This is a genomic window from Shewanella halifaxensis HAW-EB4, from assembly GCF_000019185.1.
Taxonomy (GTDB): domain Bacteria; phylum Pseudomonadota; class Gammaproteobacteria; order Enterobacterales; family Shewanellaceae; genus Shewanella; species Shewanella halifaxensis.
The window spans coordinates 2,536,454-2,594,124 of sequence record NC_010334.1 but is presented as its reverse complement, the minus strand read 5'-3'; the positions used below and the strand labels follow the sequence as shown (position 1 = coordinate 2,594,124).

At 43.5% G+C, this 57,671-nt stretch carries 48 protein-coding genes (1 of these 48 cut by a window edge); 9 read left to right on the top strand and 39 right to left on the bottom strand.

The features are described from left to right. Positions 1 to 921 carry a manganese-dependent inorganic pyrophosphatase gene (locus tag SHAL_RS11230; protein ID WP_012277240.1) on the bottom strand — a complete coding sequence of 307 codons (921 nt, stop codon included), beginning with the start codon at positions 919 to 921 and terminating at the stop codon, positions 1 to 3. A 337-nt stretch (positions 922 to 1,258) separates the two neighbouring features. On the opposite strand from SHAL_RS11230, the gene SHAL_RS11225 reads away from it, so the two are divergent. The 3 genes from SHAL_RS11225 to SHAL_RS11215 all read left to right on the top strand — a co-directional run bounded on the left by SHAL_RS11225 (position 1,259) and on the right by SHAL_RS11215 (position 6,468). Further along, a complete protein-coding gene (locus tag SHAL_RS11225; RefSeq protein ID WP_012277239.1) occupies positions 1,259 to 1,594 on the top strand; it encodes a PBPRA1643 family SWIM/SEC-C metal-binding motif protein in 336 nt (111 codons plus the stop codon). Between the two features lie 500 nt (positions 1,595 to 2,094). Continuing rightward, positions 2,095 to 3,288: an efflux RND transporter periplasmic adaptor subunit gene (locus tag SHAL_RS11220; protein ID WP_012277238.1), complete on the top strand. Its 1,194-nt coding sequence runs from the start codon at positions 2,095 to 2,097 to the stop codon at positions 3,286 to 3,288. Positions 3,289 to 3,291: 3 nt separating this feature from the next. Beyond that, positions 3,292 to 6,468: an efflux RND transporter permease subunit gene (locus SHAL_RS11215; protein WP_012277237.1), complete on the top strand. Its 3,177-nt coding sequence runs from the start codon at positions 3,292 to 3,294 to the stop codon at positions 6,466 to 6,468. Positions 6,469 to 6,602: 134 nt separating this feature from the next. Here SHAL_RS11215 and SHAL_RS11210 read toward each other — a convergent pair whose 3' ends face one another. The 9 genes from SHAL_RS11210 to SHAL_RS11170 form a co-directional block, all read right to left on the bottom strand. After that, entirely contained in the window at positions 6,603 to 7,793 is a 1,191-nt protein-coding gene (locus SHAL_RS11210) for an acyl-CoA dehydrogenase family protein (protein ID WP_012277236.1), read from the bottom strand. Then, a complete protein-coding gene (locus SHAL_RS11205) occupies positions 7,790 to 8,998 on the bottom strand; it encodes an acyl-CoA dehydrogenase family protein (protein ID WP_012277235.1) in 1,209 nt (402 codons plus the stop codon). Before SHAL_RS11205 ends, SHAL_RS11210 begins: the two co-directional genes overlap by 4 nt. A 28-nt stretch (positions 8,999 to 9,026) precedes the next feature. Beyond that, complete coding sequence (locus SHAL_RS11200; protein WP_012277234.1) at positions 9,027 to 9,422, bottom strand: nuclear transport factor 2 family protein; 396 nt, start codon at positions 9,420 to 9,422, stop codon at positions 9,027 to 9,029. A 56-nt stretch (positions 9,423 to 9,478) separates the two neighbouring features. Then, on the bottom strand, positions 9,479 to 10,243 hold the full coding sequence (locus SHAL_RS11195; RefSeq protein ID WP_012277233.1) for an SDR family oxidoreductase: 765 nt from the start codon (positions 10,241 to 10,243) through the stop codon (positions 9,479 to 9,481). Positions 10,244 to 10,377: 134 nt separating this feature from the next. Next, positions 10,378 to 12,036, bottom strand: a complete 1,659-nt coding sequence (locus SHAL_RS11190) for an electron transfer flavoprotein-ubiquinone oxidoreductase (protein ID WP_012277232.1) — start codon at positions 12,034 to 12,036, stop codon at positions 10,378 to 10,380. A gap of 51 nt (positions 12,037 to 12,087) precedes the next feature. Then, positions 12,088 to 12,936 (bottom strand): enoyl-CoA hydratase/isomerase family protein, encoded by an 849-nt coding sequence (locus tag SHAL_RS11185; protein WP_012277231.1) that lies wholly within the window; start codon positions 12,934 to 12,936, stop codon positions 12,088 to 12,090. Between the two features lie 13 nt (positions 12,937 to 12,949). After that, positions 12,950 to 14,155 carry an acetyl-CoA C-acyltransferase gene (locus SHAL_RS11180; RefSeq protein WP_012277230.1) on the bottom strand — a complete coding sequence of 402 codons (1,206 nt, stop codon included), beginning with the start codon at positions 14,153 to 14,155 and terminating at the stop codon, positions 12,950 to 12,952. Between the two features lie 12 nt (positions 14,156 to 14,167). Continuing rightward, on the bottom strand, positions 14,168 to 14,653 hold the full coding sequence (locus SHAL_RS11175; RefSeq protein ID WP_012277229.1) for a MaoC family dehydratase: 486 nt from the start codon (positions 14,651 to 14,653) through the stop codon (positions 14,168 to 14,170). Between the two features lie 8 nt (positions 14,654 to 14,661). Next, the gene (locus SHAL_RS11170; RefSeq protein WP_012277228.1) at positions 14,662 to 15,447 is read right to left on the bottom strand and encodes an SDR family oxidoreductase; all 786 of its coding nucleotides are present in this window, start codon (positions 15,445 to 15,447) and stop codon (positions 14,662 to 14,664) included. Positions 15,448 to 15,842: 395 nt separating this feature from the next. Here SHAL_RS11170 and SHAL_RS11165 point away from each other — a divergent pair, with 395 nt between their 5' ends. Both SHAL_RS11165 and SHAL_RS11160 read left to right on the top strand, forming a co-directional pair. Further along, positions 15,843 to 17,228, top strand: coding sequence for a DUF1329 domain-containing protein (locus tag SHAL_RS11165; RefSeq protein ID WP_012277227.1), 1,386 nt, complete (start codon positions 15,843 to 15,845; stop codon positions 17,226 to 17,228). Positions 17,229 to 17,254: 26 nt separating this feature from the next. Further along, positions 17,255 to 18,781 (top strand): DUF1302 domain-containing protein, encoded by a 1,527-nt coding sequence (locus tag SHAL_RS11160; RefSeq protein ID WP_012277226.1) that lies wholly within the window; start codon positions 17,255 to 17,257, stop codon positions 18,779 to 18,781. 968 nt (positions 18,782 to 19,749) lie between these two features. Here SHAL_RS11160 and SHAL_RS11155 read toward each other — a convergent pair. Continuing rightward, on the bottom strand, positions 19,750 to 21,999 hold the full coding sequence (locus SHAL_RS11155; RefSeq protein ID WP_150102085.1) for a hypothetical protein: 2,250 nt from the start codon (positions 21,997 to 21,999) through the stop codon (positions 19,750 to 19,752). Positions 22,000 to 22,399: 400 nt separating this feature from the next. Here SHAL_RS11155 and SHAL_RS11150 point away from each other — a divergent pair, with 400 nt between their 5' ends. Beyond that, positions 22,400 to 22,606 (top strand): hypothetical protein, encoded by a 207-nt coding sequence (locus SHAL_RS11150; RefSeq protein WP_012277224.1) that lies wholly within the window; start codon positions 22,400 to 22,402, stop codon positions 22,604 to 22,606. A 648-nt stretch (positions 22,607 to 23,254) separates the two neighbouring features. Here SHAL_RS11150 and SHAL_RS11145 read toward each other — a convergent pair. The 16 genes from SHAL_RS11145 to SHAL_RS11070 form a co-directional block, all read right to left on the bottom strand. Continuing rightward, a complete protein-coding gene (locus tag SHAL_RS11145) occupies positions 23,255 to 24,844 on the bottom strand; it encodes an amidase (protein ID WP_012277223.1) in 1,590 nt (529 codons plus the stop codon). A 76-nt stretch (positions 24,845 to 24,920) separates the two neighbouring features. Then, positions 24,921 to 25,799, bottom strand: a complete 879-nt coding sequence (locus SHAL_RS11140) for an SDR family oxidoreductase (protein ID WP_012277222.1) — start codon at positions 25,797 to 25,799, stop codon at positions 24,921 to 24,923. Positions 25,800 to 25,854: 55 nt separating this feature from the next. After that, positions 25,855 to 27,009, bottom strand: coding sequence for an acetyl-CoA C-acetyltransferase (locus SHAL_RS11135; protein WP_012277221.1), 1,155 nt, complete (start codon positions 27,007 to 27,009; stop codon positions 25,855 to 25,857). Beyond that, positions 27,009 to 28,085 (bottom strand): acyl-CoA dehydrogenase family protein, encoded by a 1,077-nt coding sequence (locus SHAL_RS11130; RefSeq protein WP_012277220.1) that lies wholly within the window; start codon positions 28,083 to 28,085, stop codon positions 27,009 to 27,011. The genes SHAL_RS11135 and SHAL_RS11130 overlap by 1 nt, the downstream gene beginning before the upstream one ends. 8 nt (positions 28,086 to 28,093) lie before the next feature. Next, on the bottom strand, positions 28,094 to 29,251 hold the full coding sequence (locus tag SHAL_RS11125; RefSeq protein WP_012277219.1) for an acyl-CoA dehydrogenase family protein: 1,158 nt from the start codon (positions 29,249 to 29,251) through the stop codon (positions 28,094 to 28,096). Between the two features lie 30 nt (positions 29,252 to 29,281). Beyond that, positions 29,282 to 30,067 (bottom strand): enoyl-CoA hydratase family protein, encoded by a 786-nt coding sequence (locus tag SHAL_RS11120; protein WP_012277218.1) that lies wholly within the window; start codon positions 30,065 to 30,067, stop codon positions 29,282 to 29,284. Between the two features lie 2 nt (positions 30,068 to 30,069). Then, a complete protein-coding gene (locus SHAL_RS11115) occupies positions 30,070 to 31,224 on the bottom strand; it encodes an NAD(P)H-dependent flavin oxidoreductase (RefSeq protein WP_012277217.1) in 1,155 nt (384 codons plus the stop codon). Beyond that, positions 31,221 to 32,177, bottom strand: coding sequence for an enoyl-CoA hydratase (locus SHAL_RS11110; RefSeq protein ID WP_012277216.1), 957 nt, complete (start codon positions 32,175 to 32,177; stop codon positions 31,221 to 31,223). The genes SHAL_RS11115 and SHAL_RS11110 overlap by 4 nt, the downstream gene beginning before the upstream one ends. Continuing rightward, positions 32,177 to 33,007, bottom strand: coding sequence for a CoA-transferase subunit beta (locus SHAL_RS11105; protein WP_012277215.1), 831 nt, complete (start codon positions 33,005 to 33,007; stop codon positions 32,177 to 32,179). The genes SHAL_RS11110 and SHAL_RS11105 overlap by 1 nt, the downstream gene beginning before the upstream one ends. 74 nt (positions 33,008 to 33,081) lie before the next feature. Continuing rightward, entirely contained in the window at positions 33,082 to 33,957 is an 876-nt protein-coding gene (locus tag SHAL_RS11100) for a CoA transferase subunit A (RefSeq protein ID WP_012277214.1), read from the bottom strand. Beyond that, positions 33,958 to 34,860, bottom strand: coding sequence for a VOC family protein (locus SHAL_RS11095; RefSeq protein WP_012277213.1), 903 nt, complete (start codon positions 34,858 to 34,860; stop codon positions 33,958 to 33,960). A 192-nt stretch (positions 34,861 to 35,052) separates the two neighbouring features. Further along, a complete protein-coding gene (locus tag SHAL_RS11090) occupies positions 35,053 to 35,991 on the bottom strand; it encodes a bifunctional OB-fold nucleic acid binding domain-containing protein/MaoC family dehydratase (RefSeq protein ID WP_223296267.1) in 939 nt (312 codons plus the stop codon). Next, positions 35,991 to 37,202 (bottom strand): thiolase family protein, encoded by a 1,212-nt coding sequence (locus SHAL_RS11085; RefSeq protein ID WP_012277211.1) that lies wholly within the window; start codon positions 37,200 to 37,202, stop codon positions 35,991 to 35,993. The genes SHAL_RS11090 and SHAL_RS11085 overlap by 1 nt, the downstream gene beginning before the upstream one ends. Positions 37,203 to 37,214: 12 nt before the next feature. After that, entirely contained in the window at positions 37,215 to 39,080 is a 1,866-nt protein-coding gene (locus SHAL_RS11080; protein ID WP_012277210.1) for a long-chain-acyl-CoA synthetase, read from the bottom strand. Between the two features lie 65 nt (positions 39,081 to 39,145). Further along, positions 39,146 to 39,772 (bottom strand): nuclear transport factor 2 family protein, encoded by a 627-nt coding sequence (locus tag SHAL_RS11075; protein WP_012277209.1) that lies wholly within the window; start codon positions 39,770 to 39,772, stop codon positions 39,146 to 39,148. 9 nt (positions 39,773 to 39,781) lie between these two features. Next, a complete protein-coding gene (locus tag SHAL_RS11070; protein WP_012277208.1) occupies positions 39,782 to 40,525 on the bottom strand; it encodes an SDR family NAD(P)-dependent oxidoreductase in 744 nt (247 codons plus the stop codon). Positions 40,526 to 40,843: 318 nt separating this feature from the next. On the opposite strand from SHAL_RS11070, the gene SHAL_RS11065 reads away from it, so the two are divergent. After that, complete coding sequence (locus tag SHAL_RS11065) at positions 40,844 to 41,680, top strand: alpha/beta fold hydrolase (RefSeq protein ID WP_012277207.1); 837 nt, start codon at positions 40,844 to 40,846, stop codon at positions 41,678 to 41,680. Positions 41,681 to 41,841: 161 nt separating this feature from the next. Further along, on the top strand, positions 41,842 to 43,962 hold the full coding sequence (locus SHAL_RS11060; protein ID WP_012277206.1) for an NAD(P)/FAD-dependent oxidoreductase: 2,121 nt from the start codon (positions 41,842 to 41,844) through the stop codon (positions 43,960 to 43,962). Positions 43,963 to 44,241: 279 nt separating this feature from the next. Here the strand turns inward: SHAL_RS11060 and SHAL_RS11055 are convergent, their stop codons facing one another. The 8 genes from SHAL_RS11055 to SHAL_RS11020 form a co-directional block, all read right to left on the bottom strand. Beyond that, the gene (locus SHAL_RS11055; protein WP_012277205.1) at positions 44,242 to 45,447 is read right to left on the bottom strand and encodes an acyl-CoA dehydrogenase family protein; all 1,206 of its coding nucleotides are present in this window, start codon (positions 45,445 to 45,447) and stop codon (positions 44,242 to 44,244) included. Further along, positions 45,444 to 46,682 carry an acyl-CoA dehydrogenase family protein gene (locus SHAL_RS11050; RefSeq protein WP_012277204.1) on the bottom strand — a complete coding sequence of 413 codons (1,239 nt, stop codon included), beginning with the start codon at positions 46,680 to 46,682 and terminating at the stop codon, positions 45,444 to 45,446. Before SHAL_RS11050 ends, SHAL_RS11055 begins: the two co-directional genes overlap by 4 nt. Positions 46,683 to 46,701: 19 nt before the next feature. Next, positions 46,702 to 47,871 carry an acyl-CoA dehydrogenase family protein gene (locus SHAL_RS11045; protein ID WP_012277203.1) on the bottom strand — a complete coding sequence of 390 codons (1,170 nt, stop codon included), beginning with the start codon at positions 47,869 to 47,871 and terminating at the stop codon, positions 46,702 to 46,704. 2 nt (positions 47,872 to 47,873) lie between these two features. Beyond that, the gene (locus tag SHAL_RS11040; RefSeq protein ID WP_012277202.1) at positions 47,874 to 49,052 is read right to left on the bottom strand and encodes a lipid-transfer protein; all 1,179 of its coding nucleotides are present in this window, start codon (positions 49,050 to 49,052) and stop codon (positions 47,874 to 47,876) included. 13 nt (positions 49,053 to 49,065) lie between these two features. Further along, positions 49,066 to 49,515, bottom strand: a complete 450-nt coding sequence (locus SHAL_RS11035) for a MaoC family dehydratase (RefSeq protein ID WP_012277201.1) — start codon at positions 49,513 to 49,515, stop codon at positions 49,066 to 49,068. Continuing rightward, on the bottom strand, positions 49,502 to 50,629 hold the full coding sequence (locus SHAL_RS11030; RefSeq protein WP_012277200.1) for an acyl-CoA dehydrogenase family protein: 1,128 nt from the start codon (positions 50,627 to 50,629) through the stop codon (positions 49,502 to 49,504). Before SHAL_RS11030 ends, SHAL_RS11035 begins: the two co-directional genes overlap by 14 nt. Before the next feature lie 12 nt (positions 50,630 to 50,641). Continuing rightward, positions 50,642 to 51,625 carry an OB-fold domain-containing protein gene (locus SHAL_RS11025; RefSeq protein ID WP_012277199.1) on the bottom strand — a complete coding sequence of 328 codons (984 nt, stop codon included), beginning with the start codon at positions 51,623 to 51,625 and terminating at the stop codon, positions 50,642 to 50,644. 124 nt (positions 51,626 to 51,749) lie between these two features. Next, positions 51,750 to 52,520, bottom strand: a complete 771-nt coding sequence (locus SHAL_RS11020; protein WP_012277198.1) for an SDR family oxidoreductase — start codon at positions 52,518 to 52,520, stop codon at positions 51,750 to 51,752. A gap of 246 nt (positions 52,521 to 52,766) precedes the next feature. On the opposite strand from SHAL_RS11020, the gene SHAL_RS11015 reads away from it, so the two are divergent. Next, positions 52,767 to 53,549 (top strand): enoyl-CoA hydratase, encoded by a 783-nt coding sequence (locus SHAL_RS11015; RefSeq protein WP_012277197.1) that lies wholly within the window; start codon positions 52,767 to 52,769, stop codon positions 53,547 to 53,549. Between the two features lie 71 nt (positions 53,550 to 53,620). Here the strand turns inward: SHAL_RS11015 and SHAL_RS11010 are convergent, their stop codons facing one another. The 4 genes from SHAL_RS11010 to SHAL_RS10995 all read right to left on the bottom strand — a co-directional run. Next, positions 53,621 to 54,814, bottom strand: a complete 1,194-nt coding sequence (locus SHAL_RS11010; RefSeq protein ID WP_012277196.1) for a helix-turn-helix transcriptional regulator — start codon at positions 54,812 to 54,814, stop codon at positions 53,621 to 53,623. 88 nt (positions 54,815 to 54,902) lie between these two features. Continuing rightward, positions 54,903 to 55,856: an electron transfer flavoprotein subunit alpha/FixB family protein gene (locus SHAL_RS11005; RefSeq protein WP_012277195.1), complete on the bottom strand. Its 954-nt coding sequence runs from the start codon at positions 55,854 to 55,856 to the stop codon at positions 54,903 to 54,905. A 12-nt stretch (positions 55,857 to 55,868) separates the two neighbouring features. After that, positions 55,869 to 56,618, bottom strand: coding sequence for an electron transfer flavoprotein subunit beta/FixA family protein (locus SHAL_RS11000; RefSeq protein ID WP_012277194.1), 750 nt, complete (start codon positions 56,616 to 56,618; stop codon positions 55,869 to 55,871). Positions 56,619 to 56,643: 25 nt separating this feature from the next. Further along, on the bottom strand, positions 56,644 to 57,671 hold the 3' portion of the coding sequence (locus tag SHAL_RS10995; protein ID WP_012277193.1) for an alkene reductase. It continues 76 nt past the right edge of the window; the window shows 1,028 of its 1,104 coding nt (coding positions 77-1,104); its start codon lies off the right edge, out of view — the gene reads right to left on this strand; its stop codon occupies positions 56,644 to 56,646.

Here is a 57,671-nt window from a genome sequence, read left to right as displayed (position 1 = left end):
TTAAGCGAAAACGTCTTGTAGTGGTGGCACTACTTGCTTTTTACGGCTTAGTACACCGTCTAACCAAACTTTGTTATCTTCTGATTTACAGCTGTATGCAGATTCGATTTTTGCTAATTCATCACTGATGATAAGCAATTCAGAACCTTCTTTCATAATGTCGGTAAGCAGCAATAGTACGCTATGACGATTACCCTCAGCTTTTAGCGCTGCAATATCGGCTTCAAGTTCAGCTTTAATCTCGTCAAATACTGCAAGATCAATCACTTCAAGCTGACCAATACCCACTAGGTTGCCATTCATGTTGAAGTCTTTAAAGTCACGCATAACAAGGTCGCGCGCCGGCGTGCCTTCTACAGCAGACTTCACTTTGAACATTTCCATGCCTAATGCTTTGAAATCTTCAATACCAGCGATTTCTGCTAGCGCTTCAACACACTTAATGTCTGCGGTTGTACAAGTTGGCGACTTAAAGATAACGGTGTCACTTAAGATTGCGCATAGCATGATGCCAGCCATCTCTTTTGAGATCTCAACGTTATAGAAGTCATACATCATTTTAATGATGGTGTTACTACAACCTACTGGGCGGATCCAGCACTCTAACGGGGTTGAAGTCGTTAAGTCACCCAACTTATGGTGGTCAACGATACCAACGATAGTCGCTTGTGCGATATCATCCGGAGCCTGAGTTAGCTCTGAATGGTCAACAATATACACTTCTTCGCCAGCGTAGCTGGTTTTGAATTCAGGTGCATCGAAACCGAATTTTTCTAAAATGAAAGCTGTTTCAGGTGATAATTCACCTAAACGAGTCGCAACTGATGCTTCACCGATCTGGTTTCTTAGGTGTGCAAGTGCAATAGCACCACAAATTGAATCTGAATCTGGGATTTTGTGGCCCACAACATAAACTGGCATATATAAAGCTCTCCTTTAATTTGCGGCGATTTTAACAAAGTTTTTCACGATGCGGAAATAACAAAAGGTCGCAGATGGAAATCAATTGTTCGAAAATCGCGATTTAAGCCGCTTTAGCGCCCAACCGGGCACAAGAACGACTCATTGACACCTATTAAATTAGACCCATCCTTTAGCGGACAGTTCTCAAATGAGGCACGAACAACACTGAAAACCGTCAATATGGCGTATTTTTAGATAAAATAGCCTTCTAGGTTAGACTTCGATACCACTGAGTGCATTTTTATAGTATAAGCTTGCGTAAATTTATGTTTTATCAATATTGAGCGCCATAGCCATGTCAGACAAATTCTTTTTTAAAGGGCGTAAAACCCCAAAGCCTAAGCACGAAAGCTATGGTTACAACACTAAACGCGAAGTTAAAATCGGCACTGAAGTAAACCCTTTAACACTTCTGGTTCAAAACGCCGAGCGTGAAGCAGAGATCTTGCAGTTACTTAGTGATAATGAGCTGGTGGGCTTAATCACGGTTGATGAAACCCAAGAAGAGAACGTGGTTCAATTGATGGGCCTTCTCAATAAACCACAGACAACTCGCTTTGAAAAAACACCGAATCGTAACGACCCTTGTGTTTGCGGTAGCGGTCAGAAATATAAGAAATGCTGCGGTTAACATCGTAAAATTACAAGCAGTACATATAGTACTGCTTTTTTTTGTCTGTCGTTTCCAGCTTATCTCTATTCTACTTAACTCTACTTCACCCACCTCATTCTCGGCGGCTATATCAGTCATTTTGGGCTTGATTCTATTTTTATCTCAAAGATATTCAGTCTAAATAGCTTTTGTTACATTTTTAGCGTTTCAAATATCATCAAAATTTTTGGGTGATGCATTATTGCTTGCCACTCTAAACCTACGTATTTTAAAAGATTTTAAGTGCAAAAACAGTTAGATGAATTAGCATTGTATACAATAAAGCCTGTTTACTTTCCTTGCTGTGATTGAGTAATGTTAAATTTAGTCACACACGTTTACATAATCATACTGTTACATATAGCCACTTCCATTAACATGTATTCAAAATACTAATTCGATTACTCATCTTTATTGTATAAAAAGCAGTAAAAAATGAAGTATTGAGCACTAAATTGCTTCAACAAGAGGACGTGTTTGTGGCTACTAAAAAACAGATCATTTTACCAATGGTTGTCATTGCCGTTGGCGTGGCAGGGTTTATTGGCATGTCGGCATTAAAAAAGCCCCCGGAAGAGAAGGAGGAGATCGATACGACTCCTCTAGTATCGATTCAGTCTGTAGAGATCAACCCGATGAGCTTTGCCGTTACCTCATATGGTGTGGTGAACGCCAAGTATGAAACTGAGTTAGTCTCACAACTGAATGGTGAAATTGTTTTTCTCTCGGACAAGTTCGTTCGCGGCGGCTTTGTAAAAAAAGGCGATGTCCTCGCAAAAATCGATCCCAGTGATTATGAAGCAGCACTTATAGATGCTAAAGCGAATATGGCATCAGCCAGAGCGACGCTGGTACAAGAGAAAGCATTCGGTAAAGTCGCCGAGGCAGAATGGAAGCGGATTGAAAATGGTGTCCCCACTGAACTGAGTCTGCGTAAACCGCAGCTTGCCCAAGAAGTGGCCAAGCTAAACTCTTCAGAGGCAGGGCTAAAGCGTGCTATTCGCAACCTTGAACGTACCATTATCAAAGCGCCTTTTGATGCATTAATTGAGGCGCGCAATATAGGATTAGGCTCCTATGTCAGCATGGGCACCCCCCTTGGCAAAGTCTTGAGTACCGCTCATGCCGAAGTTCGCTTACCGATTGCCGACAAAGAGCTGCAGTTCTTAGATAACAAAGGCAAAGGCGCGGAAGTGATGTTAACCGGTGAGCTTGCTGGACAAACAAAACAGTGGCCGGCAAGGATTGTAAGGAGCGAGGGCGTGATTGATAGTCGTAGTCGTATGACCTATTTAGTCGCTGAGGTTACCGATCCTTACGGACTTAACGCTAACAATAATGAGCTGCGCTATGGCACCTATGTTACTGCAAGTATTGATGGCTCTCATGCGGGACAAGTAGCAGAAATTCCACGTCATTTGGTTATCAACAATCAGGTCGCCACACTCGATGAGGGTGGAAAGCTTAGATATAAAGATATCACTATTCTACGCCAGATAGGCTCTAAGGTTATTGTTTCTGCCGGGTTAGAAGCGGGAATGAATGTCATCACCTCAGCGCTTGATTACCCGATTGAAGGTATGCAACTCGCCTTACCGGAAGATAAAGCCTTATCAGAAGATGAACAAACCGATCCACAAGCTACCCAGATAGCGATGGAAGATAAGGAATAATTCATGACTGATACCAATAAAGGCATTATTGCTTGGTTCGCACGCAACAGCGTAGCGGCTAACCTATTGATGATTATCATCATCATAGGTGGATTACTCACTGCAAACACGATCCGTAAACAGTTTTTCCCTGCCGTTGAAATCAATTGGTTAGAGTTCAATGCGGTCTACCCTGGCGCCGCCCCTCAAGAGGTTGAAGAAGGGATCACCATTAAGATTGAGGAAGCGCTGGAAAGTGTGCAGGGCCTTAAGCGGGTGATCACCTACTCTAATCGTAACGTCTCTTCAGGCTACTTTCGAGTAGAAGATTCCTACGATCCACAGGTGGTACTGGAAGAGGTGAAATCGGAAATTGATTCTATTTCGAGTTTCCCCGATGGCATGGAAAGACCAAAAGTGGAGCGCATTAAGCTTCGTCAAGAAGTGATGTATATGAGTCTCTATGGCGACCTATCACAGCGTCAATTGAAAGACTTGGGTGAAAAGATCCACGACGAGCTTTTACAACTACCACTGGTCAATATTACAGATTTCTATGGTGGTCTTGGCTATGAGATTGCCATTGAGGTCAGTAAAGATAGATTACGTGAATTTGGCTTAAGCTTTAATGATGTTGCAGAAGCTGTTCGAGGCTATTCACGTAACATGTCTGCCGGCCAGATAAGAGCCGAAAACGGTTATATTAATTTACGCGTTCAAAATCAGGCTTATGTGGGCTATGAATTTGAGAGCTTACCTTTAATCACCCTTGAAGATGGTACCACCCTGCTCTTAGGTGATGTTGCTACCGTTATAGATGGCTTTGAAGAAGGCATTCAATACTCAAAATTTAATGGTAAAAACTCGGTTACTTTCTTTATCGGTGCGGCAAATGATCAGAGCTTGACCGATGTTGCCGACGTTGTTAAAGGCTACATTCTCGATAAACAGAAAGTATTACCTCAAGGTGTCAAACTAGAGCCCTGGGTCGATATGACTTATTACCTTGAAGGGCGTTTAAACCTCATGCTCGACAGCATGAAAAGTGGTGCAATATTAGTCTTTATATTATTGGCACTATTTTTACGGGTCAGATTGGCGTTTTGGGTCATGATGGGGCTACCTGTTTGTTTCTTAGGTACCCTACTATTTATGCCGATGGGCATGATTGATGTAACGATTAACGTCATCAGCTTATTCGCGTTTATATTAGTGCTCGGTATTGTGGTCGATGATGCTATTGTGATGGGCGAAAGTGCCCACGCCGAATGCGAAGAAAAAGGCCAAACCCTAGATAACGTTATCCGCGGTGTTAAACGCGTCGCTATGCCTGCAACCTTTGGTGTATTAACCACCATTGCGGCTTTTTTACCTATCACTCTCGACGATGGTCCCTCTTCTGCATTTGGCCAAGCTATCGGCTTTGTAGTTATCTTATGTCTGATCTTTTCATTGGTGGAATCTAAGCTTATCTTGCCTGCGCATTTGGCACGTATGAAGCCAAAAACCATCGTAAAGCCGGGTTCAAAGAATCCAGTTGATTGGTTACGAAATATCGTCAATTTTTTACAAGCAAAAGTCGATACAGGCCTTAAGATCTTTATCACTCAGTACTACCGTCCCTTCCTTGAAGTTGCCGTTAAGTACCGCTACACAGTGATTATGGTTTTCTTCAGTCTTATTCTAATTTGTGCAGGTCTTTATTCAGGCGGCTTAATTCGCTTTATTGGCCAACCTAAGATCCCCCATGACTTTCCTCGGATCTCGTTTGAAATGAATATCGATGCATCTGAAAAAGCGACTCTGTCAGCAGCGTTGTCTATTGAAGAGGCGCTTAGACTCGTTGATAGCAAGCTTGAGGAGGAGTATGGGCAAAAGATGATATCAGACATGCAAGTTGAGCTTCGTGGCCGTACATCGGCACAAGTGATGACTAAGCTTGTTGATCCAGAAATACGCCCTATCGATACCTTTGCCGTGGCTGAGTTGTGGCGTCAAAACATGCCGTTAATTCCAGGAATGAAATCTTTCACTATCCAAGATAATTTGTTTGGTGGAGGTCGTGATGATGGTGATATAAGCTTCAGGCTTGAAGGTAAAGATGATGCGCAGCTAGTCGCTGCTGCAAAAGAGCTCAAGGCAAAATTGAATACACTTAAGGGTGTTGGTGACGTGAATGATAGTCGTCAATCTAGCGCTAAAGAGATCCAATTTGAGTTAAAGCCTCTCGCTCATAGTTTAGGCTTAACCCTTGCCGATATTGCACGTCAGGTAGGTAATAGCTTTTATGGCCTCGAAGCCCAGCGGATCTTACGTAATGGTGAAGAGATTAAAGTCATGCTTCGTTATCCTGAAGAGCAGCGTAACTCTATTGCGCAAGTCTCTGATGTGATTATTAAAACTCCACAAGGTGCAGAGATCCCATTGTCTGAAGTTGCCGCAATTGTTGTAACTGACGGCGTTAACAGTATTCGCCGTGAAAATGGTAACCGTACGATTAACGTTTGGGGATCTGTAGATGCCGATCAAGCAGAGCCGTTTAAACTTGCCAAAGATATTCGCGATAACTTTTTACCTGAGTTGTTAAACAAGTACCCAAGAGTAAAAAGTGAGGTATCTGGTAATATTCAAGAGCAGCTTGATAGTGCTGATACTCAGTTACGAGACTTCTTAATCTCTATGCTGGTGATCTACAGTCTATTAGCCGTACCGTTAAAGTCGTATTCTCAACCCATTATGATCATGGCAGTGATCCCCTTTGGCGTCATAGGCTCGGTACTTGGCCATATGATCTTGGGACTCGACTTAAGTGCCCTTTCAGTATTCGGCATTATTGCAGCGGCGGGTGTTGTCGTGAACGATTCACTGGTGATGGTGGATTACATCAACAAGTCACGCGAATCAGGTATTGCTATGAAGCTATCGGTACTCGAAGCTGGCTGTCGCCGTTTCAGGGCTATTTTACTGACGTCACTCACGACCTTTATCGGTTTAGTGCCCATCATGACAGAAACCAGTATGCAGGCGCAGATGGTGATCCCAATGGCGGTATCATTAGCCTTTGGCGTGTTGTTTGCCACTGTAGTGACCTTAGTACTGATCCCATGCTTATATGTGACTATTGAGGACATAAAGCGATTAATTGGCAGTAAATCTCGAGTACAGGAACCTGCACTAGCGGGCGAGCACGCAGTAAGCTAATTAGCTCGTTATCAATTTAACTCTAAGCCCCTACTTGATAGGGGCTTTTCTGTTTAAAGCCTTACTTAAATAAGTGATTGCTTTTATCAAGCCCGTATCTATAACGGCGGATCAAGGCTCTAAGTTTCTAACTTTTAACCTCTAGGCTCTTTTGGCATTCCTAATGCGCGTTCAGCGATAATATTTCGTTGAATTTGATTGGTTCCACCATAGATCGTATCAGAGCGAGAAAAGAGGTACATGGATTGCGTTTGATTGAGTTGGTATGGACTGCCTATTAAAATTTCACTTTCGGGGCCTAGTACGTCCATAGCAAGTTTACCAAGGTTACGATGCCAGCTTGACCAATACAGTTTGTAGCACATCGCCTCTTTTGATAAGACTCCGTCTGCGTTTGAACTGGACAACATACGCATACTGTTATAACGCATTATTTTTAATCCGATGTAAGCCTCGCTAATTCTTTGCCTTATTATCGGATCATCAGCGGCCCCATTTGTTTTTGCGGCATTAACAATATCGTTGAACTCGTTAGTGAAAAGCATCTGTTGACCAAGAGTTGAAATTCCGCGTTCAAATCCGAGTAGACTCATCGCGATTTTCCACCCGTCGCCACACTGACCAATCAGTTCATCGTTGCTACAGGGGGCATCATCAAAAAACACTTCATTGAATTCACTCGTCGACGTCATTTGAGCAATAGGTCTAACATCGACTTCAGGTTGGTCCATTTTGACTAAAAAGAAACCAAGGCCTTTTTGACCAACAGACTGTGGATCAGTTCTAGCAACTACAAAACAATAATGAGATTCATGTGCTAGAGATGTCCACACTTTTTGACCATTTATTAACCACTGTCCAGTTTCATCATCAAACTTAGCTTTGGTATGTACGTTAGCTAAATCAGAGCCAGCATTGGGCTCTGAGTAACCCTGACACCAAAATTCAGTGCCCGTTAAAATTCCCGGAAGATAGCGACGTTTTTGCTCTTCAGTGCCATAGGCGATTAATGTCGGCCCAATAAGAGTTTCACCAATATGGCCTATTCTTCCAGGTCCACCGGCCCTTGCATATTCTTCGTTAAAAATAACTTGTTGAACAATGCTTGCTGCTTTTCCTCCATACTCTTTTGGCCAACCAATACAAGTCCAGCCCCCTTGATATAGTTTTTGCTCCCACGCCTTACGCTCTTCAATAAACATATGTTCGTCTCCGGGGCCACCTCGGCCACGAACACATTCAAATTCTCCGCTCAAGTTTTCACTAAGCCATTGACTAACCTCGTGACGAAAGCACTCATCCGCTTTATCAAAGTTCAGTTTCATAATAAAGCTCCTGGCTTGAGGATAAGATTGGCTAAACGCTCACGGTGATAAGCGCTATTTCCTAAATATGTCTCGGTAGATTTGGCTCGTTTAAAATAAAGTTGAATATCATACTCTTGAGTAAAACCAACGCCACCGTGAAGTTGGATCCCGCAACCAGCGTTAAAAAAATATGCATCACTGCAATAGGCTTTCGCGATACTCGCTACTTCGCTTAACTCTTTGCGCAAAGGGTTTATCGTCTGAGTAGGCATGCCATCAACATCTTGGCCGTTATAATTTAGAAATTGGTCGGCAACGCATGCTGCATAATATATTGATGAACGCGCAGCTTCAGCTTTGAGCATCATATCTGCAGCTTTGTGTTTAATCGCTTGAAATGACGCGATAGTTCTTCCAAATTGAACTCGTTGTTTGGTGTAATCTACACTTTGATCTAACGCTGCTTGAGCGCCACCGACCTGATCGGCAGCAATTGCGATTGTGGCTAAATCGATGACAATCGATAGATTCTGCCAACCTTGTTCAAACTCACCTAGTAACGCACAGGGCTCAACTATAACGTTTTCAAAAACAACTTCAGCCTGTTTACGGGTTTGATCCATGGTCGGTAGCCAATTGCGCTGCACACCTTCAGCGTTAGCATCAACAACAAACAAACTTATTCCTTCCTCACCGACACTGCCAAGGCTTCTTGCGGCAACAATCAAGAAATTAGCGCTATGACCGTCAACAACGTATCGATAGCATCCATTTAATTTATATTGACCATTCTCTTTGACACACAGCGCTTCTACCGCTTTCGCATCCCACCTACCATTTGCTCCAGTATAGGCAACTGTCGCAGTAGCACCCGCCAGAATAATTTCAAAATAACGTTTTTTTTGCTGCTCATTGCCTGCAATTAATAATGCATTTGCAGCTAAAGCAATCGTGGAATAAAAAGGTGAACAAAACAGTCGTTCTCCCATTTTTTCTAACAAAGCAACAAGTTCTACATAGCCAAGTCCTAAGCCACCATAAGCTTCAGGTACCGTAACACCTTGCCAAAACATCTCTTCACAAACTTTTTTCCAAAGTGTTTTGTCATAACCGGTTTGTGTTTCCATTACCAAACGTACTTGATTACTCGCGGATATATCAGCAAGAAAAGAAACGGCTGTATCACGGATCATTTCTTGTTCTTCTGTAAAGGTAAAATCCATTTATTAGGCTCCATTTATTCTTGAGTCGTTAAGCCGTTATTGGAGCTGGCTTCGAAACTGATTTAACATTTCCCGGCCCCCAAAATGCACGCATAGAGTCAATTTCACCCTCGGCGTTGATCTTGAAAATATCAATAACTGAAATAGCAAGGTTAGGGTCTTTTGCTAGAACGACCTCGAAAGGAAATGCAATTTCGTTACTTGCAACCCGGACCTCTCCGAGTTGGTTTACTTGATGCACGCCTAAAACAGCTTGCCGATAGAAATCCTGTATTGCCGTTCTACCAATAATTTTGTCGCTACCAATTGGATCCTCTATGATTGCATTTTTGCTATAAAGGGAGGCTATGCCTTCAAAATTACCGTTATTTAAAAATTCGATATAGCTTGAAACGACTCCTAAGCCAAATTGTTCAGTTATCATATTGATTACTCTTTTATTGATTATTCTTTTTGATTAAGTAACTAAAACGAAGAAACTTAGAGATAAGGTGGAGTCACTGTCGCTCCACCGTCTAGCGCAATAGCGGCACCATTAATATGTTTTGATTCATCAGAAGCTAAAAATAAAATAGTATTAGCAACGTCTTCAGGCTGACAAAGATAAGCTTTTGCACGTTCAGGCTCTGCTAGGCTGCGGTCACCTGCTTGCGCACTCATCTCCATTACCATGGGTGTCATAATTGAATCAGGATGCAAGGTGTTGCATCTAACGTTATTTTTGGTTTGTGAACAATAAACTGCAACACTTTGAGATAAGCCGCGTATTGCAGCCTTACTTGCACCATAGGCTGCAAAATGTGGCATACCAAAAATCGCCGAAGAAGATGACATATTAACAATTGACCCACCGCCACTTTCTTCCATTAGTGGCAATGCATAATGGATCCCAAGAAAAACACTGTCTGAATTGACGCGGTGCACTTTTTGCCATCCTGCTAAGGTTTCTTCTTTTATATCACCTAGTTGTAAGATTGCCGCGTTATTGACTAATATATTTAGCTGGCCATATTTTGATTTAATATGAGTCAGTATTGATGACCAATCAGCCTCTTTGGTAACGTCATGCTCTAAAAAAAGCGCATTACTGCTGATACTATTTGCTATCTCTTGTCCTTGTTCAGCATTTATATCAGTGAAAATAACTTGTGCTCCCTCCTTTGCCATTAACTTTGCCGTTGCTAAACCAACACCTCGGGCTGCACCTGTAATTAAAGCGACTTTTCCTGCTAAGCGTTCACTCATATCTTCCTCGCAAAATAACTAATTAGGGGGATTTCATTCCAATTGGGATCTCAAGATTACAAGATGAATTAATATCCTATGATCTAGAAACCGTTGATAATTTATGGTTTCTTAAAATCATTACATCTTGTTAATTACATATTTGGATAGTTTGGTCCGCCTCCCCCCTCTGGAACCGTCCACCTGATGTTTTGCGACGGCTCTTTGATGTCACAGGTTTTACAATGTAAACAGTTTTGAGCATTAATTTGCAGTCTTGTTTCTTCGCCTTCATCAACTAATTCGTAAACTCCAGCAGGGCAATATCGAGTCGCGGGCTCATCATATAAAGGAATTGTAAATTTTGACGGGATCGAATGGTCAAGAAGGGTTAAATGACAAGGCTGATCTTCTTCATGGTTTGTATTGGACAGAAACACCGAAGATAGCTTATCAAAACTTAAAACGCCGTCAGGCTTGGGGTACATGATGGGCTTAGACTTGGCTGTAGGAAGAAGACAACTATGGTCCTCGATATTATCCCGTAGTGAGAGCGGTAACTTTCCAGCAAACCAGTTTTGATCAATATAATTAAAGCCCCCTCCGGCAAGAGTGCCGAATTTGTGTAAAGCTGGACCAAAATTTCGACTGCTATATAGCTCTTCATAAAGCCAAGACTGTTTGAACTTAGATTCAAATAGTGACTCGGCAGACTCTGAGTCAAGTTCGTTACCTAGCACATCAAAAATAGTTTCTGCTGCCAACATTCCCGACTTCATCGCTGTGTGGGTACCCTTAATTTTTGCAACATTTAAGGTTCCAGCATCACAGCCTAACAACATGCCTCCAGCAAAGCTCATGACAGGTAAAGCATTGAGTCCACCTTTGGCAATTGCCCTTGCGCCATAGGATATTCTTTTCCCATCTTTTAAATACTGCGCCAATTCAGGGTGATGCTTTAAGCGCTGGAATTCATCAAATGGACTTAAATGCGTATTGCTATAATTGAGATCGACAATTAAACCTACAACAGCCTGATTATTATCGGTGTGGTATAAGAAAAATCCGCCGCTGGCATTTTTATCTAGGGGCCAGCCAAAGCCATGGACAACTAACCCCGGAGAGTGCAGTTCTGGACTAATGTCCCAGATCTCTTTCATTCCCAGTCCATAGTGCTGGGCATCACTTTCATCGGCTAAGCCAAACTTGTTTATGAGTTCTTTTCCTAGATGACCTCGGCAGCCCTCGCCGAATAAGGTGTATTTGGCGTGCAGTTCCATTCCTTGCATATATTGGGAATTGGGTTGGCCGTCTTTACCTATTCCCATATCCCCTGTTGCTATACCTTTAACGGTTCCATCATCATGGTAAAGAACTTCAGCGGCTGCAAAACCGGGGAATACCTCGACCCCTAGTGCCTCAGCTTGTTCTGCCAACCAACGGCAAACATTACCTAAGCTAGCGATATAATTTCCCTGATTATGAAGTGGCTTGGGAATAGCGGCATGAGGCAAAGTAATAGACTTATTTTCATCAGACAAAAACAATAATGTGTCTTTAGCTACGCCAGTGGTTAGCGGAGCGCCTTGCGCTTGCCAATCGGGAAACAATTCATTCATTGCGCGAGGTTCGATAATGGCGCCAGATAGGATATGCGCACCGATTTCAGAACCTTTTTCGACGACACAAACAGAAATTTGCTGGTTATTCTCTTTGCTTAGCTGCATGAGTCTACAGGCGGCAGACAGCCCTGACGGACCAGCCCCGACAATCACAACATCAAACTCCATTACTTCCCGTATTACTTCGCTCATCAATAACGTCCTTAAAAACAGCGCTAATTATCCATTTGATTCATAAACTAGTTACTTGCCAGTGAAACTCGCGTCGCGTTTGTCAAAGAAGGCATTGACACCTTCTTTAAAATCCTCACTGTTAAAGCAGAATTGTTGATATAACGCTTCCTGACGAATCGTGTCATGCAAGCTAGCTCTTTGCGCTTGCTGTAATAAACGCTTTAAATATTGTTGGGATAGCGGTGCACCACTGGCTAATTTTGTTGCCCATGCAAAAGCATCATCTTGTAAAGAGGCTTGATCTGAAATGCGATTCACTAATCCAGCGGTTTGGCACTCTTGTGCGGTCAGCTTGTCGGCTTCAACACATAATTCAAATGCTTTCTTGTAGCCTAACTTATTCACTAGATGCCAACTCGCACCACCGTCAGGTACCAGGCCTATTGCCGCAAACGCTTGAAATAAGCACGCATCCTCAGCCATTACTACCAAATCACAATTTAGGGCTAACGACCCGCCGATCCCTGCCGCTGCACCTTGTACAACAGCCATGTAGATCTTTTTAGATTGAGCTATGCGTGACAAAAACGGCTTATATTCATTGAGTAGCTGTGCCTCTATACCGTGTTTTGCACTAACTAGCTCTTTCAAGTCCGCACCTGAAGAGAAATGATCACCAGCACCACGAATAATAATGACTCTTAAATCATCATTATTATCTGCCATCTCTATGGCGGCTTGCAGCTCGCTACGCATCGTTTGGTTGAATGCATTCAACTTGTCGGGTCGATTAAGTTCGATAATGCCGATTTTGCCGTTAACTAAATAGTTAACCGTTTCAAACTCATGTCCAGTTTGCACCTTGGCATCGTTGTCTGATAAAAACAGTTTCTGTGCTTTTTCTAAAATAACTGACATAACTGTCTCCTAATTAGTGATTGACTTCAAATAGCCCTGCGGCGCCCATACCGCCGCCAATGCACATTGCAACAACGACATATTTAACACCACGACGTCTACCTTCAATCAGTGCATGACCCACCATACGTGCGCCTGACATACCAAATGGATGACCAATGGAGATAGCGCCTCCATTGACATTTAATCGTTCAGCGGGGATTTCTAGTTTTTGTTGGCAGTAGACAACTTGGCTAGCAAAAGCTTCATTAATTTCCCACAGCCCGATATCATCAACACTTAGGCCAAAACGCTTTAATAGTTTTGGGATCGCCAGTACAGGCCCAATACCCATCTCCTCAGGGGCACACCCCGCAACGGCAAGACCTTTGTAGGTGCCTAAAGGGACAATGCCAAGCTTTTGCGCTTCGGTTTTGCTCATTAATAAACTTGCCGCGGCTCCATCTGCAAACTGCGATGCATTGCCCGCGGTAACATTGCGGCCTTCGCTAGTCCACTCGCCACCTTTCCAAACAGGAGCAAGATTAGACAAACTGTCTAGCGTTGTTTGTGGCCTGTTACAGTCATCTTGCAACGCAATCGTTTCTTTATGACCGGCGGGTTGGCGATTCTCATCAAAGGTCAGTTGCTGAACGGTAAGCGGCACTATTTCATCATTAAAGTAGCCTGCTTGTTGTGCATTAGCAGTACGTTGTTGGCTTAGCAAAGAATACTCATCTTGTGCCTGACGAGAAATGCCATACCGCTCGGCGACAATTTCGGCTGTTTCGATCATTTGGATATAGGCACTTGGCATTGCAGCGATAGCGGCTTGAGATTGTGCTCGATAAGTATTCTTATACTTATTTTGAGTTAACGATAATGACTCAACACCACCGGCAACTACGGTGCTCATCTCATCGGTCATAATCGATTTTGCTGCAATACCGATACTCATAAGACCTGATGCACACATACGATCTAATGCCATGCCTGAAACCGTATCCGGTAAGCCTGCGGTATAAGCCGAAAGTCTGCCAATATTGTAAGACTGAGTTCCCTGCTGCGCCGCAGCGCCCATAATCACATCATCGATAGAGGCGGGGTCAATACCTGCACGCTCAACGACGGACTTTACAACATGCCCGCCAAGAACTGGGGCTTCAGTATCATTGAATGCGCCACGGAAAGATTTGCTTAATGCTGTACGTGCGACGGAGACGATCACTGCTTCGGTCATCTTAAAATTCCTTTACTTAGTAGAGTTTGAACTTGGCGTTTCAAAGGTGTAGCAACTTATGGTGTCAACGACACAGGCTGGTCGTTCAGAGCCTTCAATTTCAATGGTGACTCGAATAGTTGCTTGGATAAACGCCCCTTTGTTTACGGCGTCGATGATTTGTCCTTGACCACGTATCTTGCTGCCGACAGGTACTACGGCAGGAAAGCGAACTTTATCGCAGCCATAGTTGACTCCCATACTGATGTTTCTCACATTAACTAATTGTGGTAGAAACATATTCACCAGAGAAAGACTAAGATAGCCATGAGCAATGCAAGTGCCAAAAGGCCCTTTAGCAGCGCGTTCAGGGTCAACGTGGATCCATTGATGATCGCCGGTAGATTCGGCAAAAAGGTTTATTCTTTCTTGAGAAATGGTTAACCAATCAGAATGACCCAGATCTAAGTTTGCAGCGCTCAACAATTGCTCTGCACTTAATATTTCAATATTAGCCATAGTCACTCCTAAGCCTGCTGTGAGCTGACAGAGATCACTTCTCCTGCCATATATGATGAGTAATCACTAGCAAGAAACATCATTACATTTGCCACTTCCCATACTTCGGCTGCGCGCCCAAATGCTTCTTTACTTGCAAGTTGGTTGAGTAATTCTTCACTGGATGCTTTCTTTAAAAAGTCATGTAACGCGATTGAGGGTGACACCGCATTAATTCGAACACCATGCTCAGCGGCTTCTAAAGCACTACAGCGAGTTAAGGCCATAACCCCCGCTTTTGCGGCGGCATAATGCGCCTGCTCTTTTTGTGCGCGCCAGCCAAGTACCGATGCATTATTAACAATAACGCCACTGCCACGAGCCTGCATGTGCGGTAAGATCTCGCGGATCATCCTAAAGGTGCCTGTCAAAGTAATATCAAGAACGGTTGACCATTCTTTGTCTGTCATATCGACAACATTCTTTTGACCACCTAAACCCGCGTTATTAATCAATACATCAACACCAGCAAGTTTTAATTCCGCTTGTTCAATCAATGTCGTCACATCTTGCTGATCAGTAACATTACACAGTTGGCCGTATATATGCTCTAAGCCGGTTTCAACACGTAAACGAGTTACAGCTTCATCAAGCCGTCTAGGATGAATATCTGAAATCATTAATGCTCGGCACCCTTCCTCTGCGGCTCGTCGAGCGGCAGCAAAACCGATCCCCGCGCCTGCTGCAGCGGTGATCAAAACAGACTTACCTTTTAACAGACCATGTCCACAGACATATTCAGGTGCTTGTTTCATATTCTTCCTCTCGATAGTTAAATTGCCATACAAATGTTGAGCAAAATCATTTTAACAATGACCCGATAATCATCATTAAGCAGATCCAGAGAAGTTAATTCATCGTCAAAGTGGACTAAAAAAACTAGCGGCAGGAAGATCAAAGTAAAACGGAGCTGTATTTAGCGGATAAAACATTACGAATCATCAATAAATGAATAAATATACAGCAATAATACACAGTTAATCACACCCCCTCGACAGTTATCGCCCCCATTGGCACTAGTCCCTATAGACGATTCTCATCTGTTTTTTTTACAAAATAATCGATGTGCGTGATACATCTTAAAACGAAAAAATAATGAGTTAATCAACAAGACCTTGTAGCAATTTGAACAGTAACTCGAGGAATAAAGATGCTAAAAAAGAATCTGTTACCACCAATAGTGATCAGTTTGTTAATCGTTCAATCACACTTGTCTTTTGCAAGTGCCTCCGTGGAGAAAGTCGCCAAGTTAGGTAATGAGTTAACTTGTGTAGGCGCTATATCAGCAGGTAATTCTGCAGGTACTATCCCTGCATACTCAGGTAAATGGTTAGGAAAACCGCCTGGAGTTGAATATGAATTAAGTGTCGGCCAACATCTTGTCGATCCATACGCAGACGATAAACCTGTTTATACCATTGATGGCAAAAACTGGAAGGAATATGCAACTCAACTGACCGTTGGCCAAAAAGCGATGTTCGAGCAATATCCTGATACGTTTAAAATGCCTGTTTATACTGGCCGACGTGACTTTAGATACCCAGACGCTTCCTGTGAAGTAGTAAAGCGAAATGCTGTTGAAGCAAAGCTTGTCGATGACGGTCTTGGGTTTACTGGCTATCAAGGTGGTGTTCCGTTTCCTATCCCTGATATGAACCAACCATTACAAGCTTTAGCCAATAACAACTATGCATATCGTGCGTATACATTTGACACTACAAGAGATATTGCAGATGTGAGCTCTGATGGTGTCATTGCATGGGGACGTACTCGCTCATACGGGATCTTTACAGGTACGGTACCAGAGCAATTGGGTGAAAGCTTAGGTAAAGTTCAAGCTTATGGTATCGCGATTAACATCCTCCCAACCCGAACTAAAGGTAGCGCGACGGTAGTGTCTGAGCCTAATAACTATGCTCAGGGTAAGCGATTAGCATGGAACTATAACCCTGGAACACGACGCGTACGACAACTGCCAGAATATGGCTTCGATACACCACTAAGTGCCTCTTCAGGTAAACTCACTATCGATTCAGATCGCCTAATGAATGGATCTCCAGAACGCTATAACTGGACGCTAGGCGAACGCAAAGAAATTTTTATCCCAGTTAACACCTACAAGGTAAATAAAGGCGATGTTAAATATGATTCGCTATTGCAAGTGAACCATGCAAACCCGGAATACATGCGCTATGAGTTACGCCGAGTATGGGTTTTAGAGGGAAAGTTAAAAGAAGATTATCGTCATAAATATGGTCGACGAACCATGTATCTAGATGAGGATAATTGGCATGCAATTGTCGCTGATTATTACGATACCCGCGATGAATTGGTGCAACACGCTTTTGTAAATTATTACTACGCCTTTGATACCCAAGCGTTTGAACCAGGTAGTAGCTTTTATCATGATCTGACTAGCGGCGGCTACGTAGGTTACAACCTATTTCAAGAGCAAGACAAAGGTCCTGTTCTTAATAAAGGCAATTTTACTTCAAGTAACTTCACGCCTGCTGCACTACGTCGTTTGAGTCATTAAAACAAAAATATCTAGGGAGAGATAGTTTGCAAAATTTTAAACGAAATACCTTAGCATTAGCTATATTAGGCATATGCCTTAGCAGTGAAGCTTATAGCGCAGAAACGATTAATCTTGGGGATGATGTGACGCTAGATTGGAAAGGCACATTAACTTACAGTGTAGGCATGCGTTTAGACGATCCTGATCCAATATTAGCAGCAGCGAGTGATGGCGACGCTCACTTTGAGAAACACGATCTAATTGGTAACGGCTTATATCTATTGCTAGAGAGTCATCTTAGATGGGGTAATAGCGGTTTAGTGGTATCAGGAAGCACCTTCTATGATGAAGTCTATCAGAGTGATGAATTTAGTAGCGAAGCCCAAAAATGGCATGGTGGTTACACACGCTTACTCGACTTATATGCTTATACCGCTTTTGCTTTTGGTGATGAAGGCTATTTAGATCTACGTGTAGGCCAGCAAGTCGTAGCTTGGGGCGAAGCGTTATTTTTCCCGAGTATTTCACTTGCACAGGGCCCATCAGATGCAATTAAGAGTTATGTTCCTGGCACAGAAGTAAAAGATATACTTCTGCCTGAGCAACAAGTGTCAGTACAAGCCGAATTAACCAATAATTGGTCCGTTATGGCTCACTGGCAGTTTAACTGGGAAGAAACAATCGTCCCCTCACCCGGTACGTTTTTTAGTACCAGTCAAGCTGTAGGTTATGGTGCGTACTGTTTACAAGCCTTACCGGATGGTACATGTGCCTTCGGCCCACGTGGGCCTGATATAAAGCCGGATGAAACCAGTCAATGGGGAGTGGGTTCTCGTTACCGTATTACCGATGTCACTGAGCTTGGTTTGTATTACCTGAACTATAACGACCGTATTCCAATGGTTGAAATAGATATCATGGCGAATGCCGGCCAGTTCCCTGCTGGTGCGTATAATATACGTTATTTTGACAACATAGCGCTTTACGGCGCAACGCTATCAACAAGCACGGGACCTGCGTCAATTGGTGCAGAGGTAACTTATAAAGATGGTGCGCCAGCATTGGTCACCGCTTTTGACTTGGTTCAACCGAGTAAAGCAGAAATTTTACAAGCTAACTTAAATGCGATTGTTAACTTTGGCCGAACTTCAATAGCCGATGCAACAAACCTCACCATTGAAGCGAGTTATGTTGATATCCTTGACGTTGATGCGCGAAATATCGGTATTCCCGGGACGCCAGATACTAACGAGCTTTATTATGACGATCATAGTTTAGCGATTGCAGCGAGCTTAACCCTGTCTTATCCAGGTATTTTCGAAAGTTGGGACATGAGCATACCGTTAGCCTACAGTAATCAGTTAAGTGGACGTGTTATAACTGGCGGTGTGGGTGGTCAAGGGGATAACCGAGCACGCGTCGGTATAAGCTTTACCCATAATCCTACCGGGATCCAAACCTCGTTAGACTACGTTGGTTATTATGGTAATCCTGATGTAGATGAAGCGTATAAAGAGCGTACCTTAAGTGATAGAGATAATATTGGTCTAAACGTTAAGTGGGCGTTCTAGTCACTTAAACTCTATGTACTTAACTCAGTCACATTAGTTACATTAGTCACTTAAATCTGTGTTAATCGAAACGGCTCCAACAGGAGCCGTTTTTTTTAGCTCGTTGTTAGACAACAAGTTTGTTGGAGCTTGCAGCTCGACTACCTCGTAAAGCCAAATCAAACTTAGTTTGATTACAAAAACCCAAAAGACTCGATATATTTTTGGCTAAGAGTGGCATCTAACAAAAGTGGTTCCAATGGCCTGCGGCCAGCATATGTGCTGACACTTCTGAGACTTCTGAGACTTCTGAGACTTCTGAGACTCGCTGCAAGCACGTCCATGTTCGCTCAACGAAAACATCCATGTTTTCGACGGTCTCAGCCGTATCTGCACCGAATTAGAAAAGCACATTCTTGGAGTTTAGTGTTATGACTAAAGGTCTAGCTCGTTAGTGGACAAAAGTCAGTTGGAGCTTGCTGCTCGACTACCTCTCAAAGCGAAATCAATCAAACTGCGTTTGATAAAGGTCGTGAGCTTCCAGCTCACACTCGGGCAAGGAGGACTGCTCGTCCTTATCAAGAACATCCTGTTCAAAAGCCAGCTCGCCGTCTATGGCTCTCGCTCAGATAGTCCATGTTTATGGACTTCGCCCTTGCATCCACCATGACGCCCCGACGAAGTTACATGCATTAGATTCGGGCCTCATACTCCAATAAAAATCGCCTAACGGCTCAGATGGGACATCCATGTCCCCCCGAGCCTGAACCATCATCCATGATGGTTCCACGGTATTTTCATCTACGTATTTCGGCAACTTCGATGGGGAATGGGTGTTTTCTGTGAGTTTGTAATGAGCTGATAGCTTTTAGTTATAGCTAAAGCCACAATCGTATTTAAAACTCATTTTTGGACAATAACGCGTTAGGTTATTTGCTCTAACGCGGATGGTTCAGATTAGAAAAAATATCTTCATTTATTCAAAATCTCTAATTTGTACCGACCTCTTTATCAATAGCATTTAGCTTAATGGCTTCAATTGAGTACTTAATTTCCTCCCTAAGCTCATTAGTAAGGGATTTATGACAAAAGCGTTCAATAGTACAACGAGGATAACTGGTCATTGTTCTTCCTTTTTCGAAGCGCCCCAACCTTCCTAAATACTCAAGTTTTGGTAAAGCGTTAAAGCAAACCTTCTGATGACCAGAGAATTCATTGAGATTTTTATCAATTAACCCCCTATATAGAGATTGCTCATTGTTATTAACTGAAATTATCGCAGCAGCACAGATAGCTTTAACTAACAATCCATGATCACTATTTATAGATGCGGCCTTAAACCCCAACTTCAAAATGTTAATAGTCAAAACCGAAGAGCATGATTGGGTATCTAAAGAGCCTATTAATCTATGTAAATTAAACAGTGAATTCATAAAATCATAGGAATCAATTCTGCGGAAAACTTCTTTATCTTCTCTTATCTCACACAAGGCTATGATCTCTCTATTTATCACCGTATATGCATCATGCCTTAATTGATGTTCAGTTATCTCACTAGTTAGTGTCAACAATATTTTCAGCATAGTGTCTGATAAAGAATATAAATAATGAAATAGGTCTAAATCTGCTTCTTGATCAAGTTGATAAAGCTCATATCGGTCATTAAACGATACTTTCAGCCACAAGCAAATACCTTCAATTAGCGATGTTATTTCACTCTTAAACCGCTCTGTATCACTAAGCAGTATTTGTGCTTGTTGTGATAATTTCACGGACAATGATGTTTCTCCAAATCCATAAACTCCATTTACATATCCTAGGTTAAAAGACGTCTTCCCCCCTTGCTGCAAATGAAGTTTACCTAAAAAGTGAATGCTTGTGGATATGCTCTGAGCTTCTGATTCTGCATCAGTTCCTTCGCTAAAAAGTAATAAAAACACTATGTCACCGTATCTCTGCATGACATCGTTTATTACTGTTATATCACCTTTACTTATACTTAAACTTCCTAGTAACAGCAGTGATTTGTCAAGTTGTTGTAAGTTGTCATACGACGCAGTTTTTAGTAACGCCGTAGCTAACCCGCCAACCGATCTTGAAGCATTTATCATCACATCATTATTTTTTAATGGAATTGTTTCTTTAACACCAGAGGTCAAATAATAAATAATAGAGGTAATCTGCTGCCCCAACTGGTATCCATGTTGAACTTTATAAAAATTAGAGTTCTGAGCTAAATGTGAAAAGACTTCAAAACATATTTGAATCCATTCTTTATCATCCGCACTTATTGCATCAGATGTACTCTGCCCAACCCTCTCTAGCGCATAATTAAAAACTGGCTCAGACTCGACACTAGTACTCATAAAAGGTGAACCTTCAATAAACGTATTTTGTCTAAATCGCATGTACCTATCTATAATAAATATGATTTTAGTAAGTGTATTTCTAGCTACAATGTAATCATTTAACTCAGTGTAAACTTTCGTCATTGAACATAAGCTATCGATAGAGTTAAAAACTGCTTGCTGATGCGTAGGGTACCTTCTACATAGCTGCCATCTCAGCGAATCAAAATCTTTATTAGTAAGGCTTTCAATAGGCGCTATCTTGTCAGCTAGAATTTGTCTTTCAATAACTTTACCCCAGCGTTCAAGAGATGAGTCAACCTCCGATTCGATTAGTCTTACTTGCTCTATAGGGTCAATGAGCTGTATTGCCCGTTTATACGAAAAAATCAAAAGAAAAGTAAATAACACCACAGCCCAAAACATGAGTGCCGCATGTTGACCAGATGAACTTTCCACAATAAACAGTGAAGCAGCTATGATAGAAATGGAGACAATAAGGCAAGATAAAAGATACCCCAATACATGCCTATCAGCACTAAACCTATAAAAATCTAGATACCTCAATCTTTGAAGGTTGATCTGAAGAGAAAATAAAAGTAAGGAAAAAACAATTGCAGTGAAGCCAAGCAGTCCTCCACCGATAGTAAGTGATATAGCTTTTAATTGATCAACTGGAACCTCACCATTTAGCAACGACGATGCTTCCATTGAAGCCTTAAAAGTAATCAAGGACATTAAAACTAAAAGCACTCCCTTTTGCTTCAGGCAGTAGTTTCTTAATGAGTAGAAAAAGCTTATAGCACTTGTCTTTGCGAGACTAACTATCCGACCCACTTCCTTCTTTTTACTATCAACAAAATCTTTGCATCTTAACATTAGTAAGGTCACTGTTATATTGACTCCTTTTCCTTACAATAACTTACAACAAAATGCATAGGTTTTCACTCCTAATCTAAGCGTATAAAAATAATAAACAAATTTATGATTAAGGGGTTAGCGATAGGTTGATTAACTATCAACCAAATTCAGGTTAACGCCACAACTAAACAATTCGAAATTGCTGAAGGGGATTGAAAAAATTAGCCTAGTATAGACATGAATGCCGAAATAGCCTTTGCAAAAGGCTATTATGCAAAGGCTATTATGCAGATCAGAGTGAAATTTACATTTAAGTGTCATTTTTTAACAATATTCGGATAGGGACGTTCACATGAGGCTCTTATCACAATTCTAAAAGTGCAGTTAGTGGCATAATATTTACTCATCCACTATATAGCGGAAATACAAAATGCCAAAAGATAAAAAACTTGTTAACTTTTCGGAAGACCACGAGCTAAATAACAGATTAAGACGCAATAACAAACGTCAAACTGAAGAGAATCGCCAAAAATTGAAAAACATTGGTGACAAAGCCAAAAAGCAATTAGACAAAACGCGACTGACGCATGAAGATCTAGACAAAGCTATTGAGCACAACAAAGAGAAGCTCGACTAATTTAAGGCCCCTTTTGTCGTCGATAAACATATTTATCGACGACAACAGATACACTTTCAGTGAGGCGCCACAAACATGATGGCAGTATTTCACACTAAATGCATTAGATAAACTGAGTCAAAAAGGTAAGTCTAGAATGGTGCTAGTACCAGCTCTAACACATAATGGGGCATTTTCAAGCTAGAAATCGAACAATTAAGGCGTAAATGAAGGCTCGAATTATCAAGTGTAGATACGGCCGTGACCGTCCATGACATGGACGTCATGGCCGAGCTTCCAAGGATGGACTTGCTGCGTGTCACGGTAGTGTCTGCACATGCGCCCGCTGCAGGCGATTAATAACTCTAAAGCGACAATTGAGAACTAGCTCCCCCGTAGCACCTACCAAAAAAATGTAATCAGCCTTCATTCGAAGGCCGGCTCACTTTGGGGCAAAAGTAAGTAGATGAGTCTGCGATGTTGCTCATCATGGGTGAGTCCATAGGGATATGTCACTGTGATGTAGGGAACATCATCGACCATGGGGTCACAACATTTGGACATCCTGTCTTGTATCGGATGCAGGCGATTGTTCCCCCAGCAGCATCAACACAGAACTCACTTCCCCGTAGCCGTAGCTAAAAAATGTAATCAAGCTTCATTCGAAGCTTAACTAATAAACCCTGGCAATTTATCTGCCCACGGCGATGCTTGCTCTAACTGCGCTGCTAAAGATAACAACAAGGGCTCGCCGCCATAAGGCCCGGCAAACTGCACTCCAATAGGTAAGCCATCATCGTTCCAGTGTAAAGGAACCGACATAGCGGGTAAGCCCGTCATATTGAACAGTGCGGTAATCGGTGAGGCATACATAATATCTTGCACAAAATCATCATAAGGTTGATTTAAGCTTAGCGCACCGATTTTGGGTGGTGGTACAGCCGTTACCGGTGACAAAATCAAATGGTAATCATTAAAGAAATGGTCAAACGCTTTTGCACCGTCATCAAACGCACTACGGGCACTAAACACATTCTGAGCAGTGTAATTAGGTGCATTTTGCAGGTGACGCCACACGATGGGTGAAAACTCCTCTTCTCGTGCTTTACGGCCAAGCAATTTTTCTTGCTCTTGAATGGTGTAAAGTAAGCCACTCGTTGTAGCGACTCCCATGCCTTTAAACATACCTTCGATAGGTAATATGGGCTGAGCTTCTTCAACATGATGCCCTAGTGCAGCTAACAGCTTGGCAGTTTTATTTACCGCCTTAATGCAGTCAGCATGAATGGGCAAACCGAAGGGATGGTTATTCATCACCGCTATTTTCAAGCCTTTTGGCGCTTTTTTAATTGCAGCCATTAAGCTCTGATCTTGGTGAGTAATGCGAGAGCCCGCCTCTTTACCTTGAGTTAAGTCGAGTAAAAGTGCCGAATCTCGCACTGAACGGGTCACCGTATTATGAACTGACAATCCCATCCAGCCCTCTATAGCTCCTGGGCCCATTGGTACTCGTCCCCTACTCGGCTTTAAACCAAATACACCACAGTTTGATGCCGGAATTCGGATTGATCCACCGCCATCACTTGCATGTGCCGCTGGCAATATTCTTGCCGCAACTGTTGCCGCAGAGCCTCCGCTTGAGCCGCCGCTAGTTCGAGCAAGGTCCCAAGGATTTAGCGTATCACCGTGAAGAGCCGATTCGGTGGTCGCCGTTTGGCCAAACTCAGGGCTGGTCAACTTAGCCATGATATTCAAGCCTGCGTCCATATACCGCTGAGTAAGAGTGGAGTTGTTGGTTGCTACCGAGTCTTTAAAAAGCGGGCTACCATTGGTAGTAACAGTCCCTTTTACTTTTATATGCAGATCTTTTAACGCGAAAGGAACACCACGAAGTGGTGCGTTACTGTCGGCGCGCTCTTTACTGCCCGCTTTACTTAGCGTCAAAGCATGCTCACGTGCTTGTTGAAAATGATCCACTGCAACAACATTGATTGCCGAGCGGCTTTGAAAGCGTGCATAAGCCGCATCAAACAACTCTATCGGAGTAAGTTCACCTTTTTTAAGAGATTCAGCCATCGCGACAACATCAAGGTTATCGTACTCGGGTAATGGTAAATCGGCACTCGCAACCTTAGCCTTTTGTCCGTTACTGGCGTCAGCCCCTTGAGCGATTAATGAAACTCCACTCAATGCTGCAGCACCAAGTGCTGTACCTGTTTTAAGCAAACTACGTCTTTTATTATCAATATTATCGTTCATTGCAATTTGTCCTCGGTGCTAATCCATTATCGTGGTCAATTGTCTCAATTCAGCTAAAGGCTTTTAGCTAAAATCCTTAGCTACCCCACACTTTCTGTGCTTTGGGGGCTTTTCCAATGAGTTGGTCAATAGCGGGGCCAACCTCAGCGATATCCCAACGTTTACCATGATCTACCGTCAAACCGGTACGCCAACCATCACATAAGGAGATCCGTCCACCTTGGCTTTCCAAGATCTGTCCTGAGATATGCTTCGATTCAGAACTGCTTAACCATACAACCAGCGGCGCAACATTTTCCGGCGCCCACAGGTCAAAACTACCATCTTCCGGTTTCTTTACCACATCAGGCATGGCGCTTTGGGTCATAGAGGTGCGGGCTGCGGGCGCGAGTGCATTTACTGTTACCCCGTAACGCCCCAGTTCGGCTGCTTGAACTAATGTTAACGATGCAATGCCGCCTTTAGCAGCAGAGTAGTTTGACTGCCCAATAGAGCCTTGAAGCCCTGCACCTGAGCTAGTATTGATGATCCGTGCATCAACCGGTTGACCGGCCTTGGCAAGGTCACGCCAACGACGCCCCAAAATATTAGCTAAACAAAAATGGCCCTTTAGGTGGACTTGCATGACCTTGTCCCAATCTGCTTCGCTAAGGCTAATAAACATTCTGTCAGCCAAAACACCGGCATTATTAATCAGTACATGTACCTCACCAAATGCCTCTAACGCAGCATCGACGATGTTAGTTGCGGTGTCCATGCGAGTAATGTCATCTGAGTTCGCAATAGCTTGCCCACCTTGAGTCAAGATCTCGTCCACAACGGCTGCAGCAGCGCCGGCACGAATATCATTAACAACAACATTTGCTCCTTCTGCGGCCAACGCTAACGCATAAGCTCGACCTAGGCCACCGCCACTGCCGGTAATAATTACGGTTCTCGAATTACATGCTTTCATTCTATGCTCCCTCAATTGCACTAACTTTTATTGTTTTTGTATTGGCTCAAGTCGCTTATGACAAACGCTCAATAATGGTGACATTGGCAAGGCCACCGCCCTCACACATTGTTTGTAACCCAAAGCGCCCACCGCGCCGCTCTAGCTCGTGTAACAAACCTGTCATTAAGCGAACTCCTGTCGCGCCTAAAGGATGCCCAAGTGCAATTGCACCACCATTAACATTGGTTTTATCATGGCTGTAACCTGTTTCTTTAAGCCAAGCCATCGCAACCGATGCAAAAGCTTCATTGATTTCAACTAAATCAATATCATCTAGAGTCATGCCAGCTTTTTGTAATGCCGCTTTCGTTGCAGCAATAGGTGCAGTTAAATGCCAGATAGGATCATCACCAAGTACACTTAGATGATGAATGCGAGCACGAGGTTTAAGTTGATACTTAGCCAACGCCTCTTCAGAGACAATTAACATGGCTGCCGAAGCATCACAGGTTTGACTCGACACTGCTGCTGTAATTGACGGATACGCATCGCCTACAGGTTCAAGAGACGCCATTTTCTCAAGGCTTGATACCCTTGGGGTTTCATCTTGAGTGACCCCGGCTAATGGCACAATCTCTCGGTCAAAGTAGCCTTCTTTAATCGCGGCTAATGCGCGGTTATGGCTCTCTAGTGAAAATGACTCCATCATGTCTCGACTAAGTTGCCATTTATCTGCGATACGCTGCGCCGCATAAAACTGATCGACAGGTGCATCACCAAAGCGTTTATGCCACAGCTCACTTTCTGCAAATGGCGTGCTAAATCCCAGAGGTTGGCCAGCTAACATTGCAGAAGATATCGGTATTTGTGTCATCGTCTGCACGCCCCCCACAGCAATCACATCTTGGGTGCCGCTCATCACTGCTTGGGCTGCAAAATGTATTGCTTGTTGTGACGAGCCGCATTGGCGGTCTACCGTGGTGCCGGGTACATTCAGCGGTAACCCTGCAGCTAGCCATGAAGTACGTGCAATATTGCCAGCTTGTGAACCGATAGTATCGACACAACCAAAAATAACGTCGTCATAATCTGCTGCAGGAATAGCATTACGTTCTACTAATGCCTTTAATGAGTGAGCCGCTAAATCAATGGCGTGTATATGAGACAAGCCTCCTTTACGACGCCCTGTTGGCGTTCGAAGTGCATCAACAATATATGCATTTGGCATTACGTTCTCCCAAAGGTTTGGCCTGGGCCAATTTTGCAATTTTGATCAAATACAAACTCATTGACTCTGGCTTTATGAAAGCTCACATCTCCCCAGGTTGATTCTAAAACCCAAGTGCGTTTCATAAACATCTGTAAATCAACTTCCCAGGTGTATCCCATTGCGCCATGAACTTGAATACCATTTCTTGCTGCCAAGTGCGCAGCTTCAGCGCAAAAAACCTTGGCTTGAGAAATATAGACTGAAGAATCGCAACATCCTTGCTCAAACTCTTTTGCTGCACGGTATAACACGGGTTTTGCCATCTCAATTTTTGATGCCACATCCGCCAAGTGATGTTTAACGGCTTGAAAACTGCCGATTACACGTCCAAATTGCTTGCGCTGTGCAACATAATCAATAGACAGATCCAGCATGCGTTGCGCTAACCCTAACAACTGCCCTGCCGCTGATAGAGCGCCGCGGTTTAATATTTGCTGTTGAATCGCTTTGCCGACTTCACCTGTAGCAAGCAAACTATCGCTGCTAGGTTGCCAACTGACCTTAGCAAGCCGTCTTGATGAATCGATACTTGGACGGAGCACTACATCAATATCTTTACGTGTAACGGCATGTACATCATCACCATCGAGCAGGATTAACAGATCCGCTACTGCAGCGTCGGCCACGAGCGGATTAACTGGGTGGCCAACAGCAACACGAATACTGCCTTCGCCTATAGCTACTAGCCATTGCTTAATCTGCTCATTGCGTTCTGCATTGTCAGTTTGCGGCAGTGCAGACAGCACACCAGCAGCAAGATATGCGGTATCGGCTAAGCTATCGGGGATCCCGTAATAACCCAACTCTTGGGTCATTAAAGACCATGCGACGTCACCAAGGCCCAAGCCTCCGCTCTCTTCGGGAATAGATAGAGCAGTTAAGCCTTGCTCGGCAATTTTATTGCGCAGTTCAGGAGATCGCCCCGTATCAGTCTCCCAAATCTCTCTTAATGCTTCAGGCGCCGCTTCCGTCATTAAAAATCGACTGATGGCTTCTCGAAATGCGAGTTCGTCTTCTGTGAATGTAAAGTCCATAATTCCCCCTAGGCTCGTGGCAGGCCAAGCATACGTTCAGCAATAATGTTGCGTTGAATTTCATTAGAGCCCGCATAAATAGGACCCGCTTGCGCAAATAAAAAGCCATCGAGCCAGCGCATCTCTTCTGCATCGTTGTCGAGTAACTCAGCGCGAGACCCCAAAATTCGCATGGCGGTTTCGTGCATCTTCAAATCTAACTCTGACCAAAAAATCTTGTTGATGCTCGACTCAGCGCCAATCTTGTCACCTTGATTTAGCCGACCAACGGTATTGTAGGCAGACAATGCATAAGCCTCGGCCGCCGACCAATATTCACTTACTTGATTTCGAATACTTGGGTCATTGTCGGCGGTTTGTTGATTGGCTTTATACAGCTCTACTAACTTACGAGCGGTCTGCTGAAAACGTGCTGGAGAGCGCAATAATAGTCCTCTTTCAAAGCCAGCAGTCGCCATCGCAACCCGCCAACCTACGCCTTCATCACCAACTCGATTTTTGACTGGAACTTTGACGTTATCAAAAAATATCTCCGCAAAAGCATCTTTTCCGTTAAGCGCTTTTATCGGCCTAATGGTCACCCCTTCTGCGTCGAGTGGCACCATTAGATACGACAAGCCATGATGGCGACTCGAAGTAGGATCGCTGCGGAACAAGCCAAAACACCAATCGGCAAAACTAGCTCTTGTAGACCAAGTCTTTTGACCGTTGATCACATAATGATCGCCGTCTCGTATCGCTTTACTGGTAATTGCGGCCATGTCGGAACCTGCGTTAGGCTCTGACCATGCTTGAGCCCACATATGTTGGCTCGCGGCCATAGGGGGTAAGAATTGCTTTTTTTGCTCATCGGTACCGTATTCAATTAAGGTTGACCCGAGTAGTAACTGACCATTTTGATTGACACGCATTGGCGCATCAACAGCATAATATTCTTCTTCAAAGATCAACCATTCAATAAGGTCACAGCCACGTCCGCCTAATTCTTCTGGCCACATAACCATTGATAATCGCGCATCAAATAATTTGCCTTCCCATGCACGATGTTGCTCGAATCCTTCTCTTGTGTCGTAACTTGCTAGTTTTTGATCCGGTAAGTTATCCGCTAACCATTGGCGTACTTCTAACCGAAAAGCTTGTTGTTTTTTTGTATATGTTAAATCCATAAGCTGCCTCGAATGGTAAAGGATTAAAATTTAGAAGCTCGCTTCACGCTTTTCTACAAACGCGCGGCGGGTTTCGGCTGAGTCTGGAGAGGTATAGGCCTGTAGCGTAAACCCTTGCTCCCAACGGTACTTATCTTCTAAATTGCCGTCTTCGATGCCGTTTAACGCTTCTTTAGCCATTCGGATCATTTCAGGACTTTTCGCCGCAATCTTGGCCGCAATTTCTAATGCAGTACTACGCAGCTCTGACTTGGAAACAATACGTTCAATAAAGCCATATCGCTCGGCATCTGGTGCGCTGATCGCATCACCAGTAAAAAACAAGTAGCGCACTTTTTGAACCGGAAACAATCTTTGTAAATGGGCTCCGCCACCCATTGCACCGCGGTCGACTTCGGGTAATGCAAACGTGGCACAATCTGATGCAACGACAATATCTGCAGCACCAGTGATCCCAATTCCACCACCGAGGACAAATCCATGAACAGCGACAATCACAGGTACTGTCGCACGATGAATGGCTTTAAAGGTTGCATAATTTCCGCCATTAACCGCAACGATACGTTCTGGATATTGATCCAACTCTTTAATATCAACCCCTGCACAAAAGCCTCGCCCTTCAGCACGAATGACAATCACTCTAACGGCCAAGTCAGCATTGAGTCTTTCAACCTCATTGGCTAATGCGAACCATTCAAGACTATCTAATGCATTGACTGGGGGTTTATTTATAATTAATTCTGCAACGCCATCATTTAATTCTGTAATAAATGCAGGCTTAGGTTGCGAAATAGGATTAACAGTAGCTTTGACCATAATTAGCTAGCCTCTTTTTTAGGGTTTTTTTTATTGTCTAGTGACTCAGTCATTAATGTTCGAGTTTGCAGTTGTGTTAAACATTGCTTAGCTTGGTTTACGATATCTTTTATCAACTGTTCAACGCTAATGAGTTCGTTAATCGCCGCAGCCACTTGGCCACTAGGAAGAATGCCTTCATCTGGTTGGCCATCGACCATTGAACGTTGCAATAAAACCGGCTGATTGGCAGACATTACAACTTGAGACACAGCACCAGGCTCAGTTTTCACTGATTCGATAAACACTTTGACCATGTGGGCAAATGTCATTCCGGTTTCATTTTTCCAATACCATGCACTTGCTAGTGCGATCCGTAGACGCCCAAATGGGCTGGCTTTTTCAAGGCGCGCAATAAAAGGAGAATTGATCATTCTATGGCGCATACCATCTACAGCTGTTGTCACTTTAATCGCTTGGGTGTCGTTAACTTCCAAATACTTATTGAGCGTATGTGCCGGTGTGGGTGAGTCAGAGGTCATTAAAAAACGAGTCCCCATTGCTATACCGCATGCTCCAGAAGCTAAAGCAGCAGCTAAACCACGTCCGGTTGAGAATCCACCGGCTGCAATTACGGGAATATTGACGGCATCGAGTACTTGCGGTAACAAGATGCTTGAAGGCACACCGCCTGTATGACCACCGCCTTCTCCACCTTGAATAGTGATGATGTCAGCCCCTAACGCTTGCGCTTTTAAGGCATGTTTAAGCGCACCAACGGTAGGAATACATAAAACCTTTGCCGCCTTTAAGCGCGCTATGGTTTCTTTATCTGGGCCGCGACCATAACTAACGGCTCTGAGTGAATACTTTATTGCTAGGTCAACACATTCCTTTGCGTTTTCTTGAAACATATGAAAATTGAGACCAAAATTACTATTGCCAGTGGCAGTAATAACCTTGAGAATTTCATTTTCTAGCGCTGAAGCCTCTATTGTCGCGCCGGCTAAAAAACCAAAACCACCCGCCTTTGTGGTTGCAATAACCAAGTTTGCGTCTGATACCCATCCCATTGCCGTTTGAACAATCGGATAACGACAACCGAGCATTACCGTTAAATCTGTTTTTAGATCAGAAACTGTATTAAACGTGTTAGAAGCATCGACAACTTGGTTCATGATGCCTCCTTTCGCTTATCTGACACACTTGCGGCCTTATTGGCTTTTGCCATCGCTTTTGCATCGAAACCACCGAGCTTGTCACCGGATATTGACTCATTATGAACATGAGCAAAATGGTGTAAGCCAAAAACCATATCCATCGTGCTACGTTTGCCCATCAGATCTTCGGCGTTATTAATGGCTTGCTTAGTTAATTGCAGACCAAGTCGGGGCATTTGGGCGATTTTATTAGCTATGGTTAACGTTTCTTCAGTTAAATCTTTTCGTGCAAATATTCGGTTCACCATGCCTAACTCATAGGCACGCTGAGCATTCATTTTGTCGCCTAAGAATAAAAACTCTTTTGCGATTCGAGGGTTAAGCTCATGCACGTGCGCAAAGTATTCAACGCCCGGGATCCCCATTCGAACAACCGGGTCACAGTAATAGGCATCGTCAGAGCAGATAATAAGATCGCACACCCAGGCTAACATTAGCCCTCCGGCAATACAGGCACCCTGTACCATTGCAATAGTGGGTTTTGGCATATCACGCCAGCGGCGACACATGCCTAAGTAAACCTCTTGCTCTCTAGCATATAAAAACTCACCACCACTTTTATTGCTGTGGTCGTACCAAAGACTGGCACGATCAAACTCTTGGTCAACGTCGCGTCCAGGAGTGCCGATGTCATGTCCGGCTGAAAAGTGCTTACCTTCACCTGCGAGTATGATCACTTTTACGTTGTCATCATCGCACGCTCGTTTAAAAGCCGCGTCGAGCGCGTAGGTCATTTTAGAATTTTGTGCATTGTTATATTCAGGGCGATTCATGGTTACGATTGCGACTTGTTCCCGCACTTCATAAAACACAACGCCATCAAGATCTTCGCGGTGACATCCATCAAGCGACGCTAGCTGGTTAGCCGTAGTTTGGGCGGCCGCTTCACTGTGAGCTGTATTGTTAGGCATTAGGCAACCTCTTCTGCAAGTTTGGCGGCAGTGGTTCTATCACCTGGAGGATTGTCCTTAAGTTGCTTTGCTCTTAAGTTATGCGGGTCAAGAGAGGCTATTATCGCAAGCTGCTCTTGTGTCGGCGCAGCCGTTGTTTTTACATTCTGCGGAATGTGTATTGCAAACCCAGTATTTTCAATTACCGTATTAAGCGCGACCCCGGGATGCAGACTCACTAAACGTACTTGGTGATCTGGCCCGTTAAAGTCCATCACGCATAGATCGGTTATCACTAGACGTATATCGATATCATCGAGTTGGTAGCCTTTTGGCAACCGCTCAGGGTTATAACCAATCGATGCCACCATATCGCACTCACCTTTTACGAAAACACGAGTATTGTGGCTTGGTACAAAGAACGAGTTAGGGTGGCTAATTGAGTTCCCAGGAAAGCCCCTTACGCCAAGCATTTGCACTTTTGGCTTACTATAATCACTGCCTAGTGCTGAAATGTTTGCCTGACCAAATTGGTCAATTTGAGTCGGGCCGACCATAGCATGGCGCTTACGGCTCCAAACATTATCAAAAATCCGTGAAAAACCCATCCATGTTTCATTTTGCTGAATGTAATCATTAGCCCTCGGGCCAACTGGATTTGGCTCTGACAATAGATATGCTTCAGAGTCTGTCATCATCAGATCGGTGTTAAAGGTTTTCATGGCTAAACTAGCACCAAGGCGAGGAATTAAGCCAATACCGGTTGCAAGTACCTCACCATCATGGCGAAATGCCTCTGCAGCGGCGCATATCATCAGCTCTGCTAAGCTGTACTCTTTCGCTATAGTCATCTTGTTATCCTTTTCCTTGCTGCAAAATTTGACCGCCTCGCAATGTATTAAAGACGCTGCTGTCGTAGATATATTTAGTAAACCGGTAATGCTAATCGTTTTATTGTATCTATCCCGCCGACTAACTCTTGATAATCAGTTTCACACTTATTTTTTACATATTTATCGAAATACAGTTCAAAGCCACCGTCACGCGCACAAGCGTTGTATTCTTTAAAGTGCGCGGTATCAAAACCGTAAAAAGGCGCGCAAGAGGTTGGATGAGCACCAGCGGGGACATGGGCAACGGCGGTCGTTAGGCTGCGTTCCCAAAACACACAACGTGCTGCATTAGGGTCGTTAAATACCTCAGACCCCACAAGTTCATCGCAGGTCACTAATGATTTTTTAGCCGCTCTAACAAACCAATCATCCATATAGTGATCCGGTCCAGTGATTTGACACACACCGCGAACATCGGCTCGATCGACATGGATCAGTGCCGCATCGAGCTTCAATGCAGGCATGGCTACCCACTCTTTATCGTCATAGGGACTATCAATGACTTTTAAGTCTGGATTGACCTTAACTACATCAGTACCTAAGCCGACTTGAGTTGGTATAAACGGGCAACCCCATGCCGCAGCACGTAAGCCTAGCAACATCATTCCCTCATCAATTTCCATGATGTCGATGTCACCATTTTGACGAGCTTTTCTAAAAAAGGGTTCTAGGGGAATAAAGTCCAGTGAGACAAACGCAAAGATCACTTTCTTTACTTTGTTTGCAGCGCAAAGCATGCCAACGTCGGCTCCACCATATGCAACAATGGTAAGATCTTTTAAATCAGAGCGGAGGATCTCGCGAATAAGTGCCATAGGCTTGCGCCTAGGCCCCCAACCGCCAATGCCAATAGTCATCCCGTCTTCGAGTTGGGCGACCATTTGCTTTACCGTTTGTAATTTGTTCATCTACTCAGCTCCTTGTTGATTTTGTCCGACTGAAAAGTCGTGGCCCCAAATGCTCACTCGAGTAAACTCAAAGGCACAATGATCCTGCCAATCAACCTGCAAACCGCCACAACCAAACTCAAGATCAAACTGAGACGGTGTTTTCATATAAAAAGAGGTCATTTTGTCGTTTAGGTGCTGACCTAAAGTGGCTGATAGCGCAACGCCATGATTTTGATGCCTATCATGGGCGCGACCCACTTCTGTCATTGATTCCACTTCAACCATGACGTGCACGCAACCTACTGGCGATGGAAACTCACAAATAGCCAAACTATGGTGTCTAGGGTTATTGCAGTGCATAAAGTGAATACGAATGGGCTCGGCATCTGGCGCAGGTTTGAAATTGAATATATCGGATAAGCCAAAACCAAGCACATCGGTTAAAAATGCGTATGTCTCATCAAAATTAGGCGCAGGTAAAACCGTATGGCCTAATCCCATATCCCCCGTAAGGAAGACGGGGACACCTTGAGGAGAAATAAACGGTTGGCAATCAGATTTATGTCCCCAATACAATTCGTGTCTATTGCCCGCGGGGTCAATGACGATTACAAGTTGCTGCACGCCGCGCTGCAAACATTCAGCAGCGTTCCCCTCTTCCCAACTCACCTCTTTTGCGTTTAAGGATTCAATAGCACTGTTAAAAGCGCCTTGTGAGGCAAGCTCCCATCCAGAGGCCAGATAACGCTTATCATTGCCCTCAACAATTAGCATGCGGTAAGGACGGTCATCCATTTTTAAGTAAAGACCGCCGCCTGGCGCTGATGTGACCATCATGCCTAATACGTTTTCAGCATATTGCTGCCATTGTGTAAGATCATCTGTTTGTGCAACGAAATAGCCCAGTGCTTTAATGTCCATGGTTCTTTATCTCCTTTTTTGCATGAATTCAATTATCTTGAACAGCATCAATAGCTTCATCGTCCGTTAAGACTAAAAAAATGATTTCAATGTAATTGCCTAATAGCATTGAAGATAATTAAAATATTTTTATTTTGAGCAAAAAAAAGCCGAGCTGTTAACTCGGCAAAACTTCACATGGGGAAATTGAAACTAGCGGTAAAAAATGACCAGTTCATTGATAACAGAAGGCCTATCGTTATCGACTAGATGAATATGGACTTCAAGGATAAGTTGCAGACCCTTATGGGTAGACGCTACAGATTTGACTCTTGCGCGTGATTGGATTTTTGCACCAGCTGGAACAGGTGTCGGAAACCTCAGTCTATCTGAACCGTAATTAACCATGGTATTAAAACCAACAATTTCATAAGGTAAAGTAAGAGGTAATCGCGACTGTAACACTTGCACTAACGATCCATGGGCAATCGTGGTGCCAAACGGACTTTCTTTGGCAGCCTTTTCCGGGTCGGTATGAATCCAATAATCATCACCAGAAAGGTCAGCGAACGCATTAATTAAGCCCTGATCAACCGTTAAAGGTTCACTCCAAGGTGAAAAATCATCAGTCACTAAGGCGTTAAGTGCAGTAAGATTGTTAATCGGTACCTGAACTTGGCCCTGACTATTTTTGGGTAAATTCACCAACGGGTCTTGATATTCAAGCACACTTAAATCGCTATCAACACCAGTAAATCTTAAAAGTGTATTGCCTTTGGCATCAACTTTGTCAAATACAGGCTTTAAATGCATGCCGACCTTTATGTCCTCTTCTTGCAACCCGACTAGAGTGGTATTCATTCTAACCCCCTCTTTGAGGGTTACAACGGCGAGAATTTGCGGGGACTCGTCGCTAAATTCTGCCATAGTCGGTACTCGGGCAACAGTATAGGTATATAAAGTTGCTTCGCCGCTAACAGGTTTCCATGTTAAGTCGTGCGCTAAACAATGACTACAATGGTTACGTGGAAAAAATACCCAGCCGTCGCATGAATTACATTGCTGTAATTGAATACTTTGTTCCTTTAATGCTTGCCAAAAAGGCGTAGAAATTTTTGTTGCCAATGGCAATGGTTTAAAACTGCTCATCATTAGCCTCCTTGTAAAATCAGTGCGCCTTGCTCACTCATCACGCCGCCTGTACCGCTAACAAATACATTGTCACAGTCCTTTATTTGCCGCCCCTCTGCACGCCCCGAAATTTGGTGAAATGCTTCAATAACTTGTGACATTCCGCCTGCAGAGGCTGATTGACCAAAGCTTAACTGGCCACCGTGGGTATTAAGCGGAAAATCGCCTTGCCACGTGAGATCATGATCTCTGACGAACTTCATTCCTTCCCCCTTTGGACAGAAACCTGCATCCTCAAGCGAAAGCAATACCGTAATGGTATAACAATCATAAATTTGAGCGGCCTGCATATCCGAGGGCTTTAGACCTGCCATAGTGAATGCCTGCTTAGCGGCTTGTGCTAATGGCGTTACCGTCATCTCTTGCGCATACGAGGGGGATTTATATGATAAGCGTTCGCCAAAACCGGTCACAAAAGCGGGACGATTCTTTGACCTAGTAGCCACCTCTTTTGAGGTAACGATGACCGCAGCACCACCTGCTACTGGCATAACGATTTCCAATACATGTAAAGGATCCGCCACCTTTTTGCTGGCAAGAACCTCTTCAACAGTTAACGTTTTTCCCTTAAAAATAGCATCGGGGTGATATTGAGCATTGGTGCGCTGATCAACCGCTATTTTAGCCATAGCAACAGGGTCGTAACCATATTTGGCTGCGTAACGCTGTGCAATCATTGCGTAGCCACTGTTTTGACCTACATGACCATATGGGATATCAAACTCTGCTTCTGGTGCACCAAAAGCGGTACTATGACCACCGTAACGCATCGCTTCAGCCATCCAAGCTGGATCTTCATTCGGAGCTAACGGTGCCATACGTGCTGGTATGACACAAAGTACAGCCTGGCAGAGGCCTAACTCAATAGCTGCTGCTGCACGCCAAATCATGCCCACAGAAGTACAGCCACCAAGATCGACTACTTCGGCAAAGTTAACCTCAATACCTAGGTATTCTGCAGCCATTGCAGGCACAAAAATTGAAGCCTCGTGGAACTGAGGACCACTAATAACTAATCCGTCTAGTTCATTTAGCCCTAAACCCGCATCTTGCAACGCTTGATTAGCTAAGTCAGCAACCTGTTCCAAGTGAAACATCTGTGGTGCCGTTTGATATTTTTCAGGTTTATACTGAGCAGCCCCTACAATGGCTGCGTTTCCTAATAATCCCATTTATCCTCCTGATTACACATGTTTAAACGGCTGAAAACCGACAGCTGTTAACGCTTCTTCAGAGTAACATTCATAAGTTCCCGATTTATCATTGCGGATAAAAATTGGATCCTCACAACCTATCGGGCTATATCCTTGTTTTTGCAAATCAATCTTGCGTAACTTATAGGTTGAAGTCATGTCTGCAACGCTGCTAACTCTTATAAATTGTGGCGCAGCGTAACGAGGTAATTTAGCCTCGGTAAACGCATAAAATGCATTTGGGTCGAAATCAATCCCTTGTTGCATGACTACCGCGGCCATCCCTGCTCGCCCTTCATGTTCTGGCACTTGAACACCATAAATATTGATAAGTTCAAGACCTGCTAACCCGCTTAATTCATTTGCGACTTCTTGAGTTGACACGTTCTCGCTCTTCCAACGATAGGTGTCACCGATCCTATCGACAAAATAGAAATATCCATTGTCATCAAAACGCAATAAGTCACCGGAGCGCCAATATGCGTCGCCCTTGGTAAATACATCTGTGAGTATTTTTTGCTCTGTTGCATTACTCGAGGTGTAGCCTTCAAAGCGTCCGCCACCAAATTCAGGATGATTAATAATCATGCCTATAGCCTCGCCTACCTCGCCACTTTTACATGGTATATAGTGGCCATTAGCGTCTTTTTCATGACTCTCTGAATCAGTATTAAATTTAACTAGACGAAAATTAGTTTTATTCCAATCAGCGACCCTTCCACATGAACCGATATAATTGTCTAAGTTGATTAAATTTGTATTAGCCTCTGTAGAGCCCCAGCCTTCAAAAATATCCATCTCACCGAATTTATTGATCCAGCTTTGCCAAGAGTCTCCACTAAACCCTGCACCAAGCATGCAACGTAATGAATGATCTTTCAGGCCTTTGCCTTGATTTCTTGTGTCATCATCATTAAGTAAATAACGACAGATCTCACCAATGTACTGACATACGGTGATGCCGTTTTGTTGTACATCTAACCAAAACTCTCGGACACTAAATTTACGTCTAACAACAATACTTGCTCCGGCGGCTAAAGCTGTTGATGTTACAGAGGTAGCCGCTGCACCATGATACATAGGCAAACAAACGTAAAACACATCAGATGCGGAAGCATCAATTGTCACCGACATGACATCACCTGAACATAACCAGCGCATATGACTATATATGGCAGCTTTAGGTAGTCCGGTCGTACCAGAGGTAAAAATAAGTAAGCTCGGTGTTTCGGCCGTTATACCTTTTCGACTTTCCTTTGAATTAAATTCATGACTGTAGTCACCGTAATTTAAGGATAAGTTTGTATCGAAGTACTCGAGGTCATCTTTGGATGCAGTTTTTTCAACATCAGATGCTAACCAAAGAGGTACCTGTAACAATGAGCAATCTGCAACTTCACTCATTGTTTTACTGACTAAGTGAGCACATTCTTCACCAACAATCACTGCACTCGCTTCAGTTTCTTTAATCGCATGGGATAAAGGAGCTCCATGAACCTGTGAATTAATAAACGCAACGATGACCCCTATTTTGGTCAATCCAAACCAAATAAAGAAGAACTCGGGTCTATTTTCAAGCACCATGGCGCACACATCACCGCTATTTAACCCGCGAGATGCAGCCAGGTTAGCGACTTGGTTTGCACGTTGATCGACTTCAGCGTAACTGTAGTGCTTGCCATTATAAACAAGAAACGTCTTATCTGTTTGCGACAGCGCTTGCTGTTCCAACCTATCTGCTATTGTATAATTTGCATAAGGTTTAATAAGTTGCGCAGCAGCAGAGCGTTTATCACTCTTTGTCTGAGTCTCTTCCATGGAAGCCAAGGGCACTCCACTGTGGTTTTTAATTTTCACATCATGTCCTTATTAATGGTGAGGCTAATTTGCATGTAATAGCTGCTCATATAAGCCAGAAAATACTATTTGACCCGGATCTTGGGTGCAGGAGTATCTTTACGCATCATGTTTAAAAATTGCTCTAAAGGCGCAGGGATTGCGACATTAGGCAATTCACTTGTATTAGGTCGCTGTGACCAAAACGCCTTCCAGCTCGGGAATAGGTCATGAAAGGTCCCTGAATAACAGGTTTTGCCAGGCCAACGCATCTTCGTATCGCCGATTGGCGGTTTATTTTGATCTGAAGCGTACCAATAACAAGGCAATCTACGCCTGAAATACCATCTGCCCTCAATTCGCTCATAATCGTCCCAGTAAAGCATCTGCATCAAAACCCATTCGGTGCCAGTTTCATGTTCGTTTTTAGAGTAGACAACTCCGATAGCATGATCTTCATCAATAAATTCAATGATATGTTGACCAATATGATGTGAAGTCCCAGTAAACTGATCCCTCAGCGTGCTATCAACCCAACTTTTTAAATGAGCTCTACCGACTTTTTCTCTGCCAACGCGAATATCTTCAGCGAATAAACCAACATGAGCATCAAGATCTCGCATATCTAAAGACAAAGAATATTTCCCGGCTAACTGGCGAATTTCTTCTATTGATTCAAGACGATCAATTCGTTTTTCTATAGAATCCGTCATGATAATCCCTTACAAAAATGCCATGCCGCCATTAACTGCCAAATTTTGCCCGGTAATGAAAGAGGCATCTTCACTGGCAATAAAAGACGCAAGCTTTGCGATATCCTCGGGTTCTCCCATACGGCCTAATGGAATAGCGTTGATCATCTGCTGAGTCCACTCTTCTGGAATATCTGCCATCATTGGCGTATTGGTTGGACCTGGAACGATGGTGTTGACGCGAATGCCACTTGCAGCAAGTTCTTTTGCTATTGAGCGGGTAAGTCCAATCACCCCTGCTTTAGATGCACAATAATGACTAGGGCCATCACCTGACATCACCGCTGTACTTGAAATATTAATGATACAACCGCTCCCCTGCTCTTTCATGACACGGGCAGCTTCACGGCAACAATAGAATGTGCCGGTAAGGTTTACATTAATGACCTTGTGCCAATTTTCATCGGGGGTATCGATAAATGAATCAATTGAACCAATGCCGGCGTTATTAATCACAACATCAACACTCCCCAAGCGCTGCACCACCTCGGCAATCGCGTCTCGTACTGAACTAGATTGAGAAATATCGCAACCAATGCCGATAACCTCACTGCCAGACTCTGCACTTTGTTGCTCGGCAACTTGCTTGGCTGCAGCTTCATTAATATCGATAGCGGCAACTTTGGCGCCTTGCTCGGCGAATAACTTCACCATTGCCAGTCCCATTCCTTGACCTGCACCTGTGACAAAAATTACTTTATCTTTATGTTTCATGCTCTCTCCAAATTGGACTGACGGTATTTGGTTGTTGTATTAACGGACCATATTGTGAGAAACATGTTGGTATAGGTGTCAAAACTAGACATCGTCCAAGAAGACTAAACTCATTTATGAGTGTTAATTAAAATGTTTTTCACTGCTAGGTAGGCTTGTATTGGCTGAATAAAAAGCAAAGTTATTACTCTGTGGTCTGTATGGACGATGCCAAAATTTTAGCTGAATTAGAGGATTAGACTAATTTTAGCAATTGACTACGCCTGATTAGTTAAGATCTAACTTCAGGTCGTTAATTATGGTGATAAGGAACAATCAATGAACAGCTCACACGCAGATTCTAATACGGTTCAAGGAAAATTTGTCACTCTTGATAATGGCCTCACCTTGCACTATTTAGACCAAGGAGAAGGTAAAACGGTCTTATGGATTCATGGCAGTGGACCTGGTGCGAGTGGCCATAGTAACTTTAAAGGTAATTATCCCGTTTTTGAAAAAGCAGGCTTTAGAAACATCGTACTCGACCTTCCTGGTTTCGGTCAGTCAGATAAACCTGATGACATCAATTATGATTTAGCGTTTTTTGTAGAAACATTAAACCAGTTTTTGGTCAAAACAGGGATTAGTCATTGCACATTATTAGGTAACTCTTTAGGTGGAGCGATTGCATTAGGTCAGGCACTTAAATACCCACAAAGTGTTGAACAACTTATTTTAATGGCACCGGGCGGCGTTGAAGAGCGAGAAACCTACTTTAAGATGATAGGTATCCAGAAAATGGTCGAAATTTATGGCCAAGGACCTATGGGTGTTGAAGAGATGCGTAAAGTAATGCACCTTCAGCTATTTGATACATCACAACTTGATGACAATACTCTCCGTGAGCGCGCAGACGTCGCTAAGACCCAGCCTAAAAACCTCTTTTCTACCATGTTAGTGCCAAATATGACTGACCAATTGCGGCTAATTGAATGCCCTATCTTGGGTTTTTGGGGCACAAATGACAATTTTAACCCTCCTGCTGGAGTCGATAAGTTCTTAGACAATGCGCCTAACGCGAGGTTTCTATTACTTAACCGTTGTGGACATTGGATCCAAGTAGAGCATCAAGATTTATTTAATCGTACTTGTCTCGATTTTCTCAAGCATGGTTAAGATACCTGCACTTATATTGCAGCGTTTAAAGCTTTATCAGTTTACATATTGGGTGTTTAGGTTTTTCTGTAATTCGGACAGCCTTCTACCTATTAACTACTGATCGAAAACTAACCGAAAACTAATAACGATTATAAAGACAATAATTTGAGAGACTACCAATGGCACACTTCGAACATTTACTCAAACCCGGAAAAATAGGCAATTTATCTCTAAAAAACCGTATGGTAATGGCTCCTATGGGATCCAATTTTGCCGAGTCTAACGGTCATTGCGGTGAACGCATTCAAGCTTTTTATGAAGAAAGAGCAAAAGGTGGCGCAGCGCTATTAACCATGGGGGTGGGTGCGATTGCTTATCCCTCAGGTACCGCAGAGCCTTACCAAGTTGGCATTTCAACAGATGAGTTTATTCCCGGTCTAAAACAGTTAACCGACCGTGTCCATAAGCATGGTGCAAAAATCGCTATCCAGTTACAGCATGCAGGTAAGACTGCGGTTAGAGATTTAGCCGAAGGCCGTGACTTATGGGTACCATCCATGCCTCCAGCGACCAATAGCGATATGATGAAAACGCTGACCCATAACGAACTGGCTAGTTTTATTCGGCCTAAAGCCGGTGGCCAGATCAAGATTCGGGTTATGGACGAGGATGACATCAAGCAAATGGTGGCTTGGTTTGCATCAGCCGCACTTAGGGCTAAACAAGCAGGCTTTGACGGCGTAGAAATCCACGCAGCTCATAGTTACATTATTGCCGGTTTTTTATCTTCTTATTACAACAAACGTGACGACCAGTATGGTGGCAACCTCGAAAATCGAGCGCGACTTTTACTCGAAGTCATTGCAGCTGTACGTGAACAAGTTGGTAACGATTATCCCGTTTGGCTAAGGCTCGATGCTGCAGAGTTACGTACACCAGGTGGGATAACCATTGAAGACTGTATTGAAGTGGCAAAACTAGTTGAGGCTGCTGGACTTAATGCTATCAGTATTTCTGCCTACGCCACTATCAACCGTGGTGATGCATTCACCGAAGCCCCATTAGTACAAAAGCCCGCTGGCTTTCTTGATTGGGCTGCAATGGTTAGTAAGCATGTTTCAATACCGGTTACCGCTGTGGGTCGCTTAGAACCCGATGTAGCCAATAAAGCCATTGGGAGCGGCCAAATTGCCTTTGTCGCAATGGCGAGGAAACTGCTTGCCGACCCACAGTTACCAAACAAAATTATTAATAACCGTGCTCAGGATATCCGCCCCTGCATATATTGTTATGCCTGTGTCAGCCAAATTTTTATTAATCAAAGGGTGAAGTGTGCGGTAAACCCAAGAACTGGACATGAATCAACCCTCAATATCATTGCTACTGACAAAGCCAAACATGTCGTTATAGTAGGCGCGGGTCCTAGCGGGATGGAAGCAGCCAAAGTCGCGAGTGACCGAGGCCATAGAGTGACCCTAATTGAGCGTGCTTCACGCCTGGGTGGCACGCTGTTTTTCGCCTCTATGACCTACCCTGAAAATGGCAAATTGCTCGAATACCAAATTAATCAGCTTAAGCAATCAAACGTTGATATTCAGCTTAATACTGAGGTATCTGTTGAATTGCTCAGCCAACTTCAACCCGATGAAGTATTTCTTGCTGTAGGGGCATTGCGCACTTCACCAAATATAGAAGGGTCACAGTTGCAACACGTTTGGTCTGGTGATGAATTACGCAAACTAATGACTGGTGAAGGTAAAGATATTGCTAAGCAGAAGCTTTCTTTATCACAACGCGCTATGTTCAATGCCGGTTCAGTCAGTGGCGTAACATCAAGTTTAGATGCTTGCCGTCAACTTTCTAAATTATGGATGCCGCTGGGTAAAAATATCGCCGTTATTGGGGGCGGGCTTGTTGGGCTGGAACTGGCAGAGTTCTTGGCACTTCGAGGGCGTAATGTCACCATTCTTGAAGCAACAAGAGACTTAGGAAGTGAACTTTCTATTGTACGTCGTTGGCGGATCCTCCAAGAACACAATGAACTAGGCGTAACAATCATTAACAATGCATCCGTGAATAAAATTGACGCCAAAACTGTAACTTTCACTGATAAAGAAGGCAAATTGCAACTGTTAGACAGTGATAGTGTCATCATGGCCCAAGGTGCGACCCCAAACAGCACTTTTGAGCAAATATTAGTTGATGAGGGCTTCAAAGTGAGTTCTATCGGAGATAGCAGTGCTGTCAATTATATTGAAGGCGCTATTGCTTCTGGGATGAATGCCGCGATAAAACTATAACGTTATGCCTTCAGCCTAAGCGATTACACTTGGGCATCAATACTACAAGTGGGTGGTAAAATATAAAAGATGGATTATTAACTTAATAATCCATCTTTTTTAATCTCTAAAAGTCATTGTTGATTACCAGCTGTAACGGATCATGATCCACGTCCGAAACTAAAAATGTTAACCGATTGGAAAATGGGCCTCTGGTTGCAATTTAGCTAGGCTAAAAATAGCGTAAATAAAAACGCATTAACAATAATGTTAATGCGTTTTTATTATAGGGTAATCAACTTATGCGGTTAAGTCTGCGTATTGAGTTAAGTGAAAGTCACTGTCTCCTAGACTCATTTGTGCCACTCGGATCCGTTTTAAATATAGCCCGACATCCAACTCATCGGTAACCCCTATTCCACCATGCATTTGCACTGCTTCGCCAGAGATCATGTCACTCAACTGGCCCGCTTTCCATTTTGCTAAGGAGGCTGCAGCAGAGATATCATCGATGACTTGCAATAACGCAACTGAATCATCTAATTGTTCAGGGAACAGACTATGTAACTTATCTGCCATAACAAACCCACTAATGACTGCACTGCGCGTCAACTCCAACTCTATAAAGCATTTTGCGGCTCGATGCTGAAGTGCCTGAAATGTACCTATTTTAGTATCAAACTGTTCACGAGTTTTTAGGTAATCAATTGTCATATTAAACAATGTAGAGCTGGCACCTAACATTTCAGCTGCTAAGCATAAACGACCAAGGGCAAGGCCTACATCAAGTGCAGCTTTAGCTGCGTTAACCTTAGCGCTCACTAATGTCGATGTTAATAGTGACTCATCATCTATTAGTGTTTGTTCAAATTTAACTGAAGTGTAATTACCTGAATCAATTACAGACATCTTTTTATGACTAAAACGTCCATCATTGGGCACTAAAAATAAACTAATCGGTGCTGTTATATCGTTAATACGAGCAACGATGAGCAGTGCATCTGCGCCGTATCCGTCAATAACCATTACTTTATCACCGGATAAACGATAGCCGCCATCAACCTTTACCGCTGTCGTAGTGATGTGATCAGGATTGTGTCTTACACCTTCCTCTAGTGCTAAGGCGATCCGCTTATCTCCACTAATAATTTGTTCAAGCCAACTAATATGCTGCTCAGATAAATCATTAGTTTTAGCCAGTTGTTGCAAAATACCACCACAAATGACCACTGATGACAGCATTGGCGAGTGAGTTAAGTTATTGCCGATGGCTTCAAAGATAGCCGCTAGGCCTTTATGGCTAAAGCCATGGCCACCAAACGTCTCTGCAAAACTTATCCCACTCCAGCCCAACTGTGCCATTTCTTGCCAAATGTGAGGATCAAAACACAAATCACTATTTTGATCTCGTAGGGCACGTTTAGCGGCAACAGGGCTTTTAGACTCTAAAAATTCTGTGGCTATGTCGGCCAACATACGTTCATCTTCGTTATAGATTAGCTTCATGATGTTGTTACCTTTTTAACTGAAGATCCCGCTTTATTATCAGGTAAGTTGAGGACTCTTTTAGCGATAACATTTAACTGAACTTCAGAAGAGCCCCCCGCTATCGTTTGAGTAAAGCTATTAAGCCAACCGCGAGTAACACTGAGTTCTTGGTCGCTAAAACTGTCGTTAGCTTTACCTTCTACCTGCCAGCCGAGTGCTCGGTAGCCCATAACATCGAGAAGCAACTCAAACTTAATCTTCTCTTGTTCGCTATGGGCATATTTCATAATTGACATAGTAGAGAAAACATCTTTTCCTGAACGAGCTTCCTCCCCCATGCGCTGAACCGTCAAATTAAAGATCCTTTCTTCCATATCACACGCTACGGTGCGTGCATTTAATACAGTTTCAGATGTGGTATGAGGCTTAGGCATATAATCGTTAACAAACGACTTCAAATGAAAGTGATTCGGTAAGCTAAATTCACCAAACTTACTCATAGCACTGCGTTCGTGCTGTAGTAATAGTTTTGCTAATGGCCAACCTCCATTTACCTCACCGATAAGATTGTCTTTGGGGACTTTGACATTATCGAAGAACACTTCACAAAATGATGATTTGCCACTGATCAGATCGATTGCTTTAGGCGTCACCCCTGCACTCGCCATATCGAGTACTAATAAACTTATACCGCCATGTTTTGAGGCATTATTATCGGTTCTAACTAAGGCATACATCCAATCTGACTTATCACCGTATGATGTCCAAATTTTGGAGCCGTTAACCAAATAATGATCACCCATATCAACGGCACTAGTACGAATATTGGCAAGATCAGAACCCGCATTTGGCTCGCTAAAGCCTTGGCACCACCTTACTTCACCTTGTGTCATCGGTAGTAATAAGCGTTTTTTCTGCTCTTCAGTACCATACTTTAATAACACCGGACCCAACATCCAGATCCCTAGATTTATTTGCGGTGGACGACAACGCATACGCAACATTTCTTTCTCTAAAATATTGACTTCTGTTGCCGATAAGCCGCCGCCGCCATACTCAGTTGGCCAGCCAGGGCAGAACCAACGCTTATCGCGCATGCGCTCAAACCAATCACGCATGTCTTGGGTCATAAAGTTTAGGTTTTTGCCACCCCAAACTAATTCATTCTCAGGTGTAGGCGTTCTGAGTGAATGCGGGCAATTAGCTTCTAACCACTGTCTAACCTCAGTTTTAAATAAATCCATATCGCTCATGATGCAAATCCTTCTTACCTTAGTTACGTGCGCGCGGTAAACCTAATCCAAATTGAGCAATTAGCTCACGTTGGATCTCGTTCGTTCCACCACCAAAAGTCAATGTGACAGAAGCACGTACTTCATACTCGAGTTCGCCTAATAATAAAGAGGCACTAGAGCCCTCTCTGACCATGCCATTACTACCTACAATATCTTGTAACAGGCGTAAAATTTCAATCGCGGACTCAGAACCGTAGACTTTGGTTATTGAAGCCAGTGCAACATCCATTTTTCCTTGCTCAAGATCTGCAGCGATTCTAAAGTTAATAAGTCGCATCGCTTCCAAACGAGAATAGCACCTTGCTAAGGCGCTACGCACCCATGGATTATCCATCGCGCACCGGCCTTGTTCATCTTTCGCTTTTGCCCAGAGGTAAGCTTTGCGGTACAAACTCACCACTTTATCTGACCATGCACCTAGACCTAAACGTTCATGGTTTAATTGTGAGGTAATCAGTTTCCAGCCATGGTTAAGCTCACCAACAAGCATTTCTTTAGGTACGATGACATCATCATAATAGGTCGCTGCCGTTGGGTTTGAACAGGTTGGGATCACTGTGTGCGAAAAGCCCGAGGTTTTGGTATCAACGACCATGATCGAAATACCTTTATGGCGAGCTTGCTCGGGGTCTGTTCGCGCCGCTAACCAAATATAATCGGCGGACTCAGCGCCAGAAGTCCACATTTTATTGCCATTTACAATAAAACACTCTTGTTCGACTTTTGCTGAAGTGGTGAGTGTGGCTAAGTCAGAACCTGCATTAGGTTCTGAATAACCAATAGCAAATATGATTTCACCTTTTGCTATACCGGGTAAAAATTTCTGCTTTTGCTCCTCAGTGCCATGCTGCATCAATGCAGGCCCGACGGTACTGATCGTGACAAAAGGCAGCGGCGCCCCCGCGATATTGGCCTCTTCAAAGAAAATAAGTTGCTCGGTGGCTTGATAACCTTGACCACCAAACTCTTTTGGCCAACCTACAGCCAACCAACCATCTTTACCAATTTGCTCAATCACTGCACGATAATCATCACCGCCCTCTTTACCGCGTAATTTTGACTTGAGTTCAGGGGTCATCAGCTCGGTAAAGTAATCTCGGATTTTTAAGCGCAATTGATGCTGTTCTGGCGTTAAATCAATATACATAACTAGCCCTCTGCACTTAAGATAAGACCGCTGGTTGGTACACCGGTTCCAGCCGTAACTAAAACGTTTTCAACATTATCGACTTGGTTTACTGCCGAACCACGTACTTGGCGCACCGCTTCGGCGATACCATTCATGCCGTGGATATAGGCTTCTCCAAGCTGGCCGCCATGGGTGTTAATCGGCAACTTTCCGCCCCGAGCATGCTCACCTGCGCGAATAAACTCTTTCGCTTGTCCACGCTTTGCAAAACCAAACTCTTCAAGTTGAGGCAATACAAACGGGGTGAAGTGGTCATATATAATTGCTGTCTGAAAGTCTTCCGGACCTAACTTTGATTGTTGATAAAGCTCTTTTGCAACAATCCCCATTTCAGGCAGTCCAGTAATATCCTCACGATAAAATGACGTCATGACTTGCTGACCTTGTGCTATGCCTTGTGCACCCGCTTTTATCACCACACTTTTTTGCTTTAAGTCTTTTGCTCTTTCGGCACTGGTGATAACCATCGCAACGGCTCCGTCAGACTCTTGACAACAATCGAGCAAATGTAATGGTTCACAGATCCATCTAGAAGCTTGATGCTCTTCTAGTGTAATGGGCTTATTATGGAAAAAAGCAGCAGGATTGGTTGCAGCGAAATCACGTGCAGCAACGGCAATACGACCGAAATCTTCTGATGTTGCTCCATATTCATGCATATATCGCTGAGCAAACATACCAACCCATGATGCAGGTGTATGAAAACCGTGCGGCATGTACCAACCATAATTTACATTTTCAAATGTTGGAGTATTTGCAAAACCATAATCTCCAGTCCCAAATCGATACCAAGAGCGTTCATTCATCGCGCGATACACGACTACCGTTTTAGCCACGCCAGAGGCTACGGCCATGGCAGCGTGCATAACAGGAGCACACGCAGCACCGCCACCATGGGGGATTTGAGAGAAAAACTTTACTTCTTTACAGCCAAGCAAACGAGCTACTTCATACTCAGGCACTTTATCTACTGAGTAAGAACAAAAACCGTCCACTTCACTAGGATCAATTCCGGCATCTTTAAGTGCCGATAAAGTCGCTTCCATTGCTAAGCGTAATTCTGTACGCCCAGAGTTTTTAGAAAACTCAGTAGCGCCTAAACCAACAATCGCAGCCTTACCACTGATCGATGCATCCATCTAAATTCTCCTTTTATTGCACGAAATCGCGAGGCCATGTAATAGAAACAGTGCCACTAACATGGGCGCCCATCGAGTTCTTTCCTACTAGGCTAACAACTGCTGATTGGTTATTTGGGTCAAGCATGCTCACTTCTCCAGTAAAGACCATGGTGTCACCTGGATAATTTGGCATACCGAGCTTAATGTTTAGATTGGTGAAACGAATATTTGAGCCTCCCCACTTTTCGACAAACCCTTGCACGAGTGCATTCGTTGTCAGGATATTCATGAAAATATGTGGAGAACCCAATTCTTTAGCTGCATCTTTATCGTGATGCCCAGGAAAGAAATCCCGGGTAGCGATGGCGCCACTAGTGATCAAGGCAACAGTAATAGGTACAGTAAGTTCTGGTAATTTTTCACCGAGCTTTATATTTGAAAAGTTGCTAGCCGCACTGTTTTTAGTATTAGTTGTTTTCATTGAGGTCATACTTCCATCCAAGTTTGTCATTTTCTGCTAACCAGTCACCTAACCGCTCGGCGATTGCTTGGCTACCACCCAGTCCTAGTGATATTGCGCGGCTCCAATACAAATAACGATGTATTGGATAACTCGTATCAACACCAAAACCGCCATGAACATGTTGCGCTTTATGACCGATTAAGTGGCCGGCATCACAAGCATGCAATGCACATGCTAAAGCTTCCGAGTCACAACCTAAGCCGGCGTCGATTCGATAGCAAAGCTGAAATAATGTTGAACGCAGCACTTCTAATGCAATACGACAATCAGCCATTGTCATTTGAACGGCTTGAAATGATCCAATCTGTCGATCAAATTGACGACGCTCACAGATATATTCAACGGTTCTTTTTAATTGTTCTTCACTCACTCCAAGCTGAATTGCTGACTGAGCAGCGAGTACTCTTGGTGTTAGCCATTCACTCGCTCCCGTTGACAGTAATTGGTAGCCTGAGAGTACACTTTCATTAAAAACCAGATCGGAAACCTGTTCGCCATGGGTTAATATCCCGTCGATACGTTTAATATTGATACCGTCGAGCGACACAAGTGCAAAGCGTACTTGGTTATCAAGTTCAACCGGTATCAGTACATGGCTTGCCGTTGCCGCATCTGCAACAGCAGATAACTTTCCGTTCAGTACATAGCCATTTTCTTTATTTGGTGCGGCTTTAACGGACACATTATGCTTGGTTAGATTGGGAACGCTGAGCGTTAGTAAATTATCTGCTGTCGCAGCGGCGTTGATAACTGGATGTAAATCTGCAGCACCAAACTTAGCTAAACAGGTTGCGGCTAACTGATGACGCCATAATGGTACCAAACCTAATGCTGCACCTTGTGCTTGCAGCACTAACGCAAGCTCTGTCATTCCAAGTTCACTTCCGCCAAACTCTTCTGGCAAATACAGAGCATGGAGTCCGGTTTCAATACAGGTTTGCCACAATTTATCCATTCTGGTGTTATTGGAAACGTCGACTTCGCGAAGATATTCATCCGTACAGCAATCGTTAAATACTCCCTGAGACATTTCAAAGATAGCTTGCTGCTCTTCAGTTAATGAAAAATCCATAACCTACCTCCTTTATTCGGTTACCAGTTTAAACATAGGTAGGGTTAAATCACCGTCGTAAGTGGTAAACTCTACCTCTACCTTTTGACCAATAACGACCTCTTCAGGCTCAAGACCCACTAGACCTGCTGTCAGCCTGACGCCCTCATCTAATTCGATAAGTCCAATTGGATTTGGATGCTCAAATGGCGGTACCTCAGGATAATGCATCACCACAAAAGAGAAGATTTCACCTTTACCGCTAACGACCTTATGGTCTAGCTCGAAGGATTGGCAATGCATACATATTGGTGCTGGCGGATGCTGTAATTTGTCGCATGCAGTGCAATGCTGGATCCGTAGTTCATGTTCATTGCAGCCATCCCAGAAGAATCGGTTATCGTCACTGATCCCTGGCTTTGGTCGCTTATAAACCATTGCTGCAGGTTTTGATTCTGCGTTTTCTTCAAGATTAGATTTGGCTCGAACTGCTGGTTTAAACTTAAACACTCTAAACAACAAAGTACCGACCAACTCTTCTTCGCCATTTGGGTGAGTTGACAAGTAGGTCATGATAAAAGTGACAAAGTAACCAACACCAAGACCTGTGGTTTTTTCTTCACTAATTGAGTCTAACTTTGTGGTGTAACAAAGCTTCTCGCCCATTTTCAAATATCGTTTGAAATCAAGATCCGAATTAACTGCAACTACAGCTGGGTAGCCTTGTGCTTCTAATAGTCTTAGTACCCCATAAGGGTTTTCTTCTGAAGAACCTGGTGCACATACATCATTAAATCCTGCTAGACACCAACTCTGTAACATTGATGGAGGTGCAACAATACCTTCAAACTCAGTTCGTAATGCATACTCTTCATCCGTGTAAAGAGGGTTATCAATTCCCATTACTTCGCACCACTGCCTTACCATCGCAGGGTTTATCGCATCCCATGCGTATATACGGTCATACTCTGTGCCTACTAATTTGCGTATTTGGGTCATCCAAGGATAATCAGCCAATGTCAATCCTCCTGCTGTTCTTGAGTATCTACGTACTCAATGCTTTTAAATAATGTTGTTGAACTGGTGTATATTCACTATCAATTAAGCTCATACAAAGCATTTAGTTAATGTTAAAAATTAACTATTTAGTATTTTTAGAAGCCATTAAAAACGCAGGCTTCTCGCCGCCTCCGTTAAGTAATAAGTTACAACCACTAGCATAAACACCGCTTTCTGAGGCTAAAAATAAACAGGCCTTGCCTATATCAGCTGGATCCGCTAATCGACCAGCGGGTATCGTTTCAGCCACAGCCGCTATTCCCTCATCATCACCGTAGTGAAGGTGTGATTGCTCAGTTTTAACCAGGCCAGGGCTCACAGCCATTACCTTAACTTTTGGTGCCCATTCCACTGCAAGAGACTGAACTAAAGATAAAATAGCGGCTTTTGCCGCCCCATAAGCGGCGGTTCCTGGAGAGGCGCGAAGCGCGCTAATACTGCCGATAAAGACAATCGAGCCGCCAGACTCTTGATTTTGCATGACCAAGTTAGCTTGTTGAGCAACATTTAAAGGAGCAATAAGATTGAGTCGAAGAATGCTTTCATGAAATCGAGGAGACGCCTTGTCGGCCAGAGCAAAAGGACTTCCTCCAGCGTTATTAATGACCACATCAAGGCGGGGGTATTCTGTAGCAATGATGTCAAATAAGGTTTCAATATCCTCTTGTTTCTTAAGATCAGCATAAATAAACTGCGCAATATTGTTGCCATCTCGCGGAAGTGTTTGTGGCTCACTTCGCCCACAAACAATGACTTTGGCTCCAGCAGCAAGAAACTCTGTCGCAATCCCCGCACCGATGCCTTTAGTACCTCCTGTCACCAATACCACTTTATTCTGGTAATCAATCTGCATTACTTTACCCTTTTACATTAGTAATATTTGTAACGACCTAAATTAAAATTTACCCGCCGTTTTCCGAGGCTTATATAAATATCATTAGCTAGGCAAAGTTAGCTTCGTCTAAATGGACGATGTCGAATGTAGCGCTAAAGGAGAAAGTGGCTATCAATATAAATCCACATCAATTTGTGGCTATTTTTTAACCGTCGCTTCGGTTAAAAAATATTGCTGTACGACACCGTATTGAGGAGATTCAAGTTGGATAAGCAACAAGAAACAGTGCTACTAGAAAGGCCGGAGGAAGGCGTAGCACTATTGACACTTAATCGACCTGCTGCGACGAATGCGTTAAGTCTTGAGCTACAGCAGTGTTTGTCTGATCACTTTAGTTCATTGTCTAATGATAATACTGTCCGCTGTATCGTACTGACCGGTGGTGATAACGTTTTTGCTGCAGGTGGTGATATAACCAGTCTTATTGAAGCCAGTCCAATTGATATATACCAACGGCATACCGAAAGATTATGGGCGCCAATTGAGCAATGCCCAAAGCCTGTTATTGCAGCGGTTTGTGGCTATGCCTATGGTGGTGGCTGCGAACTGGCGATGTTAGCTGACATTATCGTGGCGGGCGAAAGTGCGGCGTTTTGCCAACCTGAAATCGCTATTGGGATCATGCCCGGGATAGGTGGGACCCAGCGATTAGTGCGTGCGATAGGTAAAGCAAAAGCTATGCAAATGGCGCTAACTGGACGCCCTATTACTGCGCAAGAAGCATTTACAGCCGGGTTAGTCAGTGAGGTGTGCTCCGATAATAATGTTTTAGAACAAGCCTTAAGCAATGCTAGACGTATCGCTCGTATGCCTCCTTTAGCTGCTGAACAAATAAAGGAAGTCATACTTGCTGGTATGGACGCATCACTCCCCGCTGCCATGGCTCTTGAGCGCAAGGCCAATGCGTTACTGTTTGCCTCTCAAGATCAACGCGAAGGGATGGTGGCTTTTCTTGAAAAAAGACGAGCGATATTTACCGGGCAATAATGTCGTAACGGCGCTTATAAAGAACGCCGTTATGTGCAACTGAACGAATATGAGTCATTAGCTCAAACATATTACTCTTCATTAGTGTGCTCTGTTGTTTTTGCCTCCCGGTGGCTATATCCCAGCGCAGCAACACTATTGAGAAATATTCGTACCAGCTCGGTTTGGCGGCGTACGCCTGTTTTAGAAAAAATTGCTCGTAAGTGTGCTCTGGCGGTATTGCGACGTATATTGAGAGCTTCTGAAGCTTCCTCTAATGACAAACCATTAGTTAATTGCAATGATAGTGCTGTTTCGGCTGGTGTAAGACCAAAAAGCTTTTTTGCCATATCACTACTTGCCTGAGATTTACTCACGGAATCTCTTATATAGATAATAGCCTGTGCTTGCCCCTTACCCTCAGCCCAATCGAGCCCAGGGATTACTTCAACCACAATACCTAAGTTAACTTCACAAGATGGTCGACTTACTGACATAGCTTCGGGCAGAATATTTTTGCGATTATTACGTGCTCGTTCAAAAGCCCCTTTTACTAAATGTTTTAATTCTCGGTTATCGCTACTCGAAGTCGCTGTCAATTTGCCACACACTATCCGTAGGCCATCACCTGCCTCAATAATTTCTCGTGCAAAAATATTCTGATCTAATACTTTTCCTTGCTCATCAATTTTAATAGTGGCGATCGATAATCGGCCAATAGCCTGTGAGTACATTGAGCCCAATGATTCACTGCGATTAAGTTGAAGGTGGATCTCTAACGCACGTCTAAGGTGAGAAACAAAGAACTGACATAATGCTTTATCTTCTATACTAAAAGCGGGATCTGTTTCACCACGGGTGATCCTAAAGGGAAGATTACCAACATCAGGTATTGAGATATCAACGGCCATCACATGATAAACATCATTGTGCATACACCAATGGCGTCGATACGAACTATCTATCCACTGTTGTTCGTCCATCAAATCATCAACCGTGACAATCTTATTCGGCTCTTGATCATTAAAGGGCGTTAAAGTATGCCCGTAAGGCAAGTATTGGATATTACTGTCATCATCTAAATCCCCGCCAACCGCTATCATGATCCCAACACCAGTCTCATCATCTGGTAAGGGTTGTTTGAGTATTAAGGTGACGTAATTAGCACTGAATAACTTTCTCAATTCCTCCAGCGGCTCAGACCAACTGGATTTATTCTGTGCAGCCTCATAAATGGACTCAACTAGGTCGTTATAGAATTCAATATCTAGGTTAATATTCGGCAAAATACCCTCCAATTAATTTTTTAATTTTAGTTATTTTAAATTGGTTCCGTATAGGCTGTTGTACCAACCTATACGGATAACATTAATCTTACGTTAATGCGTTAGTTAACTCTGGAATTGCGGTGAACAGATCTCCAACCAAGCCATAATCAGCAATCTGAAAAATGGGAGCATCAGGATCCTTATTAATTGCAACGATCACCTGTGAATCACTCATACCCGCAAGATGCTGAATCGCACCAGAAATACCGACCGCAATATATAATTCTGGTGCAACAATCTTACCGGTTTGCCCTACTTGATAATCATTAGGTACATATCCTGCATCAACTGCAGCTCGAGAGGCCCCCAAAGCCGCCCCAAGTTTATCAGCCAATGGTTCAAGGATTTGTTTGTAGTTATCACCACTACCTAGGCCACGGCCTCCAGAAATAATAATATTTGCCGCACCAAGCTCTGGTCTGTCTGATTCAGACAATTCACGACTGATTAATCTCGATAAACCAAGATCTTGTGACGAGTTCTCATGGATACATTCAGCGTTACCACCCGTTGTGACTTTATCAAAAGCCGTTGGTCTAATCGTCAATACCTGAATTGGATCACTTGATTCGCAATTTAACATGATATTACCGGCATAAATTGGCCTTGTATAATCACCGAAACCATTAATTGCAGTAACATCAGATACTTGAGCAACATCCAATAACGCAGCTACACGTGGAGTAACATTCTTACCAAAACTACTACTTGCTGCAATCACTGCCTGGTATTGGTATTTAGCAGTAAGCTCAACAACTAGACTCGCTAGGTTTTCAGCTAAACCTGCACCATAATGAGCAGCCTCTACACAACGCACTGTATCTACGTGGCTTAACGTTGCAGCTTCGTCAGCGACAGTTTGGCAATCAGCTCCAGCTATTAATAGTTCAATTTTCACATCTGCTGAATACGTTGCAAGTTGCGCTGCAGCTTGTATGGCATTGAATGTCACGTCCGCTATTCGAGTATTATCGTGTTCAGCTATAACTAACATTTTCATTTAAGTATCTCCTTATAATACTCGCGCTTCTTCACGCAATTTACTCAGTAACTCTGCAACGTCATCGACCATAACGCCTGCGCTGCGTGACGCCGGGAGGGTATATTTTATGGCTTTAATCCGTGGTGTAATATTTACATTAAGTTCACTAATTTCAATAACTTCTAATGGCTTACGCTTAGCCTTCATGATATTAGGTAGTGATGCGTATCGAGGTTGGTTTAATCGAAGGTCACAGCTAACAACTGCAGGCAAACCAAGCGCGATAGTTTCAAGCCCGCCATCGATCTCTCGAGTCACAGCTAGCTCATTACCATCTACTTTAAGCTCTGAAGCGAAAGTACCTTGTGACCAACCTAATAAAGCAGACAACATCTGCCCTGTTTGATTACAATCGTCATCGATTGCTTGTTTGCCACAAATAACCAGCTGAGGGGCTTCCCGCTTTACAATTTCTTTTAGTGTTTTTGCGACAGCCAAAGGTTCTAATTCGGCATCAGTATCGACCTGAATTGCACGATCAGCACCAACGGCCAAAGCAGTACGTAAGGTTTCTTGGCAAACTTTTGCCCCACAGCTCACCGCTATTACTTCTGTAGCAATACCAGCTTCCTTAAGACGTACCGCTTCTTCAATCGCAATTTCATCAAATGGATTGATTGACATTTTGACGTTATTAAAGTCAACACCACTGCCATCAGATTTGATACGAACTTTTACGTTATGATCGACCACTCGTTTTATAGGTACCAGTATTTTCATTATTTATTCCTTTAATATGTTGCTTTTAACTAGTGGTTATTATTTGATGAGATTGATAATCGTTGTAGCCTGCATCTCCCGCGGTATATAAGCTTTTCCGATCAAATTTTGATAACGGTAGGTCATCATTAATTCGGTAAACTAAATCAGGGTTGGCAATAAAATGTCTGGCAAAAGACACCGCTTGACCTTGCTCATCTTGTACCGCTTGTGCAGCACTGCTAGGTTCAAAGCCGTCGTTTAAAATTAGCGGTCCGTTAAAATGCTCACGCGCTAGCGCAAATGCATCAATGTCAGTTAACGGTGATTTCATCACATGTAAATACGCAAGGTTTAAGCTTTTAACTTGCTTTAGTAAACTGATATGGCTTTGTGCTGGATCGTCATCAGAACAATCGTTAAAGCTATTTCCCGGATTAATTCTTAAGCCAACACGCCCTGCGCCTATGGCATCACTCATACTTAATAAACATTCGTAAGCAAAACTTGCACGTTTATCGCTACTACCGCCATATTTATCAGTACGCTGGTTCGTTCCGGAACATAGAAACTGCATGGGTAAATAACCGCTAGTGCAGTGAAGTTCTACTCCATCAAAACCCGCCTCAATGGCATTGATTGCAGCTTGTCGATGCTCAGCTATAACTTTTGCAATCTGAACAGAGCTGAGGGCTAGCGGCATATCAAAGTCTTGCATGCCTGCGCTGTCGGTATAAACTTGTCCTGCGGCTTGTATTGCAGAAGGCGCGACACTGTTAACCGCTTCACCTTTTATGTGCTTACTGCCAATCCGTCCACTGTGCATTATTTGCAACACGATTTTGCCACCTTTAGCATGCACAGCATCAGTGACATGGCGCCACGCCTGACAATGCGCTTTGGTCTCAATACCTGGCTGCCTACTATATGCTTGGCCAGAATGGCTAGGCCAGGTCCCTTCAGCAACAATTAACCCCGCAGATGCTCTATCCGCATAATGTTGAACCATACTTTGAGTGGGTGTACCGTCACTGTTAGCTCGATTTCGAGTCATTGGCGCCATAACAACGCGAT

What these genes read in the sequence shown, in the direction of transcription:
- SHAL_RS11205 (WP_012277235.1), bottom strand. Translation starts at nt 8,998, where the DNA reads ATGGATTTTACCTTTACAGAAGAACAAGAAATGATCCGTGATACAGCC.
- SHAL_RS11090 (WP_223296267.1), bottom strand. Translation starts at nt 35,991, where the DNA reads ATGATGAGCAGTTTTAAACCATTGCCATTGGCAACAAAAATTTCTACG.
- SHAL_RS11135 (WP_012277221.1), bottom strand. Translation starts at nt 27,009, where the DNA reads ATGCCAAATGCATATATTGTTGATGCACTTCGAACGCCAACAGGGCGT.
- SHAL_RS11185 (WP_012277231.1), bottom strand. Translation starts at nt 12,936, where the DNA reads ATGTCAGTTATTTTAGAAAAAGCACAGAAACTGTTTTTATCAGACAAC.
- SHAL_RS11100 (WP_012277214.1), bottom strand. Translation starts at nt 33,957, where the DNA reads ATGAACAAATTACAAACGGTAAAGCAAATGGTCGCCCAACTCGAAGAC.
- SHAL_RS11110 (WP_012277216.1), bottom strand. Translation starts at nt 32,177, where the DNA reads ATGCCTAACAATACAGCTCACAGTGAAGCGGCCGCCCAAACTACGGCT.
- SHAL_RS11180 (WP_012277230.1), bottom strand. Translation starts at nt 14,155, where the DNA reads ATGACCGAAGCAGTGATCGTCTCCGTCGCACGTACAGCATTAAGCAAA.
- SHAL_RS11170 (WP_012277228.1), bottom strand. Translation starts at nt 15,447, where the DNA reads ATGAAACAAGCACCTGAATATGTCTGTGGACATGGTCTGTTAAAAGGT.
- SHAL_RS11200 (WP_012277234.1), bottom strand. Translation starts at nt 9,422, where the DNA reads ATGATAACTGAACAATTTGGCTTAGGAGTCGTTTCAAGCTATATCGAA.
- SHAL_RS11190 (WP_012277232.1), bottom strand. Translation starts at nt 12,036, where the DNA reads ATGAGCGAAGTAATACGGGAAGTAATGGAGTTTGATGTTGTGATTGTC.
- SHAL_RS11230 (WP_012277240.1), bottom strand. Translation starts at nt 921, where the DNA reads ATGCCAGTTTATGTTGTGGGCCACAAAATCCCAGATTCAGATTCAATT.
- SHAL_RS11145 (WP_012277223.1), bottom strand. Translation starts at nt 24,844, where the DNA reads ATGAACGATAATATTGATAATAAAAGACGTAGTTTGCTTAAAACAGGT.
- SHAL_RS11045 (WP_012277203.1), bottom strand. Translation starts at nt 47,871, where the DNA reads ATGTATATTGATTTAACGCCAGAACAGCATCAATTGCGCTTAAAAATC.
- SHAL_RS11050 (WP_012277204.1), bottom strand. Translation starts at nt 46,682, where the DNA reads ATGAGCGATATGGATTTATTTAAAACTGAGGTTAGACAGTGGTTAGAA.
- SHAL_RS11005 (WP_012277195.1), bottom strand. Translation starts at nt 55,856, where the DNA reads ATGAAAATGTTAGTTATAGCTGAACACGATAATACTCGAATAGCGGAC.
- SHAL_RS11125 (WP_012277219.1), bottom strand. Translation starts at nt 29,251, where the DNA reads ATGGATTTAACATATACAAAAAAACAACAAGCTTTTCGGTTAGAAGTA.
- SHAL_RS11140 (WP_012277222.1), bottom strand. Translation starts at nt 25,799, where the DNA reads ATGAAAGCATGTAATTCGAGAACCGTAATTATTACCGGCAGTGGCGGT.
- SHAL_RS11115 (WP_012277217.1), bottom strand. Translation starts at nt 31,224, where the DNA reads ATGAACCAAGTTGTCGATGCTTCTAACACGTTTAATACAGTTTCTGAT.
- SHAL_RS11120 (WP_012277218.1), bottom strand. Translation starts at nt 30,067, where the DNA reads ATGGTCAAAGCTACTGTTAATCCTATTTCGCAACCTAAGCCTGCATTT.
- SHAL_RS11085 (WP_012277211.1), bottom strand. Translation starts at nt 37,202, where the DNA reads ATGGGATTATTAGGAAACGCAGCCATTGTAGGGGCTGCTCAGTATAAA.
- SHAL_RS11070 (WP_012277208.1), bottom strand. Translation starts at nt 40,525, where the DNA reads ATGAAACATAAAGATAAAGTAATTTTTGTCACAGGTGCAGGTCAAGGA.
- SHAL_RS11210 (WP_012277236.1), bottom strand. Translation starts at nt 7,793, where the DNA reads ATGAAACTGAACTTTGATAAAGCGGATGAGTGCTTTCGTCACGAGGTT.
- SHAL_RS11215 (WP_012277237.1), top strand. Translation starts at nt 3,292, where the DNA reads ATGACTGATACCAATAAAGGCATTATTGCTTGGTTCGCACGCAACAGC.
- SHAL_RS11150 (WP_012277224.1), top strand. Translation starts at nt 22,400, where the DNA reads ATGCCAAAAGATAAAAAACTTGTTAACTTTTCGGAAGACCACGAGCTA.
- SHAL_RS11195 (WP_012277233.1), bottom strand. Translation starts at nt 10,243, where the DNA reads ATGAGTGAACGCTTAGCAGGAAAAGTCGCTTTAATTACAGGTGCAGCC.
- SHAL_RS11030 (WP_012277200.1), bottom strand. Translation starts at nt 50,629, where the DNA reads ATGGATTTTTCATTAACTGAAGAGCAGCAAGCTATCTTTGAAATGTCT.
- SHAL_RS11165 (WP_012277227.1), top strand. Translation starts at nt 15,843, where the DNA reads ATGCTAAAAAAGAATCTGTTACCACCAATAGTGATCAGTTTGTTAATC.
- SHAL_RS11055 (WP_012277205.1), bottom strand. Translation starts at nt 45,447, where the DNA reads ATGAAGCTAATCTATAACGAAGATGAACGTATGTTGGCCGACATAGCC.
- SHAL_RS11105 (WP_012277215.1), bottom strand. Translation starts at nt 33,007, where the DNA reads ATGACTATAGCGAAAGAGTACAGCTTAGCAGAGCTGATGATATGCGCC.
- SHAL_RS11040 (WP_012277202.1), bottom strand. Translation starts at nt 49,052, where the DNA reads ATGGATGCATCGATCAGTGGTAAGGCTGCGATTGTTGGTTTAGGCGCT.
- SHAL_RS11175 (WP_012277229.1), bottom strand. Translation starts at nt 14,653, where the DNA reads ATGGCTAATATTGAAATATTAAGTGCAGAGCAATTGTTGAGCGCTGCA.
- SHAL_RS11000 (WP_012277194.1), bottom strand. Translation starts at nt 56,618, where the DNA reads ATGAAAATACTGGTACCTATAAAACGAGTGGTCGATCATAACGTAAAA.
- SHAL_RS11035 (WP_012277201.1), bottom strand. Translation starts at nt 49,515, where the DNA reads ATGAAAACAACTAATACTAAAAACAGTGCGGCTAGCAACTTTTCAAAT.
- SHAL_RS11020 (WP_012277198.1), bottom strand. Translation starts at nt 52,520, where the DNA reads ATGCAGATTGATTACCAGAATAAAGTGGTATTGGTGACAGGAGGTACT.
- SHAL_RS11225 (WP_012277239.1), top strand. Translation starts at nt 1,259, where the DNA reads ATGTCAGACAAATTCTTTTTTAAAGGGCGTAAAACCCCAAAGCCTAAG.
- SHAL_RS11075 (WP_012277209.1), bottom strand. Translation starts at nt 39,772, where the DNA reads ATGACGGATTCTATAGAAAAACGAATTGATCGTCTTGAATCAATAGAA.
- SHAL_RS11130 (WP_012277220.1), bottom strand. Translation starts at nt 28,085, where the DNA reads ATGGACTTTACATTCACAGAAGACGAACTCGCATTTCGAGAAGCCATC.
- SHAL_RS11095 (WP_012277213.1), bottom strand. Translation starts at nt 34,860, where the DNA reads ATGGACATTAAAGCACTGGGCTATTTCGTTGCACAAACAGATGATCTT.
- SHAL_RS11065 (WP_012277207.1), top strand. Translation starts at nt 40,844, where the DNA reads ATGAACAGCTCACACGCAGATTCTAATACGGTTCAAGGAAAATTTGTC.
- SHAL_RS11060 (WP_012277206.1), top strand. Translation starts at nt 41,842, where the DNA reads ATGGCACACTTCGAACATTTACTCAAACCCGGAAAAATAGGCAATTTA.